Annotated in this window: 54 protein-coding genes (1 of these 54 cut by a window edge); 26 read left to right on the top strand and 28 right to left on the bottom strand. The window is 67.1% G+C overall.

Annotated features, from left to right (window positions below; translation table 11 throughout):
- The 11 genes from FM113_RS09930 to FM113_RS18615 form a co-directional block, all read left to right on the top strand.
- Positions 1-368, top strand: the 3' end of a protein-coding gene (locus FM113_RS09930; protein ID WP_087014182.1) for an AraC family transcriptional regulator. It extends 475 nt beyond the left edge of the window; 368 of the gene's 843 nt are visible here — the last part of the coding sequence; its start codon lies beyond the left edge, outside the window; it ends in the stop codon at positions 366-368.
- A 191-nt stretch (positions 369-559) separates the two neighbouring features.
- Positions 560-1,624, top strand: coding sequence for an ABC transporter substrate-binding protein (locus tag FM113_RS09925; RefSeq protein ID WP_087014180.1), 1,065 nt, complete (start codon positions 560-562; stop codon positions 1,622-1,624).
- On the top strand, positions 1,621-2,616 hold the full coding sequence (locus FM113_RS09920) for an iron ABC transporter permease (RefSeq protein WP_087014178.1): 996 nt from the start codon (positions 1,621-1,623) through the stop codon (positions 2,614-2,616). The genes FM113_RS09925 and FM113_RS09920 overlap by 4 nt, the downstream gene beginning before the upstream one ends.
- On the top strand, positions 2,613-3,713 hold the full coding sequence (locus FM113_RS09915; protein ID WP_087014176.1) for an iron chelate uptake ABC transporter family permease subunit: 1,101 nt from the start codon (positions 2,613-2,615) through the stop codon (positions 3,711-3,713). Before FM113_RS09920 ends, FM113_RS09915 begins: the two co-directional genes overlap by 4 nt.
- 11 nt (positions 3,714-3,724) lie before the next feature.
- Positions 3,725-4,513, top strand: a complete 789-nt coding sequence (locus tag FM113_RS09910) for an ABC transporter ATP-binding protein (protein WP_254908953.1) — start codon at positions 3,725-3,727, stop codon at positions 4,511-4,513.
- Positions 4,510-6,210: an ABC transporter ATP-binding protein gene (locus tag FM113_RS09905; RefSeq protein WP_217895990.1), complete on the top strand. Its 1,701-nt coding sequence runs from the start codon at positions 4,510-4,512 to the stop codon at positions 6,208-6,210. The genes FM113_RS09910 and FM113_RS09905 overlap by 4 nt, the downstream gene beginning before the upstream one ends.
- Positions 6,200-8,035 (top strand): ABC transporter ATP-binding protein, encoded by a 1,836-nt coding sequence (locus tag FM113_RS09900; RefSeq protein ID WP_087014172.1) that lies wholly within the window; start codon positions 6,200-6,202, stop codon positions 8,033-8,035. The genes FM113_RS09905 and FM113_RS09900 overlap by 11 nt, the downstream gene beginning before the upstream one ends.
- On the top strand, positions 8,032-8,922 hold the full coding sequence (locus FM113_RS09895) for a siderophore-interacting protein (protein WP_087014170.1): 891 nt from the start codon (positions 8,032-8,034) through the stop codon (positions 8,920-8,922). The genes FM113_RS09900 and FM113_RS09895 overlap by 4 nt, the downstream gene beginning before the upstream one ends.
- 54 nt (positions 8,923-8,976) lie before the next feature.
- A complete protein-coding gene (locus FM113_RS09890; RefSeq protein WP_087014168.1) occupies positions 8,977-9,615 on the top strand; it encodes a GyrI-like domain-containing protein in 639 nt (212 codons plus the stop codon).
- Positions 9,616-9,790: 175 nt separating this feature from the next.
- Positions 9,791-11,785, top strand: a complete 1,995-nt coding sequence (locus FM113_RS09885) for a choice-of-anchor Q domain-containing protein (protein WP_087014166.1) — start codon at positions 9,791-9,793, stop codon at positions 11,783-11,785.
- A gap of 44 nt (positions 11,786-11,829) precedes the next feature.
- Positions 11,830-12,015 carry an LPXTG cell wall anchor domain-containing protein gene (locus FM113_RS18615; protein WP_176387155.1) on the top strand — a complete coding sequence of 62 codons (186 nt, stop codon included), beginning with the start codon at positions 11,830-11,832 and terminating at the stop codon, positions 12,013-12,015.
- Positions 12,016-12,095: 80 nt separating this feature from the next.
- On the opposite strand, the gene FM113_RS09880 is transcribed toward FM113_RS18615, so the two are convergent.
- On the bottom strand, positions 12,096-13,442 hold the full coding sequence (locus tag FM113_RS09880) for an MFS transporter (protein ID WP_176387154.1): 1,347 nt from the start codon (positions 13,440-13,442) through the stop codon (positions 12,096-12,098).
- 206 nt (positions 13,443-13,648) lie between these two features.
- On the opposite strand from FM113_RS09880, the gene FM113_RS09875 reads away from it, so the two are divergent.
- A complete protein-coding gene (locus FM113_RS09875) occupies positions 13,649-14,329 on the top strand; it encodes a TetR/AcrR family transcriptional regulator (protein ID WP_087014385.1) in 681 nt (226 codons plus the stop codon).
- Here FM113_RS09875 and FM113_RS09870 read toward each other — a convergent pair.
- The 6 genes from FM113_RS09870 to FM113_RS09845 form a co-directional block, all read right to left on the bottom strand.
- The gene (locus tag FM113_RS09870; protein WP_176387153.1) at positions 14,326-15,009 is read right to left on the bottom strand and encodes a GntR family transcriptional regulator; all 684 of its coding nucleotides are present in this window, start codon (positions 15,007-15,009) and stop codon (positions 14,326-14,328) included. The two genes, FM113_RS09875 and FM113_RS09870, sit on opposite strands and share 4 nt — an antisense overlap.
- Positions 15,010-15,145: 136 nt before the next feature.
- Complete coding sequence (locus FM113_RS09865; protein ID WP_176387152.1) at positions 15,146-16,039, bottom strand: ABC transporter substrate-binding protein; 894 nt, start codon at positions 16,037-16,039, stop codon at positions 15,146-15,148.
- Positions 16,040-16,073: 34 nt separating this feature from the next.
- Positions 16,074-16,823, bottom strand: coding sequence for an amino acid ABC transporter permease (locus FM113_RS09860; RefSeq protein ID WP_087014159.1), 750 nt, complete (start codon positions 16,821-16,823; stop codon positions 16,074-16,076).
- On the bottom strand, positions 16,823-17,461 hold the full coding sequence (locus tag FM113_RS09855; protein ID WP_087014157.1) for an amino acid ABC transporter permease: 639 nt from the start codon (positions 17,459-17,461) through the stop codon (positions 16,823-16,825). The genes FM113_RS09860 and FM113_RS09855 overlap by 1 nt, the downstream gene beginning before the upstream one ends.
- The gene (locus tag FM113_RS09850) at positions 17,461-18,231 is read right to left on the bottom strand and encodes an amino acid ABC transporter ATP-binding protein (protein ID WP_087014155.1); all 771 of its coding nucleotides are present in this window, start codon (positions 18,229-18,231) and stop codon (positions 17,461-17,463) included. Before FM113_RS09850 ends, FM113_RS09855 begins: the two co-directional genes overlap by 1 nt.
- Positions 18,232-18,244: 13 nt before the next feature.
- Complete coding sequence (locus tag FM113_RS09845; RefSeq protein WP_087014153.1) at positions 18,245-19,972, bottom strand: dihydroxy-acid dehydratase; 1,728 nt, start codon at positions 19,970-19,972, stop codon at positions 18,245-18,247.
- A gap of 182 nt (positions 19,973-20,154) precedes the next feature.
- Between FM113_RS09845 and FM113_RS09840 the strand changes: the two genes are divergently transcribed.
- Positions 20,155-21,081, top strand: a complete 927-nt coding sequence (locus FM113_RS09840; RefSeq protein ID WP_087014151.1) for an NAD(P)-dependent oxidoreductase — start codon at positions 20,155-20,157, stop codon at positions 21,079-21,081.
- A 69-nt stretch (positions 21,082-21,150) separates the two neighbouring features.
- On the opposite strand, the gene FM113_RS09835 is transcribed toward FM113_RS09840, so the two are convergent.
- The 4 genes from FM113_RS09835 to FM113_RS09815 form a co-directional block, all read right to left on the bottom strand.
- On the bottom strand, positions 21,151-21,477 hold the full coding sequence (locus tag FM113_RS09835) for a type II toxin-antitoxin system HicB family antitoxin (RefSeq protein ID WP_087014149.1): 327 nt from the start codon (positions 21,475-21,477) through the stop codon (positions 21,151-21,153).
- Positions 21,478-21,820: 343 nt separating this feature from the next.
- Positions 21,821-22,729: an NAD(P)-dependent oxidoreductase gene (locus tag FM113_RS09825; RefSeq protein WP_087014146.1), complete on the bottom strand. Its 909-nt coding sequence runs from the start codon at positions 22,727-22,729 to the stop codon at positions 21,821-21,823.
- Between the two features lie 10 nt (positions 22,730-22,739).
- Positions 22,740-23,522: an SDR family NAD(P)-dependent oxidoreductase gene (locus FM113_RS09820; RefSeq protein WP_087014144.1), complete on the bottom strand. Its 783-nt coding sequence runs from the start codon at positions 23,520-23,522 to the stop codon at positions 22,740-22,742.
- A gap of 192 nt (positions 23,523-23,714) precedes the next feature.
- Positions 23,715-25,331, bottom strand: a complete 1,617-nt coding sequence (locus FM113_RS09815) for an ABC-F family ATP-binding cassette domain-containing protein (protein ID WP_087014142.1) — start codon at positions 25,329-25,331, stop codon at positions 23,715-23,717.
- Positions 25,332-26,102: 771 nt separating this feature from the next.
- Between FM113_RS09815 and FM113_RS18460 the strand changes: the two genes are divergently transcribed.
- Positions 26,103-26,684, top strand: a complete 582-nt coding sequence (locus tag FM113_RS18460) for an FAD-dependent monooxygenase (protein ID WP_254908961.1) — start codon at positions 26,103-26,105, stop codon at positions 26,682-26,684.
- A 91-nt stretch (positions 26,685-26,775) separates the two neighbouring features.
- Here FM113_RS18460 and FM113_RS09805 read toward each other — a convergent pair whose 3' ends face one another.
- The 7 genes from FM113_RS09805 to paaA all read right to left on the bottom strand — a co-directional run bounded on the left by FM113_RS09805 (position 26,776) and on the right by paaA (position 31,819).
- A complete protein-coding gene (locus tag FM113_RS09805; protein WP_087014383.1) occupies positions 26,776-27,135 on the bottom strand; it encodes a hotdog fold thioesterase in 360 nt (119 codons plus the stop codon).
- A gap of 95 nt (positions 27,136-27,230) precedes the next feature.
- Complete coding sequence (locus FM113_RS09800) at positions 27,231-28,028, bottom strand: enoyl-CoA hydratase/isomerase family protein (RefSeq protein WP_087014139.1); 798 nt, start codon at positions 28,026-28,028, stop codon at positions 27,231-27,233.
- A 17-nt stretch (positions 28,029-28,045) separates the two neighbouring features.
- Entirely contained in the window at positions 28,046-29,152 is a 1,107-nt protein-coding gene (gene paaE / locus FM113_RS09795; RefSeq protein WP_087014135.1) for a 1,2-phenylacetyl-CoA epoxidase subunit PaaE, read from the bottom strand.
- 19 nt (positions 29,153-29,171) lie between these two features.
- Entirely contained in the window at positions 29,172-29,681 is a 510-nt protein-coding gene (gene paaD, locus FM113_RS09790; RefSeq protein ID WP_087014134.1) for a 1,2-phenylacetyl-CoA epoxidase subunit PaaD, read from the bottom strand.
- Positions 29,675-30,511, bottom strand: a complete 837-nt coding sequence (gene paaC / locus FM113_RS09785) for a 1,2-phenylacetyl-CoA epoxidase subunit PaaC (RefSeq protein WP_087014132.1) — start codon at positions 30,509-30,511, stop codon at positions 29,675-29,677. The genes paaD and paaC overlap by 7 nt, the downstream gene beginning before the upstream one ends.
- Complete coding sequence (paaB, locus tag FM113_RS09780; protein WP_087014130.1) at positions 30,508-30,813, bottom strand: 1,2-phenylacetyl-CoA epoxidase subunit PaaB; 306 nt, start codon at positions 30,811-30,813, stop codon at positions 30,508-30,510. The genes paaC and paaB overlap by 4 nt, the downstream gene beginning before the upstream one ends.
- Positions 30,814-30,841: 28 nt before the next feature.
- Positions 30,842-31,819 carry a 1,2-phenylacetyl-CoA epoxidase subunit PaaA gene (gene paaA / locus FM113_RS09775; RefSeq protein ID WP_087014128.1) on the bottom strand — a complete coding sequence of 326 codons (978 nt, stop codon included), beginning with the start codon at positions 31,817-31,819 and terminating at the stop codon, positions 30,842-30,844.
- 154 nt (positions 31,820-31,973) lie between these two features.
- Between paaA and paaI the strand changes: the two genes are divergently transcribed.
- From paaI to FM113_RS09755, 4 genes are all read left to right on the top strand, one after another.
- Complete coding sequence (paaI, locus tag FM113_RS09770; protein WP_254908952.1) at positions 31,974-32,465, top strand: hydroxyphenylacetyl-CoA thioesterase PaaI; 492 nt, start codon at positions 31,974-31,976, stop codon at positions 32,463-32,465.
- Positions 32,466-32,534: 69 nt separating this feature from the next.
- Positions 32,535-33,857, top strand: coding sequence for a phenylacetate--CoA ligase PaaK (gene paaK, locus FM113_RS09765; protein ID WP_087014126.1), 1,323 nt, complete (start codon positions 32,535-32,537; stop codon positions 33,855-33,857).
- 75 nt (positions 33,858-33,932) lie between these two features.
- Positions 33,933-34,559, top strand: coding sequence for a TetR/AcrR family transcriptional regulator (locus FM113_RS09760; protein ID WP_087014124.1), 627 nt, complete (start codon positions 33,933-33,935; stop codon positions 34,557-34,559).
- A 335-nt stretch (positions 34,560-34,894) separates the two neighbouring features.
- A complete protein-coding gene (locus tag FM113_RS09755; protein ID WP_087014121.1) occupies positions 34,895-37,420 on the top strand; it encodes a hypothetical protein in 2,526 nt (841 codons plus the stop codon).
- Between the two features lie 80 nt (positions 37,421-37,500).
- Here FM113_RS09755 and paaZ read toward each other — a convergent pair whose 3' ends face one another.
- The 7 genes from paaZ to pdhA all read right to left on the bottom strand — a co-directional run bounded on the left by paaZ (position 37,501) and on the right by pdhA (position 46,174).
- Positions 37,501-39,552, bottom strand: coding sequence for a phenylacetic acid degradation bifunctional protein PaaZ (paaZ, locus tag FM113_RS09750; protein WP_087014118.1), 2,052 nt, complete (start codon positions 39,550-39,552; stop codon positions 37,501-37,503).
- 14 nt (positions 39,553-39,566) lie between these two features.
- Positions 39,567-40,460 (bottom strand): 3-hydroxyacyl-CoA dehydrogenase family protein, encoded by an 894-nt coding sequence (locus FM113_RS09745; protein ID WP_087014117.1) that lies wholly within the window; start codon positions 40,458-40,460, stop codon positions 39,567-39,569.
- Positions 40,460-41,224, bottom strand: a complete 765-nt coding sequence (locus tag FM113_RS09740) for an enoyl-CoA hydratase/isomerase family protein (RefSeq protein WP_087014115.1) — start codon at positions 41,222-41,224, stop codon at positions 40,460-40,462. Before FM113_RS09740 ends, FM113_RS09745 begins: the two co-directional genes overlap by 1 nt.
- On the bottom strand, positions 41,221-42,438 hold the full coding sequence (locus FM113_RS09735; protein ID WP_087014113.1) for a thiolase family protein: 1,218 nt from the start codon (positions 42,436-42,438) through the stop codon (positions 41,221-41,223). The genes FM113_RS09740 and FM113_RS09735 overlap by 4 nt, the downstream gene beginning before the upstream one ends.
- 135 nt (positions 42,439-42,573) lie before the next feature.
- Positions 42,574-43,992, bottom strand: a complete 1,419-nt coding sequence (locus tag FM113_RS09730) for a dihydrolipoamide acetyltransferase family protein (RefSeq protein WP_087014112.1) — start codon at positions 43,990-43,992, stop codon at positions 42,574-42,576.
- A complete protein-coding gene (locus tag FM113_RS09725; RefSeq protein WP_087014110.1) occupies positions 43,989-45,068 on the bottom strand; it encodes an alpha-ketoacid dehydrogenase subunit beta in 1,080 nt (359 codons plus the stop codon). Before FM113_RS09725 ends, FM113_RS09730 begins: the two co-directional genes overlap by 4 nt.
- Positions 45,065-46,174, bottom strand: coding sequence for a pyruvate dehydrogenase (acetyl-transferring) E1 component subunit alpha (pdhA, locus tag FM113_RS09720; RefSeq protein WP_087014108.1), 1,110 nt, complete (start codon positions 46,172-46,174; stop codon positions 45,065-45,067). Before pdhA ends, FM113_RS09725 begins: the two co-directional genes overlap by 4 nt.
- 175 nt (positions 46,175-46,349) lie before the next feature.
- On the opposite strand from pdhA, the gene FM113_RS09715 reads away from it, so the two are divergent.
- From FM113_RS09715 to FM113_RS09705, 3 genes are all read left to right on the top strand, one after another.
- On the top strand, positions 46,350-46,793 hold the full coding sequence (locus FM113_RS09715; protein ID WP_176387151.1) for an Lrp/AsnC family transcriptional regulator: 444 nt from the start codon (positions 46,350-46,352) through the stop codon (positions 46,791-46,793).
- 171 nt (positions 46,794-46,964) lie between these two features.
- A complete protein-coding gene (locus tag FM113_RS09710; RefSeq protein WP_087014106.1) occupies positions 46,965-48,308 on the top strand; it encodes an MFS transporter in 1,344 nt (447 codons plus the stop codon).
- Positions 48,309-48,378: 70 nt separating this feature from the next.
- Complete coding sequence (locus FM113_RS09705; protein WP_087014104.1) at positions 48,379-48,837, top strand: aminoacyl-tRNA deacylase; 459 nt, start codon at positions 48,379-48,381, stop codon at positions 48,835-48,837.
- On the opposite strand, the gene FM113_RS09700 is transcribed toward FM113_RS09705, so the two are convergent.
- The gene (locus FM113_RS09700) at positions 48,834-49,712 is read right to left on the bottom strand and encodes a carbonic anhydrase (protein ID WP_087014102.1); all 879 of its coding nucleotides are present in this window, start codon (positions 49,710-49,712) and stop codon (positions 48,834-48,836) included. The genes FM113_RS09705 and FM113_RS09700 overlap by 4 nt on opposite strands.
- Before the next feature lie 90 nt (positions 49,713-49,802).
- Between FM113_RS09700 and FM113_RS09695 the strand changes: the two genes are divergently transcribed.
- Positions 49,803-50,978, top strand: coding sequence for an acyl-CoA dehydrogenase family protein (locus tag FM113_RS09695; RefSeq protein ID WP_087014100.1), 1,176 nt, complete (start codon positions 49,803-49,805; stop codon positions 50,976-50,978).
- Between the two features lie 179 nt (positions 50,979-51,157).
- On the opposite strand, the gene FM113_RS09690 is transcribed toward FM113_RS09695, so the two are convergent.
- Positions 51,158-51,466 (bottom strand): hypothetical protein, encoded by a 309-nt coding sequence (locus tag FM113_RS09690; protein WP_087014098.1) that lies wholly within the window; start codon positions 51,464-51,466, stop codon positions 51,158-51,160.
- Positions 51,467-51,550: 84 nt separating this feature from the next.
- On the opposite strand from FM113_RS09690, the gene FM113_RS09685 reads away from it, so the two are divergent.
- Both FM113_RS09685 and FM113_RS09680 read left to right on the top strand, forming a co-directional pair.
- Positions 51,551-52,006, top strand: a complete 456-nt coding sequence (locus FM113_RS09685) for a MarR family winged helix-turn-helix transcriptional regulator (RefSeq protein ID WP_087014097.1) — start codon at positions 51,551-51,553, stop codon at positions 52,004-52,006.
- Positions 52,007-52,138: 132 nt separating this feature from the next.
- On the top strand, positions 52,139-53,536 hold the full coding sequence (locus tag FM113_RS09680; protein WP_087014377.1) for a peptidoglycan DD-metalloendopeptidase family protein: 1,398 nt from the start codon (positions 52,139-52,141) through the stop codon (positions 53,534-53,536).
- A 63-nt stretch (positions 53,537-53,599) separates the two neighbouring features.
- On the opposite strand, the gene ppa is transcribed toward FM113_RS09680, so the two are convergent.
- The gene (ppa, locus tag FM113_RS09675) at positions 53,600-54,094 is read right to left on the bottom strand and encodes an inorganic diphosphatase (protein WP_087014095.1); all 495 of its coding nucleotides are present in this window, start codon (positions 54,092-54,094) and stop codon (positions 53,600-53,602) included.
- A 172-nt stretch (positions 54,095-54,266) separates the two neighbouring features.
- Between ppa and tilS the strand changes: the two genes are divergently transcribed.
- Together tilS and hpt are read left to right on the top strand one after the other, a co-directional pair.
- Positions 54,267-55,328 carry a tRNA lysidine(34) synthetase TilS gene (tilS, locus tag FM113_RS09670; protein ID WP_087014093.1) on the top strand — a complete coding sequence of 354 codons (1,062 nt, stop codon included), beginning with the start codon at positions 54,267-54,269 and terminating at the stop codon, positions 55,326-55,328.
- A 90-nt stretch (positions 55,329-55,418) separates the two neighbouring features.
- A complete protein-coding gene (hpt, locus tag FM113_RS09665) occupies positions 55,419-55,979 on the top strand; it encodes a hypoxanthine phosphoribosyltransferase (RefSeq protein WP_087014091.1) in 561 nt (186 codons plus the stop codon).
- The last annotated feature ends 107 nt before the right edge of the window (positions 55,980-56,086 follow it).

Raw genomic sequence — 56,086 nt, 5'->3', positions numbered from 1 at the left:
GGGGTGAGGTGCCGCTCCCCGCGGATGAGCGGGTGCGTCCCCTCGTGGAAACCGTGCTCGCGGATCCGGGGGAGGCCCGCACGGCCCGGGAGCTCTTTGCTGCCCACGGGCTCCATGAACGCACAGTGCTGCGGGTGTTCACTACAGAAGTGGGCATGAGTTTTGGGCAATGGCGCACCGGGATCCGCATGAGTCTTGCGGCTCGCCTCATTACCGACGGGACGCCAATCGGGGCCGCCGCGCACCGCTGCGGCTACGCGACAACGAGTGCATTTTCGGCTGCCTTCAAGGACCGCTTCGGGGTGACGCCCCGGCAGCACGTTTCGCGAGCGCAGGCGGATCCGGCGCAGCGCTCGTACTGGCGATGAGGGAGGAACGGGGCTGTGGTGCTGAGGTTATCGGCCGGATCCGACGCCGCTGTCGAATTTGAGACACAAGTCGTCTGATCCGCGACACTGTGATGCCGCGGAGCGAACTAGCATCGATCTGTTAGGTGAGCCTGTCCTAACTCTGCGCCGTATCGCCGCGGCACCGTCCCCGTCTTCTCGTGAGGAGAATCATGCCGAACACCCATGCCCGCCCCCAGGTGCGCCGAGTCTCTGCGCTCGTCGCGCTCGCCGCAGCGGCCGCACTCACCCTTGCCGGGTGCAGCGCCCCGAGTGAGGATGCGAACGCGAAACCGGGTACCGCTGACGGTGTCGTAATCGAGCATGCGCACGGTTCGACGACGATTCCGGAAAAGCCGGAGCGGATCGTTGCGCTCGGCTGGATGACGCCTGACATCGTTGCGGCACTGGGGGAGAACCCGGTTGGCATCGAAGAGGTCTGGGGCGCCGGTGAGAGCGGCTACCAGCCCTGGTTCGAGGAATTCGTCACCGAGGAATACGGTGAGACCCCGGAGCTCATCCCCTCGAATGAAGAAGGGCCGAACTACGAGGCGATCAAGGCCCTCAAGCCGGATCTGATCCTCGGCCTGTACTCCGGCATCACCGACGTCGAGTTTGAGCGACTGAACGCCATCGCGCCGACCGTTCCCTACATTGAGGGCCCGTGGAATCCGAGCACCTGGGAGGAGATGACTCGGACCGTCGGCACCGCGATGTGGGAGGACGAAAAAGCTGAAGAGCTCGTTACAGCAACAGAAACTCTCGTGGATTCGCTCGCTGCGAAGCACCCGGAATTTGAGGACAAGACCTTTGTGTGGGGGCTCACCCTGAATGAGGGCGGAACCGACCTGGGTGTCTACCTGAATTACGACCCCCGCGTCCGCATCACCGAGTCGCTGGGCTTCAGCTCCACTCCCGCGATGGACACGTTCCTCTCAACCGCTGAGGGCGACAACTGGTACACTGGCGTCAGCCTCGAAAACCTGGGAGACGTGGAGGCTGATCTCTTTGCAGCCTGGGGCGGCAGCGTCGCTGAGGGCGAATACACAGTGAAGAACAAGGTCGTCTCGCGCTGGAACCCGATCGAGAAGCAGGCGTATGTGATCTACGCGGATGACGCCGAGGCTTCCGCGATCAGCGCGCCGACAGTGCTCTCGCTGCAGTACATTCTGCCGAAGTATGTCGAGGACCTGGCCCGCGCACTCGAGGGCACACCGACGATTTCTGACGGCAAGTGAGGTCGCGGGTCGGTGGCCTGATCGTCGCGGGGATCGTGCTGGTCGCCGCGGCGATCGCCTCCCTCGCAGTCGGCGCTCGGGCCATCGACCCGCTCACGGTCATCGAAGCGCTCACGCACTATGACGAGGCAAACGCTGACCACCTGATGGTCGTCGAGCTGCGATTGCCGCGCACCCTCCTGGGCCTCATCGTGGGCGCAGCGCTTGCGGTGTGCGGTGGCTTGATCCAGGCATTCACGCGGAACCCACTGGCGGATCCGGGCATTCTCGGAGTGAACGCGGGGGCCTCCTTCGCGGTCACCTTTGCCGTGGGAGTCCTGGGGCTCACCGCTCCGGGTGCGTATGTCCCCTTCGCCCTGCTGGGCGCGTTTGTCCTCACCCTGCTCGTGTACGCGCTCGGCTCGATCGGCCCCTCGGGCGGATCACCCATGAAACTCACTCTCGCGGGCGTTGCCCTCGGAGCTGCGTTCACCGGATTTACCACCGCGATCGTGCTGCAGAATCACAGCACGCTCCAGGTGATGCGTTTCTGGGGAGTGGGGTCGATCGGCGGACGCACAATCGATCAGCTCGACTGGGCCGTTCCGCTCATCGGGCTGGGCCTCCTCATCGGGATGCTCTCTGCTCGGTCGTTGAATGCGCTGGCCCTCGGCGACGACCTTGCCCAAGCGCTCGGGGCCCGGATCGTGGCGACACGGATCGCCGTGGTCATCGCGGTAACCCTGCTCGCGGGGACCGCCGTTGCCGCGGCCGGACCGATCGCCTTTGTCGGCATCATGATCCCGCACATGGTGCGCTGGTTCACCGGACCCGATCAGCGCTGGGTCCTCGCGTATTCGATGCTTGTGGGACCGAGTTTCCTGCTGCTCGCGGATGTGCTCGGCCGAGTTGTGCTTCCCAACGGTGAACTCCGCGTCGGGATCGTCACCGGAGTTCTCGGTGCCCCCGTTCTGATAGCGCTTGTCCGACGAAAGCAGGTGAGTGGCCTGTGAGCGACACGACCCCACAGCGGCCCACAGGGTCGAACACACGTTCCGGAGCCGTGCCCGCCGTCGACTTTGGCCGCGCACAGTTGCGCTTCGACACCCGGCGCTTGTCTGGCATCGTCACGGTTCGCTCGATCGTCGTGTGCCTCGCGCTCGCCGCGGTAATCCTCGTGGCCGGCGCGCTCTCCATGACGCTGGGGGACTATCGGGTGCCGTTCGACGGCATTCTGCGCGCGCTCGTCGATCCGGCATCCGACCCTGACACGCGGCAGGTTGTCTTCGAATGGCGTTTGCCGCGCGTCTTGTTTGCCGTGCTCTGCGGGGCGGCCCTGGCGCTCGCCGGCGGCGTGTTCCAGTCGCTGACCCGGAATCCGCTCGGGTCTCCCGACATCATTGGTTTCGGTGTTGGCGCGCAGTTCGGTGTGACGCTGACGATGGTGGTACTGGAACTCAATACCTATCTGTTTAAGGCGGCGGGCGCGCTTGTGGGGGGTCTCCTCACGGCGCTCCTCGTGTACGCGCTCGCCCAAAAACACACGATGTCGTCGTTCCGGCTCATCATCGTGGGGATCGGCGTCTCGGCCGGACTCGGGTCGCTGACCTCCTGGATTCTGATCTCCGTGAGCGTTGAAAAGGCGATGATGGCCGCAACCTGGGGCGCGGGATCGATCGCCTCACTGGGCTTTGATCAGCTCCTCCCTGCCGCACTCGTCTTCGTGGTTGTGGTGCTTGCGGTGCTCCCGCTCAACCGAACGCTTCCGGTACTGGAAATGGGTGATGACGCGGCCACGGCGCTGGGGATCAGGCCCGGTCGCACGCGGCTCGCCGCCATGGTGCTGGGAGTGGCGCTCGTCGCCCTGGTGACGGCCGCGGCCGGCCCCATCTCCTTTATCGCGCTGGCCGCGCCGCAGATCAGCCAGCGTCTGACCCGATCCAATACTCCGATGGGGATCCTGCCCGTGATGCTCACCGGCGCGGCCCTCGTGGTCGCCTCAGACGCTGTGGCACAAATTCTCTCGGTGCCTGTCGGCGTCGTCACAGTCTCCGTCGGCGGCGTGTATCTCGCCGTGTTGCTTGCCGCCCAGTATGCTCGCCGCTCATGAAAGGACAACCCGTGACAGCCTCACTCCTCGCTCGTGACATCACCCTGGGATACGGGGATACCCGCATCATCTCTGAGCTGAGCCTCGAGGTGCCGGATCAGTCGTTCACCATCATCATCGGGCCGAACGCGTGCGGGAAGTCGACGTTGCTGCGCGGCTTCGCGCGGCTCCTGCGGCCGAGCGCGGGTGCGGTGTTGCTCGACGGTGCCGAACTGCACACCCGCAAGCCGAAGGAGATCGCGCGCAAGCTAGGCTTGCTGCCGCAGTCTTCGATCGCCCCGGACGGAATCACCGTGGCAGATCTTGTGGGCCGCGGCCGCTTCCCGCACCAGAACGCGATGCGCACGTGGAGCAGGGAAGACGAGCGTGCCGTTGCTGAAGCCATGGCCGCGACAGCGGTGACGGAACTCTCCACCCGCCTCGTTGACGAACTCTCGGGCGGACAGCGGCAACGCGTGTGGGTCGCGATGGCCCTCGCGCAGCAGACCGGGCATCTCCTGCTCGATGAACCCACTACCTTCCTCGACATCGGTCATCAGATCGACCTGCTTGAACTCTTCGCGGACCTGCACCGCGCTGGGACGACACTTGTCGCGGTGCTGCATGATCTGAACCATGCGGCCCGCTACGCGACCCACCTCGTCGCGATGCGGGACGGCGTAATCGTGGCCCAGGGCGATCCCCGCGAAGTCATCACCGAAGAACTCGTCGAGGCTGTGTACGACTTGCCGTGCCAGGTGATTACGGACCCTGTCTCAGGGACTCCGTTGGTGCTGCCACTCGGGCGGCGATCACGGTGACAGTCACACCTGGACAGCTGTTCCGGATCGCGCTCGCGGGCGAGGGACGCGGGCTTGCTCTGGCGAGCGCAACCGCGCTGCTCATGCTGCACGCGCTCGCAGAAGCCGCGATCCCCGTGCTGATCGGAGCCACGATCGATCGTGCGGTGCTACCGTCGGATCCACGCGCGCTGGGGATCTGGCTCGCAGCGTTGCTCGGCACGTTCCTCGTGCTGACGAGCAGCTACCAGCTCGCCTCCCGGCTCATGGTTCGCGTGTACGGCACCGGGGAACAGGCCCTCAGGCATCTCGCACTCGCCCGGATCCTGCGGCCCAGGCTCTCCCAGTTGCGGCTCACGCCGGGCGAGGCACTCACCTACGTGACCTCGGACACGTACCGCGTTGCCGGGGTCGCCTGGTCGGTGGCGCAACAGAGCGCGACGCTCGCCTCGCTCGCGGGCGCCGCGTGCGCCATGTTCGTCATCTCGCCCGTTGCCGCCCTCGTGGTGTTCGCGGCGACAGTCGGCATGATGCTCGTGATGCGATGGGTGTCCAGGCCGCTCGAGAGACGTGGTCAGGCGGAGCAGGCCGCCGCGACCGAAGCCGGGGCTGTGGCTGCGGATTTCATGACCGGGTTCCGTGTGCTCGTGGGGATGGGGGCCCGGTCCGAAGCGGTGCGCCGCTACGACACCGCGAGCGACCGATCCCGCCGCGCGGCCACTGTGGCCGGCCGATCACTCGCGGGATACGGGGCCGTGAGCGCAGTACTCGCAGCGCTCGCTACCACGGTGCTCGTCGGGGTCTCGGCGTGGCTCGCCTCGAATGGCACGATTAGTATCGGCGAACTCGTCACAGTTCTGGGCCTCGCCCAGTTCATCAGCGGGTCGCTGGCACACGCGGGATCGTTCCCCTCCAACTGGATTCACAAGCTCGCGTCTGCCCGCCGGCTGGCCACGGTGATCAATGCCGAGGACCTCCTGCCGGAACCACGGGAGCACCGGGACGACACGGCGGGTGAAGAAACAGTGCCGCGGACCGGTCACGCCGAGATCCTGCTGAGCTTCACCGTCGCCGGTCAGCGCGTGTCAGTGCGGCGCGGCGAACTGCTCGGAATCCGCGCGGCGGGCAGCGACGCTGCTCGTGCGCTGTCTCGCCAGTTGGGACTCCGGGAGGACCCGAGCGCTGCGGAGATCGAGGTCCTGATCGACGGAGTATCCCGCCCGGTGGACACGCTCGACCCCGTCGAATACCGTCGACACGTTGTCGCCCTTCCGCACCGTCATTCTCTGGCAACCGGCACCCTTCGAGACGCGGTGCGGGGCCGGGGTGAGGCAGCCCCGGACCAGAGTGATGCTCCGTCCTATGGCGTGGACGACCACGCCGTGCGCGCGGCAGCGCTCGACGATGCAGTCGCGCAAATTGGTGGCTGGGACGCACAGGTGGGGGAGTCCGGACGTCGACTCTCGGGCGGGCAGCAGCAGCGCGTGGGATTGGCCCGGGGCCTGCACGCGGGCGCTCAGGTGCTCGTGCTTGATGAGCCGACGTCAGCGGTTGACGCGCTCACTGAATCACAGATCGCTGTCGAGCTTGCACGTCACCCGAGTACCGTGATTGCGATCACGACCTCGCCTGCGCTGCTCGCCGCGTGCGACCGGGTTGTTGATCTGCCCGGCGAACACCCCGGAGCGGCAACAGAGGGAGCCCAGCATGGTCGGTAACACGCAGCTGGGAGTGAGCCTCCCGATCGCCACGGGGCGGCAGGTGTGGCACACGGTGCGGCGGCACCTCCGCACACGCCGCCGACGCCTGAGCGCCGTGGCTGTGCTGTTCCTTGCGGCTTCCGCGCTGGGGCTTGTGATGCCCGCCTGCCTGGGGCGAATTGTTGACGCCGTCACTGCCGGGGCGGGATTCGCCACAATAGCGCTGTGGGTGGGCGGGGTCGCGGTGGGGGCAATCGGTGCCGCGCTGATGGGACTCTGGGCCGCTCGCGTATTGATCGGCTTGGTGCAGGATGTCCTCGCCGAGCTGCGCGAGGAGGTGTTCTCCTCGGCGATGCGGCTGCCGGCGCGACACGTCGACGATTCTGAAAGCGCGGATCTGCTCTCGCGAGTGACCGGTGACGTCGACGCCGTCTCGGAGGCCGGCGGGAATGTGGTGCCCGGTCTGCTGTCTGCAGGCTTCGCGATTGCCGTCTCCGTGGTGGCCCTCGCAGCGCTCAACCCGTGGCTCGCCCTCGCGGGTCTCGCCTGCGTGCCCTTCTACGCGCTGGGAACGCGCGCGTTCCTGCGTCGATCCCGCGTCGTGTTTCGGGAGATCCGGGCGCGCGAGGCAGCGCGGAGCCAGGCCGTCATCGAAGCGGTCCACGGACACGACACCCTCACCGCGCTGAACGAACAGGGGCTTGCGCTCGAGCGTGTCGCGCACCGGGCTGAGGCGTCAATCCGAACGCAAGTGACCGGGGTGGGGATCCGCAATCGTCTGTTCCGATCCTTGAACGGTGGCGAGGCCGCGGGGCTGATCGCGATCCTGGGTGCGGGGTTCGTGCTGCACATGAACGGCGTGATCACCGTGGGTGCGGTGACCGCCGCGGCACTTGTATTCCACAGACTCTTCGATCCGATCGGCCAGCTCATCTTTGGGCTCGATGATATTCAGCGCGCCGCAATTGGGCTGGCTCGACTCGTTGGGGTCATCGAACTCGCCTCGGAGGACCCGGCCACCCCACACTCCGCGACTGTGCGCGCCGAGCTGGGGAGCGATCCGACGATCACCGTGGATTCACTCACGTTCCGGTATCCCGGCTCCGAGCGAGGCATTGCCGATGCCTCATTCGTGGTGCCTGCAGGCACGACAACGGTGATTGTCGGCGCATCTGGCTCAGGGAAAAGCACACTCGCACGCGTCATCGCGGGACATGACCGACAAGACAGCGGACAGATTCACATCGAGCCTGCGGCTGTTCCTTACGCCCTGACCCAGGAGATCCATCTGTTCCGAGGCAGCATTGCCGACAACATGCGGCTCGCGGCCCCCAGCGCTAGCGACTCCCAAATCGCTGATGCCCTCTCCGCTGCAGGAGCGGACTGGGCGCTGCTGCGCCTCGCAGGCGAACCGGGAAGCTCGAACGCGGCGGCCGCGGACCTTGACGATGGCCGGATTCAGCAGCTCGCGATCGCCCGGGCGCTGCTCGCAGATCCGGCAGCGGTGATCCTCGACGAGGCAACCGCGGACGTCGGGTTGCAGCACCGCGCCGATGTTGACCGCGCCGTCGAGGCGTTGCGAGCTGGCCGTACCACCGTGCTCATCGCCCATCAACTGCATCATGCCGCTGACGCAGACGAGGTCCTTGTGTGTGCGGACGGTGCGATCGTGCAATGTGGCACCCACGCCGAGCTCTTGCAGCAGCAGGGGCACTATCAGCAGTTTTGGAATGCTCAGTCACGGGGGCTGCAGGGGCCACAGCGCGATTCTGGGGTCGATCCCGCCATCCGTTCCGCTACCGAATCCGCCACCGAACCCACCGACGAAACGGAGACCCCTTGAAGATCTATCGCGGCATCGTCCTGCGGACTGTCACCCTTGGCCCCTCGCTCGTGCGGATCACCCTGGGTGGCCCCGGCGTGGCCGACTTCGTGAGCACCGGCACGGGAGACGAATACGTGCGATTGTTCTTCCCGCACGGCGACGATCCGACCGACGTGTCCCTCCCCATTGCCACCGCAGACTCCTGGGAGACGGCGGAGGGAACTCCCGAGGCGCCGATGCGTACATTCACCATCCGGGAAGTACGGCCGGAGCTCGGGGAACTCGACATCGACTTCGTGATCCACCCCACAGGTATCGCGGGACCCTGGGCGGCGGCCGCGCAGCCGGGCCACGTGCTCGGACTCAACTCGCCGACGGGGCTCTATGCACCCCCGGAGGGGACCGAGTGGCAGGTGCTGGCTGCGGATCTCACCGGGCTCCCCGCCGTGGCCCGGATCATCGCCTCCGTGCCTGAGACAATTCGCACCCGCGTGGTGATTGAGGTGCCGAGCGACGCCGACCGCATCGCGTTGCCGGCCGGGGCGAACGTTGACGTCACCTGGGTGTTCAGCGGCAACGGCCACGGGCCGAGCGCCCTCGGACAGATCGTGCGAAGCGTCATCAATCCCCGCTTCTCCTTCGATCACGGCTACGTCTGGGTGGCCGGCGAAACCGTGGCGTTGCGAGATGTGCGAAAGTTTCTGCGCCGCGAGCTGGAGCTCCCTGCGACCCAGTTCAAGGTCGTGGGGTACTGGACGCCGGTGGCGCAGTGGGAGTCGAAGTACGCGGCCCTACCCGCGGCCGTGCAACAGGAACTCATGTCGATGTGGGACGTCGCCGAGGACGCCGACCTTGCTGAGGTTGAGCTCCGCTACGAGGCGCGGCTTGGGGAGCTCGGCCTGTAGTCGAGCACGGCGTGCCAGACTAGCGAGCACCTGACCCTCCTGGAAGGACCCACCATGGCTGAACCCAACGCACCGCACCCCAAGGTCGATGTCAAGAAGGCACTGCCCGATTACCGGGCTCCGCACGGCACCTTCGAGGTGGTGGAGCTGCCGGAACGCCACTATCTCATGGTTGATGGGGTTGGCGACCCGAACACCGCCCCCGAATACACGGCAGCGCTCGAGGCCCTATACCCGGTTGCGTACAAGGTGAAGTTCGCGAGCAAACAGCAGTTGGGACGCGACTACGTGGTGCCGCCGCTCGAGGGGCTCTGGTGGGCTGACGACATGGAGACGTTTACGGGCTCCCGCGACGCGACCCAGTGGCGGTGGACCATGATGATCCTCGTTCCCGAGTGGGTGGATGCGGCCCTGGTTGCCGGCGCGATCGCCGCGGTCGACGCAGGGGATCCGCCGGCCAAGCTTGCCGAGGTGCGCTTCGCCCCGCTCGCGGAGGGGCGCTGCGTGCAGACGCTGCACCTCGGCCCGTACTCCGATGAGGGTTCGGTACTGGCGCGCATGCACCATGAGTTCATTCCGGCGCAGGGCCTGCGCATGACCGGCCGCCATCACGAGATCTACCTGAGCGACCCGCGCCGAACGGCACCCGAGAAGCTGCGCACGATCCTGCGGCAGCCAGTTTCCGACGCGTAGTTCCGCGCGTTCTCGTTCCGCTCTGAGACAAGGGTCGCAAGTTTCCGAGCGACAGGTTAGTCTTCGAGGACGATTGCTGTCGGTCTGTCGCTGAACCGGCAACGAGCCAAGGGGGACTCATTTGCGTCGAAAAACACCGTGGGGAAGCGCTGCGCTTGTCACATGTGCACTCGTCATGCTGGGTGCCGCCCCAGCGATCGCGGAAGACGGGGAATCCGTTCCCGACTCCACGGCCGCGCCGGAGATCTCGCAACTGGAGACCTCAAACGACGCAACAGAACAGCCGCTCAACGATCCTGGTCAGGCAGCAGCACGTGACAGTGAGGCGTGCACAGGAATCACTTTTCCGCTTGTCGTCGATCCAGTGTCGGGGGCGCAGAGCTACACCGTGACGAACCCCGGGAACGGGACCGAGGAGGGGACACTGCGCTGGGCCTTCGCGGAGGCGAACGCGCACCCCGGGATCGACGAGATCGTCGTGTCTGCGGGGTTGGTGGTGGAGATCGACGGCGAGATCGAGGTCGGGGACGGGCTGGTGCTGCGCGGAGACGGGGCGGGTGCTGAGATTCGCAACATCGCGGAGTCGGGAGACCTCATCAGCTCAACTCGGTGGCTGGATTTTCCAATCTCCATCGAAAATCTCACTTTCACCGGGGGTGGCGGGGGTGGAAACGGGCTGTACCTTGCCAGATCAGTGTGTGCACTCGGCCTGGACAACGTGACGGTGCAGGGGTTCGCCTCCTACGGAATCGTTGTCGGCGACACCTGGCCGTTCGAGCTCCTCGACGTCCGATCCAGCGTGTTCCGGGACAACGGTCACGGGGATGACTACGAGGAGGGGGCCCTCGTCGTTTCGAACGAAGGAATCGACGGGTCTGTGCACATTCGCGACTCCGTGTTTGCAGATAACCAGACCGTGGGGCTGTTTGTCGAAGCGGACATCGAGTCGAGTCCTGAGAGACGGGGAGAGGTCTTGATCGAGCGCACCTCGTTCCTCAACAACCACTCGGCCGAGCGGGAAGCGGGCGCAATCGAATTCAGCGGTTTCCACCTCTGGGATGAGGAGGAGGACCCCGAAGGAGTCCCCGTCGAGGGGCCCATGCTCATGATCCGTGACAGCCTCTTCCGGGGGAACACCGGATATCAGGTGGGGGCGGTGTCAACGGGTGAACTCTCTGGTGAGATCGAGACCGACGTTGCGCCCACCCTCGCTGCAATCGAGCGCACCACTTTTGACGGAAATCGTCAGAATGGCTCTGATGATTGGTGGGGTTCTCCGGCGAACGATCTCTGGATTGAGTGGAGCGAGCTGACTTCACTGACTCCCGGAAAAGCCCTCACAGTCTCCGATTCAACCTTCTCCGCAGATCCGGAAGCGGAATTGCCCGCGGTGGCCTGGGGATACTTCGGGGGTGCAAGCGTTTTCACTCACGTCACGATGACCGGCGGTGGGATGTTCTATGCAGAGGTGGAAGGGGACGCCGCGCTCGATCTGCGTAACTCAGTCATCGATACCGGGGCCCGTGATCCAATCGTGCAAGCTGCCGAAGCCGGGAAACGGAACGGGGCGGCCGTGTTGTCCGAGTCGAATATGGCGTACACGACCGCCCCGGCGCTCGTGCCAGCGGGCGAAGGACGCATTATTGGGACCACCGCTGATTTTGCGCTCGGCGCGTTGGACGATTCGTTGGGGCTCACGCCCGTGCGGGTACCTGGCGAAGACTCGCTCCTGATCGACGCCGCCGGGCCCGGCGGCGCTGCAGCGGACCAACGAGCGGCGGCCCGCCCGCAGGGGGCAGGGCCTGACATTGGTGCGGTCGAGGTCATCGAGGTCGTGCCACCTGTTGAACTTGTGGACGCTGTGGTGGCCGTTGGGGCAGACCAATCGAGCGCTGCGGGAAAGCCGCTGGTATTCGAGGTTTCGCGGACGAACGCGGCGGAGGACCCCTGGACCGGTGAAGCGTCAGTGCGGGTGCGTACCGCTGACGGCACCGCCCAAGCAGGTACGGACTACACCGCAGTGGACACGGTCGTCACCTGGGCCGCGGATGATGTAGCCCCGAAGCAGGTATCGGTACCGACGGACCCCGGACACGTGGGGGAGGGGGAAGCCCAGCTGACGGTGTCGCTGTCAGAGCCGGGGAGCATGTCGCGCTGGGCGAGCGAGTAACCGCGAATGGCACGATCATCCGAGAGGCGGATCCGGGCACGGTCGTGCCGCCGAAACCAGATCCGAAGCCGGAGCCGAAGCCGGAGCCGAAGCCGGTTCCCCCGAAGACGGGTGAGCTTGCCACGACAGGTCAGGAGTCCAGTGCGAATGGATTGTGGCTGGCCGGGGCACTTGTATTGCTCGGGAGTGCGGGGCTCTTGGTGCGGTGGCGACGAGGTCGCAGTTCCTGATCTAGCCGACAGCACCGAACGTACGCGGGTGGGTCTCGGGCGATTCCGGGGCCCACCCGCTGTGGTGTTCTTCGGGCGAGCTAGTGCTGTGCGCGTAGTGTGAGCGAGCCAAGCGCGCCCACCACGCTCACTGCCGCCGCGATGGCGAAGAGCGCAGTGAAGGCGGCGGGGGTGGGCCCGCCACCGTTAGCCCAAGCACCGCTTGCGAGTACCGTTGTGGCAACGGGGGTGCCGAGAGCGGAGCCGACGGTGCGGAGCACCCCATTGACGCCCAAGGCCGCAGCCACTTCGTTCCGGGGGGCGAGTCCCGCGATAAGTTCTGCGACGACGGCGAAGCCAATGCCGTTGCCGAGTCCAACGAACGAAAAGAACACCACGATCACGATCAGGCTGCCAGGAGCGACGGCGATTCCGACGCTCCCGAGGCCCATCGCCGCGAGCGCGATGAGTGCTGTGAGGCGAGCGCCGATGCGGCCGATGAGCCAGGGGGCGAAGCGGCCGCCGAGGAATACGAGTATTGCGCCAGGCAACAGCGCGAGCCCGGTCTGGGTGACGCTCAGGCCCAGGCCGAAGCCCGGGTCACCGGTTCCTTGGAGCAGCACGGGCAGGCCGACGTAGCAGAGGTATGGCACGAAGCCGAGAAAGAGCGTGAGGCCGTTCGTGAGGGCGAGTGCCGGCCGCGCGAGCGTACGGATGTCAATGAGCGGCGCTGCAGTTCGGCGCTCGACGAGAACGAGCGACCAGAGGGCCGCTACCGCGAGAACTGCGAGGCCAAGAACCGGCAGCGAAGTCCAGCCCCAGCGTCCCCCCTGCGAGATCGCGAGGAGCAGTGCCAGCAGTCCGATTGTGAGGAGCGCGGTTCCTGGCCAGTCGGTGCGGGCCGCCTGGCCGCGCACCGAAGCCGGAACGAAGACACACGTGAGTGTGATGGCGATGACACCCATCAGGGCGCCGGCGACAAATAGCCAGTGCCACGAGAGCACCTCGACGATGACGCCGCCAACGACGAGGGCGGCACCCGCACCGAGTCCCATGGTCCCGCTGAGCCAACCGATCGCCGCGGCCTGGGTGTGGCCGGAGGTGTGGCGCCGCACAAGCGCGAGCGCAAGTGGGAACGTTGCGGTACTCGCACCCTGGAGCACACGTCCGAGGAGAACAACGGGGAGTGACGGTGCGAGGGCGGCAACGACGCCGCCGGCGACGAACAGTCCAAGGGAGACGAGCAGGATCTTGCGGTGCCCGTGCCGGTCGCCGAGTGAGCCGAGGATCGGTGCTGCCACCGCACCGCACACGAGGTAGCTTGTGAGCACCCATCCGACGAGGCCTGAGTCGATGTTGAATTCTTGCATGAGCGAGGGGAGTGCCGGAACGAGCAGGGTCTGCATCATCGAGAACGCGAGCACGGCGATCGCTAGGGAGAACACCATTGCCCGTGACGGTATCGGCGCGGCGACGACCGGGGTGGGGGCCGTGTCCGGGACGGGATTCGTGTCGGTGTTCGGTGGTATGGGGGGGCATACGGACTCATATCTTTTGTGCGGGGGTGTTGTGAGTGTAGGTGCTCGCAGTTCGGAACGGAACGGAACGCTGCGTTCCGATAGAAGTGTAAGGGAAGCCAGGCTATTCTGGAAGAGTGAATTCATCGGAGTCGACGACCCCGCCGCTCCGCGGCCGCGCCCGCGAGGCGCTCAGTAACGATGAATCCATCCTGCACGCGGCCCACGAAGTGTTCAGCGAGTACGGCTGGGGTGCGTCGATGTCGGAGATCGCCGCCCGCGCAAACACGGGAGTTGCGAGTATCTACCGGCGCTACCCGAGCAAGACGGAACTCGTCAATGCGATTCGGGTGCTGTCGCTTGAGCGGATCTGCGAGCTCGCCGAGGAGTGTGCCGCGGAGGCGCGTGCTGCGGCCCCCGAATCTGCGGTCGAACTATTCCTCCGGACCCACATTCTTTCAGCCGCGCGGCCGATGGTCTCCGCGTTCGGTCGATACGTCGAGACCACACCGGAGGTGGACGCCCTGTCCGAGCGGCTTCGCGCGGCCCTCGAAACTGTCATCGCGGTGGACCGCGAACTTGGGCTCGTCCCCGATCACTATGGGCCGGCCGACTTGATGCTCATGATCGCGCATCTGCGGCCGCAGCTCGCGATCGACCGGGAGCGCGCAAACGAAATGCACCTGCGCCAACTCGACTACATGCTTATGGGGCTGCGCTCGGTAGCGGTCGAGGGCACCCCGGTTTCGGGACGACCATCGTCGTGGCGGGAATGGTTGCAACTCAACAGCACCGATGGTGGTGCGAGCAGCTCCTAGTAGAACGACCGCAGTAGGGCCTCGTTCGACTCGCTCAGGTGATCCGCCATCGCCTGCTCGGCCCGCGGCCCGTCTCCCGCAGTGATCGCGTCGAGAATCTCACGGTGCGCGGAGAGCTCCGCCTCGGAGGTGACGTGCGCGGTGGCCTGCGGGAACAGGTAGTGCATGCGCGTGGTCTCGTCGAAGTAGGTGTGAAGGAGTCGATCGACCCGGTCGTTGCGGGCGAGAGAAGCGATCACTCGGTGGAACTCGGGAGCCGCGGCCAGCCGATCCGCGTGGGCGTTGCCCTCATCCTCCTGGAACGCGAGGAGCTCCGCCAACCGGGCAAGCACCTCGGGGGTGTGGCGCTGTGCCGCGAGGGCGGACAGGGGTGGCTCAATGTAGAGCCGCAGCGCCATGACGTTCTGAATGTCGGTGATTCCCACGGGCCGCACCATGTAGCCGCGTCGCGGGAACACCATGACGAAGTCCTCAGCGAGGAGGCGTTGCAGGGCCTCGCGTACCGGGGTCTTCGAGACGCGGAATCTGGCGGCCACTTCGGCCTCGCGGATCACGCTTCCGGGGGCTAGCTGGGCGGTCACGATCTCGCTTCGCAGTTGCTCGAGTACCCGCTGCGTCACCGAGATCTCACCCGTGGTGGGATCTGCGGAAGGGGCTCCCGGCACCATGTCTGCGTCCATTCTTCGTGATCTTACCGGAGTGACCGTACGGGCAGTCCGTGAAGGGTGATTCGTCGGCGACACCACGGTCGCGGGGGCGTCCGCGGTGTCGCCGACGAATCGAGGTGCGGGCGCACTGGAGAACGCCCGCACCGGTCTAGCGGCCGTCGACGTAGAGTGCGGCGGCCTCGTCGTTGATCTTGTTCTCCTTGAGCACGCGGGCGACGGTGCCGTCGGCCTTCGCGCGCTCGTAGTAGTCATCGATCGCCTCGGTCATCTTCGTGTTGCCCTTGGTGTGGGGCCAGTTGTTCTCGAGCAGCACGGTGAGCTCTGGATACTTTGCCTCGTCTCCGAGGATCTTCGTGACGTAGTTGTCGTCGCGGTCCGTGAAGTTGAATCCCTGGATGCTCTGCCATGCGACCGCATCGATGCGGCCCGCCTTCAAGTCCTCGAAGGCGTTCGAGTCGCTCTGGTACTCCTCGATATTGTCCGCACCGTAGGCGGCCTTCAGCGGCTCCACGTAGTACGAGCCGGAAAGGGTGCCGATCCGCTTGCCCTGCAGGGAGTCCACGGTGTCGTAGGCATTGTCCTTGGCGGAGGTGAGGCCGAGCGTTTCGTACAGGATGCTGCCCTCGGCCTGTGCAAAGACCTCCGCGCGCTCCGGCGTCTTCAGGATCAGTCCGCCGAACATGTCGGACTTGCCCTCGCGCAGGTCGAGCTGCGCGGCCGCACCGGTCATCGGCTTGAACTTGACCTCCAGGCAGTTCTCCGCCGCGAATTCGGGGATGAGGGTCGCGTCGATACCGGTGAATGGGCCGCTGTCCGAGAGCGCGTGGAACTTGGGCGCCGCGTTCATCGCGGCGACAGTGAGCACGCCGTCCTGAATCGTGGGGAACTCGTGGAGCGGGGTGCAGTCCTCCGCCACAGCCCCACCGGCCTCCGGGGCGGGTTCAGCGGATGAGGCACAGGACGTCAGCAGGAGCAGCGCTGCTCCGGCCGCCGCGACCGTGGCGAGGGTGGCACGCGAGCGCGTGCCGGTCGTGATCTTCATGGGGTTCTCCTTTGGTGTGAACGAACAGGGAGTCTTACGAGTTGGCGGCGGCAATATTGACGACGCGCGTATTGGGGGCGACCGCATCGGGGCGGCGCCTGGACCCGCCCCGCTTCCTGGGTGGCTTGCGATGTGCCGTGCTGCCGGTGATGCGCTCCGCGCGGCGGTCGGCGAGCACTTCCATCCATCCGAGCAGCGACGTGACAAGCAGGTAGAGCAGGCCCGCCACGAGCAGCGGTTCGAGCACGCGCAGGTTGGTCATGCCGATCGAGTAGGCGGATCCGAGCAGTTCCTTGCCGCCAATTGCATAGGCGAGGGCCGTGCCCTGGAACGTGATGATGACGATGCCGATGAGCGGCGGAACCGCGATGTTCAGCACGTGCGGCACGATGATGCGCAGGGTGATGTCGGTCTTTGAGAGCGCGAGCGCCTCGGCCGCTTCAATCTGCCCCTTCGGTACGCTCGCGATGGAAGCGCGGAAGATCTCGGCGGTGTACGCCGCCGTGGTGAGGCCGAACGCCACCATGATCGAGGCGAAACGATCCAGCGTCACGAAGTTCGTGAGGCCGAAGTAGACGAGATACAGCGTGAGGAGCGCGGGGAAGCCGCGGAACGTTTCGACGAGCACGATCACGATGATCCGAAGCCACCGACGCTGGCTGTTCAGCGCGAGGCCCGCGAAAAACCCGAGCGGGATCCCCACCGCGACGCTCGCCGCGGCCATGAGGATGCTTGTCCAGAGGCCCGGGAGCAGTGCGACAACGAGGCTGAAGAACTCCTGCATCAGTGGGCCACCTTCACAGTGCTGCGGGTCCCGAGGTGCCGGGCCAGGATTCCGATGGGGACAGTAACGAGCAGGTAGACGGCACCAATTGTCAGGAACGACAGCACCGGATCAGCGCCAACCTGCACCGCGTTATAGGCGTAGAACACGAGTTCGTTTGCCCCGATGATCGACGCGATTGCCGTGTTCTTGAGGAGCGTGATCGAGTACGCCGCGATCGACGCGAGCATTACGGGAACGGCCTGAGGAAGCACGACCCGAATGAGCGTGTCCCAGCGCGAGAGGCCGACGGAAGCCGCCCCCTCCCACTGGCCGCGGGGCACCGAGTCGAGGCCCGCGCGGATGCTATCCCCGATATAGGCCGAGTTGATGATGCCGAGCCCAACGATGGCAGCGAGCACCGGCACCTCGGAGATGATGCCGAGGGAGAGCCCGAAGTAGATGATGATGAGCCAGGCGATCGGCGGGATCCCGCGCGCAATCCAGGCCCAGAACGCACCAATCGCCTTTGCCGCGGGGTTGCCGGATCGCCGCAACATCGCCACGGGAATCGCGAGCACGAGCGACACCGCGAGTGCGCCGCCCCAGATTTGGAGGGTGATCAGGAGCCCCTCAAGCACATAGCGAGGGTCAAGCATTACACGACCCCGTTCAGCGCGTTGACAAAGCGGCGAATCCGCTCGTGCTCGGGATCCTCGAGCAGCGCTTCGGGAGTACCGAGGCCTACGACCTCCCCGTCCGCGATGAACATCACGCGGTCCGCCGCCTCGCGGGCGAACTGGATCTCGTGGGTCACCATCAGCATGGTCATGCCGCCCTCGGCCAACTCCTTCATAACTTTGAGAACCTCCACCCGCATTTCGGGGTCGATGGCGCTCGTCGGCTCGTCAAAGAGGATGACCTCGGGATCCAGGGCCAACGAACGCGCGATGGCGACGCGCTGCTGCTGCCCACCGGAGAGCTGGCTGGGGAGCTTGTGCATGTGGTCGCGCAGGCCCACCCGATCCAGCAGTTCCTCAGAGCGCGCCGCCGCCTGCGCCTTGTCTCGGCCGAGTACGCGGCGCTGGGCCAGACTGACGTTCTCGAGAGCCGTGTGCGTGGCGAACAGGTTGAAGGACTGGAACACCATGCCCACGCGCTTGCGCAGTTCGCGGACGGATGCGACCGGGGTGCGGCGATCCGCATCGAACACGCGCTCGCCCTGCAGGTCGATGGTGCCGGCATCGGGCACTTCGAGCGCGTTGAGGCAGCGGATGAACGTGCTCTTCCCGGATCCGCTCGGCCCGATGATGGCGATGTGCTCACCCTTGCGAACATCGACACTGATGCCGCGCAGGATCTCTTTGTCGCCGTAGCTCTTGCGGATTCCGTGCGCCGAGAGCGCGAGTGTGGGGTCGGTGATCGTCATGTGCGTCACTTCCTTAGTGTCGTGCGGGCAGAGGGGCGGACCCGGGTGCTTCTGGGTCGCGGAGGAAATCAAAATCGCAGCCGAATTCGGGCTGCAGTACGTGGCGCACGTGCAGGCTCGCGAAACCGCGCGCTGGGCCATTGGCAGATCGGTAGGGCTCACGGGACGCAAACTCATCGGGATCCACGAGATGGTCGAGGGTGCCGGCTTCCGGGTCGAGGACAACCTCGTCGCCGTCGCGCAGATAGGCGAGGGGGCCACCGACCGCCGCTTCGGGGGAGACGTGGAGCGCGACCATGCCTGTCGAGGTGCCGCTCATGCGAGCATCGGAGATCCGGACCATGTCGGTGACGCCCTGCCGGTGCAGCTTCGCGGGGATCGGGATGTGTCCTACCTCGGGCATCCCGGGGGCGCCGACGGCTCCGAGGCCGCGGAGCACAAGGATGCTGTCCGCATCGACCTCGAGTGCCGGATCATCGATGCGGGCGTTCAGATCGTCCAAGCCGTCGAACACGACCGCCCGGCCACGATGCGGCTGCATCGCTCCGGCGCCGGCCCCCGCGGTTTTGAGGATCGCGCCGCCCGGTGCCAGGTTGCCTCGGAGGACAACAAGCGCGCCGCGCTCGGCGAGCGGGGTGGCGCGCTCCGCAATTGCGGGGCTCGGATCCTGCGCTGCGGTCCCGAGTACCTCGCCCCAGCTCGTGCCGAGCGCGGTGCGCTCGTCGAGGTGCAGCAGATCCGACATCCGGGCGAGCACGCTGGGCACGCCGCCGGCCGCCTCGATCGCGGGGAGCGTCTCAGTGCCGCCGGGGCGGACGTTCGCGAGGTAGGGAGTGGTGCGCGACCACTCCTGGAAGTTATCGAGGCCGATCATGTGACCCGCACGCCCCGCGATGGCTTCGAGGTGGATCACCGAGTTTGTGGAGCCGCCGAGCGCAGTCACCGTGCGGAATGCGTTTTCAAGCGAGGCGAGGGTCACGAGTTCGCGGGGGGCGGTGCCTCGCTTGACCGCGGCGACGGCCTCGATGCCCGTGCGGTAGGCGATCTCGCGGCGGGTGGCGCTTGTGGACTCCGCGAACGCGCTGCCGGGCAGGGCGAATCCGAGCAGCTCGGCGATGGCCGCCATTGTGCTCGCCGTGCCCATCACGTTGCAGGTGCCGACGTCGGTGTTGAGGTTGCCCTCGAACTCGAGCCACTCGGCGTCATCGATCTCTCCGACGCGACGGCGATCACACATGGGCCAGGCGTCATCAACGGTCATCGACGCGTTGTCGCGGTGGCAGGATACGGGCCGGGGCCCGGCCGTGACCATCGTGGCGGGCTTGCCCGCGCTGATCGCGCCCATGAGTTGCGCCGGGACAGTCTTGTCGCAGCCGCCCATGAGCACAACGCCGTCGATGGGGGAGACGGTGATCATTTCCTCAACGTCGATCGACATGAGGTTGCGGAGGTAGAGGCTCGTGGGCCGGGTGAATGGCTCAGAGATCGAGATCGTGGGGAACTCGAGGGGCAGGCCGCCGGCGTCGCGGACGCCGCGCTTGACCTCCTTGACCAGATAGGCGAGGCCCTTGTTGCAGGGGTTCAGATCCGATGCGCTGTTGGCAATCCCAATGACGGGCGTGCGGCGCACGTCTTCGGCGCTGGCCCCGCCGCCCCGGAGAAAGGCGCGGTGCATGAGCCCGTCCTGGCCCTCGTCGCTGAACAGCGCTCCGCCTGATCCCGTGATGCCCCGTTGCGACATGAATCTCCTCGTGTTCTTCCGACTGCTCTGTCGGACATATAGGAATCTAGCACCAACAAAATCTCTTAAAGCACATTTCAGATATGTTTGTGATATATCAGTTGCGTCTCTACGCTGGGGGAGGGCTGCGCTGCCGCGGCCCGACGCGCTTCTTCCGAGTCACTGAGCGAAAAGGACCCAGCATGGACAGCACAGCGGTGTGCATTCACCTCATCGGAGATCTCTACCCTGAGCTGCAGGCCGAGATCGATGCCTCCGGCGCGTCGCTCGTCGCGGATCCCGCCGAAGCGCGGGGCATAGTGGTGAGCTATGGCGGGCGGCCACAGGAGTTACGGGAGCTACTCGACGCGCACTCCGGGATCGAATGGGTCCAGCTGCCGAGCGCCGGAATCGAGATGTTCACCGACTCCCTCGCCGCGCACCCGGGCATCCGCTGGACAAGCGCAAAGGGGGCCTACGCGCTCCCGGTGGCCGAGCACGCTCTTGCGCTGACGCTGGCACTGCTCCGCGAACTGCCCGAGCGCGTGCGCGCCACGAGTTGGGCCCCTGCCACCGGAACCTCGTTGCACGGGCTGCGCGTTGTGGTCGTCGGAGCCGGCGGAGTGGCACAGGAGATCGTGCGCCTGGTGAAGTGCTTCCGCACCGACGTGACCGTGGTGCGTCGGCGCGCGGTGCCCGTAGCGGGGGCGGATCGGACTGTCACGGATGCCGAGCTCGCCACGCTGCTGCCCGACACTGACGTGCTGGTACTCGCCGCCGCCGTGACCCCTGACACTCGGGGGCTCGTGGACGCGGCCCTGCTCGACGCGCTGCCCGCCCACGCGATCCTTGTCAATATTGCCCGCGGCGCGCTGGTCGACACGGCCGCGCTCGTCACCGCGCTCGCTACGGGACGGATCGCCGGTGCCGCGCTCGATGTTACCGATCCTGAGCCACTCCCCGACGGCCACCCGCTGTGGGCCGAGCCGCGCGCGCTCATCACCCCGCACGCCGCGGACACGATCGAGATGATCCGCCCGCTCTATGCGGCCCGCGTGCGCGAGAATCTCACCCGTTTCCGCGCGGGAGACACCCTTGACGGCGTCGTAGATCCGGCCGCAGGGTACTAGCGAGGCTGTGCGGGGCAGGGCGCGCCCCGCACAACCCTATGGGGGTGAACCGAGGGCGGCGAGTCCGCGTTAACTGCCCGCGAGTCGTTGGGAAACGAGTCTGTTGAGAGACACATCCTGCTCGGCTGCATCAATTGCGAGCTGTCGGTGGGCTTCAGCGGGGATCCGGACCATGAATTTTCCCGAGTACTCACGATCGGAGAAAGCAGTGGGAAGTGTTTCTCCCGTTTCGCGCATGTCTTCGAGTACCTCGGCAACCAGGGAGCGGATTCCCCGCAAGGCATCGAGTTGGTCGTCCGCAGCCCACGAAAGGGAATTCATCTCGGCAACGGTTCCAATGTATGAATTGTCCTCATTGGACCAACGGACCCGGTAGGAGTAGTGATCAGCGTTCATTGTTGTTCCCCTCTGAGCTTGTCGATCGCGGCGAGGACTTGTCTGACCTGGTAGGGCTTTGCCTGCCCATTATCGCTTTGGACGTTGACTCGGGGGTCTCCCGGCCACGGCATTCGGTACACCCGGTGGGAGGTTCCGCGCTGGCGGGGTTCGCCAAAGATCTGATCGCATACTCGTGCGAGATCCGCGAATCGAACGCCTTTCGGGTTCGTTCGCATCTGTGCGATGAGGGTCTCGAGTCCGGCCACTCTTCCATAGTATCAATAATGATACCAAGAGTCTATCGGGTGTCCTCGTGTTGGCCTGGTCCTCCGGGCGTTCGCGGAGGGTATGGAATTGCGGGTCAACCGAGGGCGGCGAGAACGGCCAGGTCCCGGTCGCTCCAGCCCAGTTCACGGGCCTGCGCAAAGCGATCCGCGGCCCGCTCGAACACCGGTACGGCAACGCCCGCGGCCGCAGCAATCTCACGCAAGAGCCGCTGAGCCTCAGCCAGTCCGCCGATCGTGGCGTCGGATGGTGACGCGAAGTCGCCCGCGAACGCGATCGGTAGTGTGCGCTCCAACATGGTGCTTTGCGCCCAGCCTCCCGCCAAGACTCGGGTGGCCGCCGCGGGGTCGATGCCGAGGCTCTGCACCACATTTGCGGCCTCGGTCGCCACAGCGACGTGCGTGCTTACGAGCATCTGGTTGACGAGTTTGAGGGCCAACCCGCTCCCGACCGGGCCGAGCCACTCGATCACGCGGGCGTAGGGGGCGACGACCTCGCGGAAGCGCGCCTCCGCCTCCGCCGGCCCACCGGCCATAATCGCGAGCGCGCCCGCCTCGGCAGCGACGGCACCGCCGCTCACCGGGGCATCGACAAACAGCACCCCGCGATCCGCCGCAGCGTCGGCGATCTCGTGTGCGAGCGCGGGATCGAAGGTCCCGTGTTCCACGATGAGGGTGCCCGGCCGGGCCGCCGCGACGATGCCGTCCGGGCCGAGATACACCTGCCGCGTGACCTCGGTGCTGAGCAGGCAGCTGAGCACCACGTCGGAACTCCCAGCGAGCGCCGCGGCGGTCTCGGCGCGGAAGGCACCGCGCGCCACGAACGGCTCGGCGCGGGCAACAGTACGGTTCCAGACCTGCAGTGCGTGGCCGGTGTCGAGGAGGCGGTGGGCCATCGGGCCGCCCATCGCGCCGAGGCCCAGGTAGCCGATGCGCGGTGCCGAGGCGTCGCTGGTATCGGGAGTGTGTGAGGTCTGCGAAGTCATGCTGCGCCTCCTAAACGAGTCGTTGGCCGCCGTCGACCGGGAGCACCGCTCCGGTGACGTACTCAGTGTCGATCAGAGCGAGGCAAGCGCGCGCAATATCGTCCGGGGTGCCGGATCGCGCGAGCGGGGCGCTCTCGATGACCTGCGTGCGAATCGCGTCCCAGCCGAGGGTGCGCTCGGTGTCGACGAGTCCGGGCGCGATCGCATTGACGCGCACCTCCGGACCCATCGCGACCGCGAGCAGCCGGGTGAGATGCTCGAGCCCGGCCTTGCTGACTGCGTAGGGGATCGAGCTGCCGCTGACCGTCGTCGCGGCCATCGACGTCATGTTGATGACGTTGCCCGCCCCGCTTTGGGTGAGGTCCGCGGCGCACGCCTGGATCAGGTACCAGGGGCCCGCGAGGTTGACGCCGAGCATGCGCGTGAAAAAGTCGGGGCTGACAGCATCCAGGTCCGTGTGTGGCACGGGGATCCCGATGCCGGCGTTGTTGATGACAACGTCGATGCGACCGAAGGCACCCCGTGCGGCCTCGGCAACGGCCCCGGCCTGCCCGGGATCTGAGAGATCGGCGTCGACATAGCGTGCGTCACGCAGCTCCGCCGCGAGTGCGGCGCCGGCTTTGCCCGTGCCCGCGCCGTGCGCGAGGATCCGGTAGCCGCGCGCGTCGAGGTGGCGCACGATGGCCTGGCCGATCCCCCCAGTTGCCCCGGTCACGATGGCGACCGGGGCGTCAGAGGACTCACGGGGTTCCGAAGTGAGCTGGGGATCTGGGGTGTGGTGGGGTCCGGGCATGGGTCCTCGATCTGTGTCCGTTCCGCGGAGCGCCCGCTCCGGGGCTCCGGCGCGGTGTGGCGCGGCCCGCGGTGCGCTGGTGGCCCCCGGCGCGCACCCGTGCGCTCGCTTCAACCCTACTCACATATGTACAAGCACTTGATTGATATTCCTACCTAATATCAGTCGTGCGTGCCTGCCGCCCGGGGCGGATCAGGCCCCGGCGTCTTCCCAATCCCGGATCTGGCGCATCCCGCCGTGCCCGTCGAGTTCAAGGATTGTATCCACGGCGATCCGTTGTAGGAACGGGAAGTCGTGGCTCACCACGAGCAGCGCTCCGCGGTACGCGTCGAGGGCCTCCGCGAGCTGCTCGACGCTCGCGAGATCCAGGTTGTTTGTCGGCTCATCAAGCACGAGGAGCTGGGCCGGGGGATCCGCGAGGAGAAGCCGGGCAAGGGAGACGCGGAAGCGTTCGCCGCCGGAAAGCGTCCGGACTGGGCGGTCGGCGGCATCTCCGCGGAGCAGGAGGCGGGCCAGCTGGTTGCGGATGGTGCCGTCCGTGCTTCCTGGCGCGACGGCGCGCACATTCGCGATCGCACTGGCCGTCTCATCAAGGCCGTCCAGCCGCTGCGGCAAAAACCCAACACTGTCAGTGACGAGCCTGCCGTGGGGACGGCCAGGCTCCGGCGTCGCGCCCGCGAGGAGCTGCGTGAGCAACGTGGTCTTGCCCGAACCGTTCGGTCCGATCAGCGCGACACGCTCCGGACCCTGCACCACGATAGTGCGGTCCCCTGTGATGAACTCCGCGATCCGGCGGCCCCGGGCCACGCCGGGATCCGGCAGCACCAGGTTGATGTGCTTCGCGATCCGGACGCGTGCATCGGCAGCATCGACGGCCGCTTGCGCCGCCTCCACCTTGTCGTCGAGCGTGCCCCTGAGTGAACCCGCGGAGGCTTGCGCCTTGCTTGCGCGGTTGCCCGCAAGGATTTTCGGGATGCCGCCGTCCCGCTGGGTCTTAGCGGCGTTCCGTTCACGTCGCGCGAGTTTCGTTTCGGCTTCGACGCGCTGGCGCTTCTCGACCTTCAGCGCCTGCTGTGCGGCACGGGCGGCTTGAGTCGCTGCAGCCGACTCCTGCTCCCGGTGCGCCTCCCACGCGCTGTACGGTCCGCCAAACGAGGTCAGGCTCCCGGCGGAGATCTCGGCGGTGTGATCCATGCGCTCCAGGAGTTCGCGGTCGTGGCTGACCACGATGAGGGTGCCGGGCCACTCATCCACAAGCCCCGCGAGGCGAGCGCGCGTTTGGCGATCCAGGTTGTTCGTGGGTTCGTCGAGCAGCGTGATCGGGGTCCGTCTCAGGTGGAGGCCCGTGATCGCGACGAGCATCGCCTCCCCTCCCGAGAGCTCGGCAACGCGGCGGTCCAGCGAGGTACCCGCAAAGCCGATCTGCGCCAGGGCCTCGGCCGCCCGAGATTCGATGTCCCAATCGTCGCCGATCGTGTCGAAGTTGTGCTGGGCGACGTCCCCGGCCTCGATGGCGCGCAGCGCGGCGAGGGTACCGCCGATGCCGAGCAGTTCCGCGATGGTCGCCTCGGCGCGCAGCGTGAGATTCTGTGGGAGTGTGCCGACCTCGCCGGATACGTCGATGCGGCCTGAACTCGGGGTGAGTTCGCCCGAGATCAGGCGCAACAGCGTCGATTTCCCCGCACCGTTCTCACCGACGAGGCCGGTGCGGCCCGCGGAGAAGGTCCCCGAGAGGCTGTCGAGGGCGAGCGTGCCGTCGGGCCACTCGAAACTGAGTTCGTGCAGTGTGATTGCAGAGTGTAAAGGCATGAAGCCTGCTTTCGTGGTGCGTCGGGAGCGCGCCCGCAATTGGAGCGTCGGCTCCGTCAGGGGTGGGGCGGCGAGCCGCGGTGGCGCGTGATGCCTGCGGCGCACGCGTCCGGAGGGGCCCGCAAAGCGCGGGGTGCCGCCCGAGTCTGGGCGCGCTCGATTCCGAGAAGGGTGATGGTGAGGAGGTGGGTGGCGGCTCGTCCGTGATCAACGCCCAGAGTGGGCGGATCCGTGCGGGGTCAGGAGCTCCGACGCGCGTCAGCGATGCTGTACGCGTGTGCCACCGGCGTGCGGCGGCTAGGCGTCATCCACCTCAAACAGTCCCATAGGGGTCAGTGTATCAGGCGGACTTCCGCGCATGCTGCCCCTGCCTCCCCAAGGCCCCGAGCAACTACGCCGAGACTGCAATCGCGCACATTGGGGGGTCGCATTACGCACAATATTGCGTTCTCGCCGGGGTGCGCCGTGGCTCGGAAAGGCTGGGGAGGCTCGCGTGGTGACCTGCCCCGCGGGTGCGCCAGAGGCGGCTGCCCAAGCCACCACCCCGGCCACTGCTCGGCCGCTGCCCGGCGACTGCGCGGCGACTGCGCGGAGAACGCAATTGTGTGCATTCCACGGGCCAGAAAGGTGCGGTTGTGGCTTTTCGGCGGATGTCTGGGGCAAAGGGAACTGGGGCAGAGCGAGAAAGAGTGGGAAAGGGCGGGAATGTGGAAGTGGGTAGGGGTGAGCACAGGAGCAGGAGCCGGGGTAGATCCTCGGGCAAGGGTGAAGATGAACGTGGGGATCGGGGACGCCGAGACGCTCGCCTGGCAACTCGCAGCCGTGCTGCGCGGCGAGGCGGATGACGCGCTGCTGGATCAGTACACCGCGGAACGCCGACCAGTGGGGGCGGAAGTCATCGCGATCTCCTCGGGCAACTACGGTGCTCGGTACGGAATTGACGATGAACTGCTCTTGGGAACGCACCTCGGGGCGACCCCGCCGCTGACCGGCGACCCGTATACGCCGTCCGGCGCGGTCGGGCGTCGGCTCCCGCACGCCGCACTCACCGGCGATCCTGCAGCCGAATCAACCCTTGATCTGGTGCGACACCGGTGGCTCGTGTTGATCGAGCGTCCTGACCCCGCATGGGACGCAGCCGCAGCGGAGCTCGGTTCCGGGGACGTGCCCGTCGTCGCGGTCACGTCCGGCGCGCGGCATGAAGCGCAGCCGGGATACCTCGCCGCTCGGGCAGGGCTGGCACCGGGCGAGGGGCTCCTTGTCCGCCCGGACGCCCACATCGCGGCCCACTTCGCGGCCCACTTCGCGGCCCGCTTCGCGGCCCGCTTCGCGCCCCCGCGGACCTCGCCCTGACCCCACTCGTTCCACATCGAGGGGACGCACTTCGGGGCTATTCGCTCGAATAACCCCGAAGTGCGTCCCCTCGATGACGGGTGTGCTCCGCTCAGGACGCGTGCGCGGGCATGTCCTTGATGAGGTTCGTAATGCGCATCGTGCAGCAGCGCTTGCCATCCTCATCGGTCACGACGATCTCGTGGACGGTGAGGGTGCGGCCCAGGTGCACGGGAGTGCACACGCCGGTGACGTAGCCCTGGGTTGCGGAGCGCGTGTGCGTGGCGTTGATGTCGACGCCGACCGCGAGCCGGCCTGGGCCGGCGTGCAGGTTTGCCGCCATCGAGCCGAGTGACTCGCCAAGCACAACGTAGGCACCACCGTGCATGAACCCGACGGTCTGCCGGTTGCCCACGACTGGCATGCGGCCCACGGTGCGCTCCACGGAGTACTCCGTGAACTCGATGCCCATGAGTTCGACGAGTTCGCCGGCTCCGTTCGACGCGACCCAATTGTCGGCCGTGGGGTGCGCCGTTGCGGGCAACTGCGCCTCCGCTGCCGAGCCGCTCACGCGCCAGCTCCCGCGGCGCCGCCTGTGAACACAGGCGGTCGCTTCTCCTGGAACGCGGCGAAGCCCTCACGGTAATCGTCGGTGTCGCAGAGCGCAGCCTGTGCCCGGTTCTCCGCCGACATCGCGGTCCAGAGCCCCACCCGCTCGTCGCGCAGCTGGTGTACGAGCGCCTTCGACGCGAGGAAGGCTTGTGTTGCCCCTGTCGCCGCGGTGGCGGCGGCGGATCGCGTGGCGTCAAGCGCTTCCTCGTCGGGGAACGCTTGCGAGAACATCCCGGCGGCCACTGCCTCCGCCCCGCTCATGAGGCGTCCCGTGTAGATCAGGTCGAGGGTGCGGTGCGCGCCGAGACGTTCGAAGAACAGCGCGTGGCCGCCCGAATCTAGGGTGGCCCCAAGCTTCGCGAACGGGCTCCCGATCTTCGCGGTTTCCGCGACATAGACAACGTCGCTCGCGATGAGGAGCCCGAGCCCCACGCCGAGGCAGGCACCGTGGGCGAGGGCAAAGGTGGGTGCGGGGAACGCGCTCATCTGCTCGAGCAGCGGCTGTACCAGCCCGTCGAGGTACCCGAGCACGTCATCTTCGCGGGGGTCGACCCCGGAGATGTCGCGGCCCGCGCAGAACGCGCGGCCCTCGCCGCGGAGTACCAGCGCGCGCACGCCGGCGTCGGCGGCCGCGGTGTAGGCGTCCGAGAGTTCGCGGAGCATGTCGGGCCCCAGCGAGTTGAGGCGGGAGGGTGCGTTCAGCGTGATCTCCGCGACTCCGTCCGCGATGGTGAGCAAAACGTCTTGCGTCATAGCTGGGTCTCTCTCGGTTACGCGTCGAAATCGACGACGAGGCGGTCCGACTGCGGGTGCGACTGGCAAGTGAGCACGTAGCCGCGCTCGATCTCGTCAGCCTCAAGTGCGTAGTTTTCGGTCATCGCGACGGAACCCTCGATGACCCGAGCGCGGCAGGTGCCGCATACGCCGCCGGCACACGCGAATGGCACGTCAGGGCGCACGCGCAGGGCGGCGTTCAGTACAGTCTCGTTTGCGGCGACCGGACTCTCGACCGAGGCTGAGGTGCCGTCGAGCGTGAAATCGATGGTGATCGTTTTCTCGCCGCTGCGCACCTCAACCGGGCGCGCGCGCGGCGTAGCGCCGGGCTCTCCCGTGGAGAACAGCTCGAAGCGCACCCGGGAAGACTCGACCTCATTCTCGGCGAGCAGGTCACGGCAGAGCTGCACGAGCTCGAACGGGCCGCAGAGCACCCACTCGTCGGTCATGGTGACGGGGATCACGGACTTCAGGATCGTGCGCAGCCGTTCCTCATCGAGTCGACCGGAGAGGATCGGCGCGGAGCGCTGCTCCCGCGAGAGGACGTGGTGCAGGGCGAAACGCTGCGGGAAGCGGTCCTTCAGATCCGCGAGTTCTTCGACAAACATCACGTCGGTGGACGAGCGGTTCGTGAAGAGTAGATCGAAGCGGGAGGTGTCGCTCTGCTCCAGGACGCGGTGCGCCATGGTGATGATCGGTGTGATGCCGGATCCCGCGGCGATCCCGACGACGTGCCGACCCGCAAGTTCGTCGAGGTTCGACGTGAATGCGCCCTGCGGGGTCATGACCTGCATGGTGTCACCAACGCGAAGCTCGTCGTTCACCCAGCCCGAGAAGATTCCACCGAAGTCGCGCTTCACGGCAACAGAGATCCTGCCGTCAGCGGGAGGACGGCAGATCGAATACGAACGGCGCAGATCTTCCCCGTCAATTGTGGCGCGCAGCGCGAGGTGCTGCCCGGCGAGGTAGCGGAAGTCGTCGGCGAGGTGATCCGGCACCTCAAAGGTGACTTCCACGCTTGAATCGGTCAGCGGGCGCAGTTCCGAAACGCGGAGTTCGTGGAACGTCGCGCGCTTCTTTGCGCCGAGGTTGATGGCGGCCATGGTGGTCCTTTCGGAAGACCTAGTGCGTCTTGAAGTAGTCGAAGGGTTCGAGGCAGGCGAGGCACTCGTAATGCGCCTTGCACGCGGTGGATCCGAAACGGGCCACCTCTCGGGTGCGGATCGAATGGCAGCGCGGACACTTGATCCCGAGTTGGATCCTGACTGGCCCATCGCCGAGCGCTGAGCGCGGATGTGGCGCGGCGATCCCGTACTCTACGAGCTTGCGCTTGCCGTCCTCGCTCATCCAATCCGTGGTCCATGCGGGGGAGAGCGTGGTGGTCACGTTGACCTGCTCGTACCCGGCCTCGTGCAGGCGGGCGGTGACGTCGTCTCGCATCTGGTCGATCGCCGGGCACCCGGAATAGGTTGGCGTGAGAACCACGTCAGCCCCGTGCTCCGTGAGTCGCACGGTGCGGAGGACGCCGAGGTCCTCGATTGTGAGCACCGGGACCTCCGGATCCGGCACTTGGGCCGCGATGTCCCAGACGCGCGCCGCAGCGGGTTCTGAGGGGCGCAGCTCGGTTACCATGATGCTCCCGGGTGGCGGCGGGCCAGCCACTGCAGCTCCGCGAGGATGTAGCCCATGCGGGTGCTGTGCACTCCGGAGCGGCCGCGGGCGCGGGCGGGCTGCACCTGCGGAATTTCGAGCTCTGCCTCGGCGAACACAGTCGCGATCGCGCGATCGAAGCCTGCGCGCAGTTCCGAGGGGCGCGGGGCGATCCCGTCCAGCCTGTCGTTCAGGGGCTCATCGGTGAAGAGTTCGTCCACAAACGGCCACGCGCGGGTCAGCCCGGCGATGATGCGCTCGCGCGAGTCTTCGGTGCCTCCCGCGAGGCGGAGCACCCACTGGGCCGCGTGGTCCAGATGGTAGGTGACCTCGCGTTCGGCCTTGCCCGCGATTGCCTGCAGCGTGGCGTCACCGCTGGTCAACAGGGCGCGCTGCAACTGCAGCTGGTAAGCGGAGAACACAAACAGGCGCGCAATCGTATCGCCGTAGCCGCCGTTGGGCTGTTCTACGAGCCAACTGCTGCGGAACTCGGGCTCGTCCCGCCAGTACGCGAGATCGTCTTCGGAACGGCCCGACGCGGTGCCGGCGTAGTGCAGCAGCGCGCGAGCGTGGCCGAGCAGATCGAGCGTGATGTTCGAGAGCGCCAGGTCCTCTTCAAGCTCGGGCGCGCGCGAGATCCACCAGGCCAGCTGTTGGGACAGGATGAGCGCGTCGTCACCAAGCCACATCGCGTATTCCGCGACGTCTTCCGTCGCGGTCTCCCCGGTGCCGGGCAGTTCGTCGACGAGGCGCAGCTCGTCAACGGTGACATCACCGTGGTGATCCGTGTGGGTATCGAGGTCGTGGCTCACAGGTGCTTCACCCCCTCGGCGAGGGTGTAGTACACCGCGTGGCGGTAGTTCTTGCCGGCGGGCGACTCAAAGTATGCGCCCTTTGAATCGGGGTCGCTTGTGGTGATTGCGGCGGCGGGGACCACCCAAATCGAGACACCCTCGTTGCGGCGCGTGTAGAGATCGCGCGCATTGCGCAGCGCCATGGCCTCGTCAGGCGCGTGGAGGGATCCGGCGTGCACGTGGCTCAGGCCACGGTTTGCACGAATGAATACCTCCCACAGCGGCCAAGCCTCAGTGCCGAGTTCTCCGGGTGTGGACATCTTCGTCTCCTTGTTCCTGCGGGTAAATTTAGGCGGCGAAGCGGGCGCGTTCGCGCTGCTTGCGTGCGTACTCTGCGGCGGCCTCACGGACCCACGCCCCGTCTTCGTGCGCGGTGCGGCGGTGATCCAGGCGTTCCGTGTTGGCGGGGCCACGGCCGTCCAAGACGGCCATGAACTCGTCCCAGTCGATGGGGCCGGAGATCCACTTCCCGGTCTCCTCATCGAAGCGCAGGTCCTTGTCGGGGCACTCAAGACCCAGGGCCTCGAACTGGGGCACGCACATGCCCACAAAGCGCTGCCGCAGCTCGTCGTTCGAGAAGCGCTTGATCTTCCACTTCATTGACTGGGCCGAGTTGGGGGAAGCGTCGTCGCTCGGGCCAAACATCATCAGTGACGGCCAGTACCAGCGGTTGACCGCGTCCTGTGCCATCTGCTTCTGCTCAGGGGTGCCGTGGGAGAGTTCGTAGAGGATCTCGAACCCCTGGCGCTGGTGGAACGACTCCTCCTTGCAGACGCGCACCATTGCACGGCCGTACGGGCCGTAGGAGGCGCGGCAGAGGGGGACCTGATTGCAGATTGCCGCACCATCGACAAGCCAGCCGATGGCACCCATGTCAGCCCAGGTGGGCGTGTGGTAGTTGAAGATCGAGGAGTAGCGGGCCTTGCCGTCGATGAGCTTCTGGGTCATCTCTTCGCGGGTGACACCGAGGGTCTGCGCGGCGGAGTAGAGGTAGAGGCCGTGGCCGGCTTCGTCTTGCACCTTCGCGATCAGGATCGCCTTGCGCTTCAGACTCGGGGCGCGGGTGATCCAGTTTGCCTCGGGCTGCATGCCGATGATTTCGGAGTGTGCGTGCTGCGAGATCTGACGGATCAGAGACGTGCGGTACTTCTCCGGCATCCAGTCGCGCGGCTCGATCCGCTGGTCAGCCTCAATGATGGCGTCAAAGTGCGCCAGCTCTTCGGCCTCGCTCCGCGTGATGCGCGTGGGTGTCGTTGTGGGTGCCATCTGCTGCCTCCTTGCGTCAGGGCTCTGCCAAAGTGTTCCGCTTCCACAGCCTTTGAAGGGGTGGAAATGAAGTGGTAGGGTTGCGGGTAGTGAATTACTTACCGAACAATCAGTAAGTATAGTCGCAGCCTACCACGATCGCAACGGAGCGCACATGAGTTCACCGATGAACCCGACCACGGCCACCACGGCACTCGCCGAGATCTCTCTCTCGGAGAGTGATATCCCGCTCGACCCGACATGGTCGGCAACAGCCATGCTGCGCACCGACACCGCCAAATCGGCGCTGGGGATCCGGATCACCGAGCTCGAACGCGGCCGTGCCGTTCTCTCCATGCTCATCCGTGATGACATGGCCAACGGCTTCGGGATCACCCACGGCGGGATGGTGTTCACGCTCGCCGACACTGCTTTCGCGTACGCGTGTAATGAGGGGGACACCGCCGTGGTCGCCTCCGGCGCGGACATCACTTTCACGCGCGCCAGTCACGCGGGTGACACGCTCACCGCTACCGCGATCCGGCGCTGGGTTTCGGGCCGCAACGGACTCTACGACATCACCGTCACCGACCAGCACGGCACCGTCATCGCCGAGTTTCGTGGCCGATCGTTCGCAACGAACCGGCCGTTGCCCACCGAAGCCTAATCCTTTCGCCCCGTACTTCAGATACATTCGTCCCGTGTTCACCGCCGCACACCAGATTTGAGGCTCCCCATGTCCCGCACCCAGACACTCCTCTCCGACGTCTCGCTGACCGACGCTCCCGGTCTGCATCCGGAAGAACGGCTCAGCCGCGCCGAGCTCGAGGCACTGCAGCTCGAACGGCTGCAGTGGACCGTCCGTCACGCGTACGAGAACGTGCCGTTTTACCGTCGTCGCTTCGACGAAATGGGCGTGCACCCCGACGACATTCAGCAGCTCTCGGATATCGAAAAGCTTCCATTCACCACAAAAAACGATCTGCGTGAGAACTATCCTTTCGGTCTGTTCGCCGTGCCGATGGAGGACGTGCGTCGTATCCACGCTTCGTCGGGCACCACGGGGCGCCTCACGGTCGTTGGGTACACCGACAAGGACCTGGAGAACTGGGCAGACCTCATTGCCCGCTCCCTGTACGCCTCGGGCGTGCGGCCGGGCTGGAAGGTGCACAACGCTTACGGCTACGGACTGTTCACGGGCGGCCTCGGCGCGCACGCCGGTATCGAGCGCCTGGGCTGCACGGTGATCCCGATGTCGGGTGGCCAGACGGAGAAGCAGGTGCAGCTCATCAACGACTTCCAGCCCGAGGCGATCATGTCAACCCCGAGCTACCTGCTGACAATCGCCGACGCGTTCGAGAAAGCCGGACTGGACCCCCGCAAGTCGAGCCTGAAGGTCGCGATCTGCGGTGCCGAGCCGTGGACCGACTCGATGCGGCGCGAGCTCGAAGAACGCCTCGACATCAAAGCTGTCGACATCTATGGCCTGTCCGAAATGATGGGGCCGGGCGTCGGAAACGAGTGCGTCGAGACGCAGGACGGCCCGCACATCTGGGAGGATCACTTCCTCCCCGAGGTCATCGACCCGGACCTGCGTCAGGTGGCCGACGGCGTCGAGGGGGAGCTTGTGTTCACGACCCTCACGAAAGAAGCGTTCCCCATGATCCGGTACCGGACGCGGGATCTCACCTCGCTGATGCCGGGCACCGCGCGCCCTGCACACCGCCGGATCGCGAAGATCACGGGCCGCAACGACGACATGATCATCCTGCGCGGTGTGAACCTGTTCCCGACACAGATCGAAGAGATCGCGTGCGAGATCCCCGAGCTCACCTCCCACTTCATCCTGGAACTCTCCAAGCGCGGCACGATGGATCACCTCGTGGTGAAGGTTGAGCCGTGCGAGGGGACCGGCGAGCCCGATGCGGAGCGTGCCGGGAAACGCCTGCAGAAGCTCATCAAGGATCGTGCGGGCACCAGCGTTGGTGTCGAAGTCGTGGCGTGCGGTTCGCTGCCGCGCTCCGAAGGAAAGCTGAAGCGACTGTACGACCTGCGGTAGCTTGGACCCGGGCAGGGTGTCCTGCCCGGGCTGACGTTCCGGTTCCCCGCGGGGTCCGGCGGGAAGGAGCGACCGATGGCAACGATCGACGCGGTGCCCGCAACTCGTCGGGGCCGGCCGGGCTACGACCAGAACAGCATGCTCGAAGTGATCGTGCAGTTGTTCATGGATCGCGGCTACGACGCCTCATCGCTCGACATGATCGCAAAGCGGCTGGGCCTGTCGAAGTCTGCGGTGTACCACCATTTCACCTCGAAAGCCGAGATGCTCGAGATCGCCCTTGAACGGGTGCTCGGGGAGCTTGAGCGCGTCTTTGATGACGCCGAGGCGCAGGAAGGCGGTGCGGTACTCCAGATCCGGCGCATCGTGCGCGAAGCCGTGCTCGTGGCTTGTGAGCGACAGCAGTATCTCGTGCTGCTCCTCCGCCTCCACGGCAACTCGGAGGTCGAGCTGCGCGCGCTGGAGCGTCGCCGTGCGCTTACGGCCCGGCTGAGCACGATCTTCGAGCGCGCCAAAGCAGAGGAACACCTGCGTGACGACATCGATCCGCGCCTCGCGGCTCGCCTCACTTTTGGCCTCGTGAATTCGCTTGTCGAGTGGTACCGGCCCGACGGACCGGACGAGCCCGAGGCGCTCGCCGACACGGTGCTGTCGTACGTGCGCTCGGGCCTACGCGTCAACGAGCAGCGCGATTTCCGGTAGGCGGCCGCGCACGCGGGCCCGCGTCCGTGCCCGCGTCCCTGCCCGTGTCCGCGTCCGCGTCCCTGCCCGCGTCCGCGTCCCCGCCGCCCGTCGCGCCCGCCTCCAGGTCGCGCCGCACACGAGGGTTTTTATCCAGCCCGAGCGAACTTCGGCGAAATCTGACTCGGGCCAGATAAAATGCCTCGGTTGGGGTGAGGGGTGGTGCCGGATCGGCACTGAGTGGGGGCGAATCCGGTACCGAGCGGCGTCCCCGGCGGTACGGCTCGGCGTGGGACCGAGTTCGGTACTTCGGAGGCGCCGGTCCCCGTCGTTGAACGGCTGCCTACCCTTCGAATATGAGGACTTTTGGGGAATTCGGGAAGCGGGCCTGGACAATGCTGCTCGGAGCGGCAACCGCAACAGTAGTGCTCGCGGGGAGCGCCGCAGCGGTGGCGGATCCCGGCGAGATCACCGGGCCGACTCCGAATCAGGGGCCGGTCGCGGGCGGGACAGAGGTCACCGTGCCCGCACCGCCGGGCGTGACCTTCACCCAGCTCAGTAGCGGCACGCTGCACACCGTCGCGCTCGGATCTGACGGGCGAGCGTACGCCTGGGGGTACAACAGCGAGGGACAGCTCGGCACGGGAACAACACAGCGTGCCGTGACGCCGGTCCCGGTCGCGGCCCCGGACGGCGTCACCTTCACCCAGATCGACGCGGGCGGAGAATTCACCGTGGCGCTTACCGCGGACGGCACTGTCTACGCCTGGGGTGCGAATGCCCAGGGGGCGATGGGGAACGGCACTACCGAGAACGTGCGGCTCCCCACCCGAGTCGTGCTTCCCGGTGACGTCCGTGCAAGCAGTGTTGACGCGGGTGAGTACAACGTGCTCGCGCTCGGCATCGACGGTGTCGCGTACAGCTGGGGTGCGAACAGCAAGGGCCAGCTCGGCACAGGACTGACAAACTGGGCGCAGACCACGCCGGTCGCCGCTCAGATGCCCGCCGGAGTCACCTTCGATCGCGTGAGCACGGGCAGCTATCACTCGCTGGCGCTCACCGACGCCGGAGACGCGTATGCCTGGGGATATAACTCGAACGGAGAACTGGGCATCGGATCGATCGGCACGGTGCCGCACCCGACCCCGCTCCCGGTTGTCATGCCCGAGGGCATCAGCTTTTCGACTGTCGCGGTGGGCGGCGGGTTTTCGACTGCCGTGGGTACCGACGGCGGGGTCTACAGCTGGGGTGCAAACCGCGATGGTGAGCTCGGGATCGCCAGCGTCGAATCATCGCCGGTACCCGTGAAGGCGCACACGCCGGAAGGCGTGACCTTTCTGAACGCCACCGCGAGCGCCGCCGGGCCGGACGACGCGCGGGGCCGAGGGGTCACGGCGGGCGGCTACCACACCGTCGCCCTCGGATCCGACGGTCACAGCTATGCCTGGGGCAGCAACCGCGAGGGGCAGCTGGGTACGGGCGATCACACCGACAGCTCGGCGCCCGTCCGCGTGATCGAGCCCGCAGGGGTGCAGTTCGCCGAGGTGGGCGCGGGGGTCTTCAGCTCGGTCGCGCTCAGCACGGACGGCCGCGCCTACGCATGGGGCTACAACCCGTTGGGGCAGATCGGAGATCCGGCCGCACCCCAGCCGTTCGTGACCGCTCCGCACCCCGTGGTGATGGCCCCGAGGGTCACCGGGATCAGCTTCGATACACTTCCCGGCACGGAGCTCACCCTGAACGCTGACGGGGACTGGTCCGCGGTTACGCCTCCGCACGCTGCCGGCCCGGTCGATGTTGACGTTGCCTGGACACAATTTGGGATCGAGCGTGAGCCGGTGCGCTACGCCGGTGGATACACCTACCTGGCTCCGACAGTCGCGGTGACCGGTGTGAAGCGTATTGCTGAGGTGACGCACGGGGATCCCGCACTGCCCGTTGCTGACCCGGCGAACTGGGAAGTGGTCGCCACGGCTGATGAAGCGGAGTGGATCTTGAACGGGGACACTGCTGCAGAGCTCCCTGCGGGGGAGAGCTACACGTTGACGGAGCGGCTGAGCGCCGAGGCTGATCCTGCAAGCCAGCCGGGTCGCTACGCACCGCTCGGCGACTTCAGCTGCACCGACACAAACGGGGCGGCCCTGCCGGACACCGTGTTTGACGCGGCGACGGCGACCCTGACGCTGCCTGAATCCGGGCCCGGAGTGGCCGCACCGATCAATTGCACGGTCACGAATCAGGCCGCTCATGTCACTCTCGCGACCCAGCTGGATGGCGCCGCGACCGGTACTCCCGCCGCGGGGTGGGCGCTGACGCTCGAGCCGAAAGACGCTGACGCTGATGCTGAGACGATCCTCACGAACGACGCTCCCGCAGCGGTGATGTCGCCAGAGGCCCATGCCGTGTCGGCGGCGGTTCCCGATGGAATCACGGTGACCGGCATTCAGCGCCTCACCGGAGAAACTGCGGAGTGTGTGGGGCTTGAGCTGGCTCCGGCTGCCGCACCGGATGCCTGCTGGGCACCCCTCAGCCTCGGAACATCCGCGGGAGAGGTGCAGGTTGCGCAGGGAGTCCACACGGTACTACGGATCCTGGCGACGACGGACGAGGACGAGACTGTGGTGACCCCACCGCCGACAAAGCCCCCGACCACGACGAAGCCGCCGACCACGACAAAGCCGCCGACCACGACGAAGCCGCCGACCACGACGGAACCCCCGACCCCGAGCACCGAACAGCCGGATCCGCAGCCGAGAGGGGACGCCGACGAGCTTTCCCGCACAGGCGGCATCAGCACCTGGCAGCTGGGTCTGGCCGGCGTGATGGCGCTTCTCGCCGGTCTCGTGCTGTGGCGACGAGGGAATACGACTGTGCGGGGCTGAACCTACGGGGCAGCGCAGACACACGGGGGCCCGGCACGCATCACGCGTGCCGGGCCCCCGGTAGTGCTGAGCGGAGCGGGCTACGCCGCGGGCTCCGGCGTCTTCGAGACGAGGGTCAGCACGTCGTAGGTCGCGACGATCTCCTCGTTCTGATTCGTGAGCACCGCGTCCCAGTGGACTTCGCCGTACTCGTCGGTCTCGCGGGGCACGATCTGCTTCGCGGTGAGCGCGACGCGCACCCGATCGCCGGGGGAGACCGGCGTGATGAAGCGCAGGCTCTCCAGCCCGTAGTTCGCGAGCACGGGGCCGGGCTCCGGCGATACAAACAGGCCGGCCGCGAAGGAGAGCAGCAGATAGCCGTGTGCCACGCGGCCCGGGAAGAACGGGTTGGCCGCGGCGGCCTCCTCGTCAACGTGGGCGTAGAACGTGTCGCCCGTGAACTCGGCGAAGTGCGAGATGTCTTCGAGCGTGACCTCGCGCGGCTCGGAAATCACCTGATCGCCGATCCGTAGCTCCTGCAACGACTTCCGGAACGGGTGCACGTCGCCGCGGGTGGCCGCGCCCGCGTGCCAGACGCCCGTGATCGCTGTGAGCATCTCGGGGCTGCCCTGGATCGCGGTGCGCTGCATGTAGTGGAACACACTGCGCACACCGCCGAGTTCTTCGCTGCCTCCGGCGCGGCCGGGGCCACCGTGCACGAGGTTCGGGAGGGGGGAGCCGTGGCCGGTCGACGCGCGGGCGCTTGTCCGGTCGAGGGTGAGGACACGACCGTTGCTCGACGCGATGCGGCGGGTCAACTGCGCGACGAACTCCGGATCTGCGGAGGCGACACTCGTGACGAGGGATCCGCCGCCGCGCACAACGAGTGCCGCAGCTTCTGCGGGGGTCTCGTAGGTGATGAGTGAGGACACGGGGCCGAAGGCCTCGGTATCGTGCACACGCTCGGCCTGCGGATCGTCGAAGCGGAGCAGGATCGGGTCGACAAACGCGCTGTCACCGCCGGGCTCCTGACCGTCGCCGAGCAGGATTCGCCCGCCGCCGTCCACGAGGCGCTGCACCTGGCGCAGCACCTCGGTGCGCTGCTCGGCCGAGGCGAGCGAACCCATCGTGGTGCCCTCGGTGCGGGGATCGCCCACAACAACCTTCGTGGCGATCCGCTCGGCCACGGCTTTGGCTACGGCGTCCGCGCTCGCCGCGGGGACAATCGCGCGCCGGATCGCGGTGCACTTCTGGCCCGCCTTGGTGGTCATCTCGGACACGAGCTGGCGCACGTAGCCGTCAAACTCGGGGGTGCCCGCGACAGCGTCGGGGCCGAGCACCGAGGCATTGATCGAATCAGTCTCGGCACTGAAGATCACGCCGCCCGTCTGCACGGCCGGGTGGAGCCGCAGGCTTTCTGCCGTACTTGCGGAGCCGGTGAATGCGACGACATCGCCGAGCTGGGCGTGATCGAAGACCTCACGGATCGAGCCGGAGACGAGCTGCACGGAGCCCTCGGGAAGCAGGCCGGATTCGAGCATGATCCGCACCATGTGCTCGGTCAGGTACGCACCGGGCGTTGCGGGCTTGATGATCGTCGGCATGCCGGCGAGGAAGGTGGGGGCGAGCTTTTCAAGCGCACCCCACACGGGGAAGTTGAAGGCGTTGATCTGCACGGCAACGCCGGGCAGGGTGGTGCGGATGTGGCGGCCGAGGAACGAGCCGTCCTTCGACAGCGGCTCGACGGGGCCGTCGATCTGTACGTGGGCGTTGGGAAGCTCGCGGCGGCCCTTGCCGGAGTAGGTGAAGAGCACGCCGATGCCGCCGTCGATGTCGACCCAGGAATCGGTTTTTGTGGCGCCGGTGCGGGTCGAGAGCTCGTACAGCTCCGCCTTGCGCTCGGTGAGCGCGAGCGCGAGCTGCTTCAGGAGTACGGCTCGCTGGTGGAAGGTGAGCGCTCCGAGGGAGGTCTGGCCGGTGTCGCGGGCGTAGGCCATCGCGCCGGCGAGATCGAGGCCGGCGCTCGACACTCGGGTGACGACCTCGCCCGTTACGGCGTCGCGCACCTCTGCCGCGGGGTGCGCGGCGAGCTCAGCGTCGGAGGGCTGCCACCAGGCACCCTGGACAAAACTCGGAAGGATCGGGTGAGTCATTACGGCTCCGTTCATCAGGCAGTGGGGTTCGGGGTGTCGGGCCAGGCGTAAAAGCCCTGCCCGCTCTTGCGGCCGAGCGTGCCCGCGGCGACCATGTCGCGCAGCAGCTGCGGCGGGGCGAAGGTGTCACCGAGGTCGCGCTGCAGCTGTTCGGCGATGCCGAGGCGCACGTCGAGCCCGACGATGTCGGTGGTGCGGAGCGGGCCGACAGGGTGGCGGTAGCCGAGCTCCATCGCGAGGTCGATGTCGGCGGGGGAGGCGACCCCTTGCTCGACCATGCGGATCGCCTCGAGGGCGAGTGCGACGCCGAGGCGGCTTGACGCGAAGCCCGGCGCGTCGGCGACGGTGATCGGGGTCTTGCCGAGTGCGCGCACCCAGCCGCGCGCGGCCTCGGGCAGCGCTTCGGCGGTGGTCTCGCAGACGACAATCTCGATTAGGGAGGAGGCGGGGACCGGGTTGAAGAAGTGCAGCCCGATGAATCGCTCCGGATGGGCCAGCGCCCCGGCGAGCTGGCCGAGCGGGATTGAGGAGGTATTCGACGCGATCGTGGCCGTTTCGTCGAGCTGTGCCTCGATTGTGCGCAAGGCAGTGTGCTTGAGATCAAGGACCTCGGGCACGGCCTCGATCACAAGCTGTGCGCCCTGGAAGCCCGCGGGATCTTCGGTGACGGTGAGGGCCGCGCGGAGCACCGCGGCGTCGCCCGCGAAGCCGCGGGCGATCGAGGCGTCGATGCTGCGTTCGATCCGCTCACGCGCGGCGTCAGCGGCGGCCGCTTCACGCTCCACCACGGTGACCTGGGCACCGGCCAGCAGGAACGCGTGCGCGATCCCGCCGCCCATGCGCCCGCCGCCGAGTACGCCGACGTGCTCGGGAACGGTGCTGCGTGCGCTCTGATCCGTGTCGCTCATCACTTCTTCTTCCGTTCCAGGAACTCGGTCATGCGGCGCATCTTCTCGGGGCTCTCGAACAGGCTTGCCTGCTCGGCGAGGTCGATCGCGGGGTGCGCCTCGCGGGGTGCGCGGAGCACTCGCTTAGTGGCGCGGGTGGCTTCGGGGTCGAGCTTGCCGATCCGCGCGGCGATCTTCTCCGCGGCGGCGAGGGCCTCCTCGCCGGTGTCGTGCAGGTGGGTGACGAGCCCGGCGGCCAAGGCTTCGGTGCCGTCGAGGATCCGGCCCGCGAGCAGGATCTCGGCTGCGAGTGGCTCGCCAACGAGTTCGCGGAGCCGCCAGCTCGCGCCGGCCGCGGCGAGGATCCCGAGGCCCGTCTCCGGGTTGCCGATCCGCAGGGCAGGGGTCCCCACCCGGATGTCGGCGGCATAGGCGAGCTCCGCCCCGCCCCCAAGTGCGAAGCCGTCGAGCGCGGCGATCACGGGCATCGGGAGCCCGGCCACCCGCATGAACGCGCGGGTGTTGATGCCCGCGCGGGCGTCGGCGGCGCGGCGTTCGCGCAGCTGCGCGATGTCAGCACCCGCCGCAAAGTCGCCACCGGCACCGTGGAGTACGAGGGTGCGCGGGGTGTGTTCCAGCTCAGCGCAGAGTTCGTGCAGGGCGTCAATCAGATCCTGATCGATCGCGTTGCGCTTTTCGGGTCGGTTCAACGTTGCGAGCACATGGCTGCCGCGATCTTCGATCCGGAGTGGGCCGCTTGTCGCCGCGGGGGTCTCTGCGTTCACGCGGTCACCCGCTCGATGATCGTGGCGGTGCCCTGGCCCACACCCACGCACATCGTCGCGAGCCCGTAGCGCGAGTTCTCGCGTTCCATGCGGCCCAGCAGCGTGACAAGCAGTCGGGAACCGGAAGATCCGAGCGGGTGGCCCAGCGCGATCGCGCCGCCGTCCGCATTGACCCGCGCGGGATCGAGGCCGAGTCGGCGCATGCAGGCGAGTGACTGCGAAGCGAAGGCCTCGTTCAATTCAACCGAGCCGATGTCGTCGATTGTGAGGCCGGCGCGCTCGAGTGCCTTCTCAGTCGCGGGGACAGGCCCCAGGCCCATGATCTCGGGCGCGAGCGCAGCGGACACGCTGGTGACGATTCGGGCGCGGGGCACGAGGCCGTAGCGCTCCACAGCCTCACCGCTTGCGACGAGCAGCGCGGAGGCGCCGTCGTTCAGGGACGAAGCATTGCCCGCGGTGACCACGCTGCCGCCGGCCACGACCGGGCGCAGGCCCGCGAGGACCTCGGCGGAGGTCTCGGACCGGGGGCCCTCGTCGGTGTCGACGATCACGGACTGGCGTCCCTTCGGGGCGTTCACCGGCACGATCTCGTCCGTGAAGTGCCCCGCTGCGATCGCGGCGACGGCGCGGCGGTGGCTCTCGACGGCGAATGCGTCGGCGTCTTCGCGGCTGATTCCGTCGACCCGGGCGACCTCTTCCGCGGTCTCGGGCATCGTGAAGGTGGCCTTGTCCCGAGCGGCCAGCAGCGGGTTCGTGAAGCGCCAGCCGATCGAGGTGTCGACCTGCGCGCCGGGCTTGGCCCAGGCACGACCCGGCTTTTCCTGCACCCAGGGCGCGCGCGTCATCGATTCGACGCCGCCCGCGATGATCAGGTCGGCGTCGCCGGCACGGATCGCCTGCGATGCGTTCGCGACCGCGGTCATGCCTGATGCGCAGAGTCGGTTCACGGTGTAGCCGGGGAGTGTGTCGGGCAGGCCCGCGAGCAGCACCGCGAGGCGGGCCACGTTGCGGTTGTCCTCGCCGGCCTGGTTCGCAGCGCCGAAGACGACCTCGTCGATCGCCCCGTTCGCGAGAGCCTCCGGGCTGAGTCCGGAGCGCTCGACCGCGGCGCGCAGCACAATGGCCGCGAGATCGTCGGGGCGGACCCCAGCGAGTGCGCCGCCGTAGCGACCGACCGGGGTGCGGACCCCTCCTACGAGATATGCCTCTGGCATGGGCGTTGACCTCCTCGTCTGCCCCGTCCGTCCGTCACATCGAATTAGTGACTGATCGGTCGGTAATGAATTCAGGATAGAGCGCCGAGGGGCTCCCACGCAAACCCTGCGCGGAAGCCCCTCGGCGGGGTGGCGTTACACGCGAGCGTACGCCGTAAGCGGCCGTTCGAGCATGTCAACAACCGCGCGAAGGAACCCGGCTGCGTAGCCGCCATCGCAGACGCGGTGGTCGAACACGAGCGACAGCTGCGTGATCCGGCGCGCCACGATCTCGCCGTCGACGACCCAGGGCCGCTCGATGATCCGCCCGATCCCCAAGATCGCGACGTTGGGGGTGTTGATGATTGCCGCGGAACCGTCGACGCCAAAGCCGCCGTAGTTGTTGACGGTGAACGTCGAATCGCGCATCAGCTCCGGCGGCGTGCGACCGTCGCGAGCCGTGAGGGCGAGGTCGCGCAGTGCGCCGTCGAGGCCCGCAAGATCGAGATTGTCGGCGCGCGGGATCATGGGCACCATGAGGCCGCGCGCTGTGTCAACTGCGACGCCGAGGTTCACGCCGTCAAACTGCGCGAGCTCCTCACCGTCCCCCACGATGCGTGACGCGAGCAGCGGGAAGCGCTCGAGAGCGAGCAGCACGTAGCGGGCAAACAGCGCCGTCACGGACGGGGCCTTCTCGCCCGGTGTTGCCATCTGCGGGCGCAGCTCCCAGAGCTGCGTCACGTCGACGTCCACCCACACTGTCGCCTCGGGGATCTCGCTGCGGCTCCGGCTGAGCGTGGCGCTGACAGCCTTGCGGAGCGGTGAGAAGCGCTCGCGCTGGATCTCGCGGAGCGGACCGGTGGGCCTGGCCGTGGTGCCGCTCGCCGGACCCGAAACGGAACCCAGCGGTGCCGCCGCCGCTGGCATCGCCTGCGCAGCCTCCACAGCCTCCGCAGCGCGAAGCACGTCGGAGCGGGTGACCGCCCCGTCGCTGCCGGTCGGGGAAACTGTGCGGGGGTCGATCCCGAGCTCGCGGGCGAGACGGCGCACGATGGGCGAGCGCACCGCAACCGGGCGACCTGTGGCGGGTGCTGCCGGTGCCGCTGCTGGCGCCGCTACTGCTGCTGGTGCCGCTGCGGCTGGCGCTGCTGCTGCTCGCGCAGCTGGCGCAGCCGGAACAGCTGCGGCCGATCCGGCGCGGCGTCGGCGACCCTTCGCGGGACCGGCTCCGGTGCCGTAGCCGATGAGCACGTTGCCGGATCCGGCCTGCTCCTCGGCGCGGTAGGCCTCCTTCTCGGCGGCGTGTGCGGCGGGTGCCGGTGCCGCATCCGCGGATCCGTCGCTCACCTCGATGACGGGGGCCCCGGTAAGGATTGTCCCGCCCTCCTCGCCGTGCAGCGCAAGCACGGTTCCCGCGTAGGGCGTGGGGAGATCCACGATGCTCTTTGCGGTCTCGACCTCCGCAATGACCTGGTCGAGGCCGATCTCGTCGCCGACCGCGACGGCCCAACGCACGAGCACGGCCTCGGTGAGGCCCTCGCCCAGGTCGGGCAGGTTGAAGGTCTGCGTGCTCATCGTGCGTCCTCCCAGTGCAGGGTGTCGATCGCGTCCATGACGCGGTCAACGTCGGGCAGGTTCCAATGCTCAAACTTCGGTGAGGGGAACGGGACGTCGAACCCGGCGACCTTCCGCACGGGAGCTTCCAGATACTCGAAGCACTGCTCAAACACGCGCGCCTGGATCTCGGACGCGACGCTCGCGAAACCGGGGGCCTCGGCGATGACAATCGCGCGCCCGGTGCCGCGGACGGCGTCCATGACGGTCTTGTCATCGAAGGGGGTGAGCGTGCGGACGTCCACAACCTGCACGCTGCGGCCCTCGGCCTCGGCAGCTTCTGCGGCGGCGGTTGCGACGGAAAGGGACGGCCCGTAGCTGATGAGCGTGAGATCGGTGCCCTCACGCACAACCTGCGCCTGTCGCAGCTCAGCGACGATCGAGGTGTCGACCGGGCCCTTCGACCAGTAGAGCTTCTTTGGCTCCATGAAGATCACGGGATCCGGCGACGCGATTGCCGCACGCAGGAGCGAGTACGCGTCCTGCGGAGTTGCGGGGGAGACCACGGTGAGGCCCGGAGTGTGGGCGTAGTAAGCCTCAGAAGAATCGCAGTGGTGCTCGACGCCGCCGATGCCGCCACCGTAGGGGATCCGGACCACGATGGGCATGCGGGTGGCACCCTTGGTGCGGTTGCCGAGCTTCGCGACGTGGCTCACGACCTGCTCGAACGCCGGGAAAGCGAACGCGTCGAACTGCATCTCGACGACCGGGATCATCCCGTTCATCGCCATGCCGACCGCGGAGCCCATGATGCCGGACTCGGCGAGCGGGGTGTCGAAGCACCGGTCCTCGCCGAAGCGGGCGGTGAGGCCGTCAGTGATCCGGAAGACGCCGCCAAGAGCCCCCACGTCCTCGCCGAAGATGAGCACGCGGCCGTCTTCTTCGAGCGAGTCTGCCAGCGCACGGTTCAGCGCCGCCGCCATGGTCATTGTCTCAACGGTTGACGGTGCCGCCTGGGAGGTATCGGCCGGGCGCTGCGGAGCCGCGGTATCTGCTGCGGTCGGGGCGTCAGTCTGGGTCAGGGTTGCGGTGCTCATGCGTCGGCCTCCGTACGGTCGATCTCGTCCTGCAGGGTGTGCCACTGGGCATCGAGCGTCGCGGGGCGCTCGGCAAAGACGTGCGCGAAGAGATCTTCGGGGTTGACGACGGGCTCGGCGTGCATTGCCTCACGCAGCTCAGCTGCGGTGCGCTCCGCGGCCTCGGCGAACTCGGCCTCGAGCTCTTCGGTCAGCGTGCCCCGATCGCGCAGCAGGGTGCGGACGCGATCCAGCGGATCGCGCTCGGTCCACGCCTGCACGGCCTCGTGCTCGCGGTAGCGGGTGTCGTCGTCCGCGTTTGTGTGCGCGAGCATCCGGTAGGTGTGCGCTTCGACGAGACTCGGGCCCTCGCCGCGACGGGCGCGATCGACGGCCTCGCCGAGCACCGAGAGGAGCGCGGCAACGTCGTTGCCGTCCACGCGCTGGCCGGGCATGCCGTAGCCGATCGCCTTGTGAGCCAGTGACGGCGCGGCGGTCTGCCGCGAGAGCGGCACCGAGATCGCAAACTCGTTGTTCTGGATGAAGAAGACGACGGCGAGGCCGAAGACGGCGGCGAAGTTCATCGCCTCATGGAAGTCGCCCTCGCTCGTGGCACCGTCGCCGCACATCGCGAGGACGACAGTGTCTTCACCGCGTAGCTTTGCCGCGTGGGCGAAGCCGACGGCGTGCAGCAGCTGGGTGGCAAGTGGGGTTGCCTGCGGGGCCACCCGGCGCTCGTGCGGGTCGTACCCTGAATGCCAGTCGCCGCGCAGCAGCACCATTGTGTCCTCGGCAGCAACGCCGCGGGTGATCACGGAGACTGAGTCCCGGTATGTTGGGAACAGCCAGTCGGTCTCCGCGAGAACGTGGGCCGCGGCGATCTGGCACGCCTCTTGGCCATTCGAGGAGGGGTAGACCGCGAGACGACCCTGACGAACGAGGGCATTGCACTGGTCATTGATCCGGCGGCCCGCAACCAGGGCGGCATAGGCGCGGGTGAGTGCGTCATCGTCGGGGGTCGCGTACGTGGCGTCGGGGGTGTGGTCACCGGTCGGGGTGACGAGCTGCACCGGGACGTCCCGGGGCAGGAGAGCGGTGGCCTCAGCGGACACTCTGGATTGAGACATCGGCTCCTCCTTGAGCTAATGCGCACTCCCTGGTGAACGGAGGCGCAGTGGTGGTGCCCCTCACAGTAGCTTTTGTCTCGCTCGGGCGCAGGTTCGGTGGACGTTCTATTCAGAATTCGGGAAATAAGTGTACGATTGAGCAAGCAATGGGGCGAACCGCCGAGACGGGAGTGGCATGGAACTGGACGAGACGGATCGGGCGATTATCGAGGTGCTGCGCAAGGACGCGCGAGCCTCGATGACCACACTGGCCGAGGAGGTGCACATCTCGCGGGCGGGGGCCCACGCGCGGGTGAAACGACTGCGTGATTCCGGGGTGATTACGGGGTTCACCGTGCGCACCGATCCTGTGCGGTTTGGGCAGCACGCCTCCGCCTATGTCACGCTCTCGGTCGAACAGCCCGCCTGGCAGGACGTCCGTGCGCGTCTGATGCAGATCCCCGAGGTTGAGCACATCGCGCTCGTCGGCGGCGAGTTCGACGTGCTGCTGCTTGTGCGTGCGCGGGACAACCGCGACCTGCGCCGCGTTGTGCTGGAGGAGGTCCAGGCGATCCCGTCCGTGCGCACGTCGCGAACACTCCTCATCTTCGAGGATTTCCCCAACCTGCCCGAGGGCTAGCACCGCGATCCGGCACCACGTCCCGGGTTCGAGAACTGGGTGATCAGCGCCGTTGCTTCGTTTTCGGAGCGCGGCGTGGATTGTTGTTGCCCACGCGTCTCCATGTACACTCGGAAACCGTCCGACCGGTCGGTCAGGATTTCGCGGGGGAACACGAACGATGGAGTTCACATGACAGCAACTGCCCAGGCGAGCACAAGCTCGCGACGCATCGAAGAGCGGCGAGTACTCGCCGGGACCGTTGTGGGCACCACGATCGAGTGGTACGACTTCTTTATCTACGCGCAGGCGGCAGGCGCCGTGTTCGCAACGCTGTACTTCGCCCCTGCCGGGGAGACCGTCGGCCAGGTCGTGTCTTGGGCCTCGCTCGGAATCTCATTCCTGTTCCGGCCCCTTGGCGCGATTGTCGCCGGCCACCTGGGCGACCGGCTCGGCCGCAAGCGCATGCTCGTCCTCACGCTCATCATGATGGGCGTCGCAACCGCACTGATCGGTGTGCTCCCGACCTATGCGCAGATCGGAATCGCGGCCCCCGTGCTGCTCATCCTCCTCCGCGTGCTGCAGGGCTTCTCCGCGGGTGGCGAGTGGGGTGGGGCCGCACTCATGTCGGTGGAGCACGCACCGAAGGGCAAGCGTGGCTTCTTCGGGGCATACCCGCAGATTGGTGTACCGCTCGGCATGATCCTCGCCACCGCGAGCATGTGGGTGATCACCACTGTCCTCACCGAGGAACAGTTCCTCACCTGGGGCTGGCGGATCCCGTTCCTGCTGTCGATCCTGCTCATCGTCGTGGGCTACTTCATTCGCCGCACGGTGGAGGAATCGCCCGTGTTCAAGGAGCTCCAGGAGCGCAAGGGCGAGTCGCAGGCACCCATCAAGATCCTGTTCTCGAAGCACACCCGCGAGGTCATCCTCGCGGCCTTGATCTTCATCGCGAACAACGCCGCCGGGTACCTGCTGATTGCGTTCTTCTCCACCTATGCGACGCGTCCTGTTGAAGCCGGTGGCCTTGGCCTGGAGCGTCCCCCGGTGCTGCTCGCCACCACGCTCGCTTCCTTCGGCTGGCTGTTTTTCACCCTGTACGGCGGCATCCTGTCCGACCGGATCGGACGCGTGCGCACATTCCAGATCGGTTACGTCCTGCTCGGGCTTTGGGCCATCCCCATGTGGTTCATGATCGATACCGGCAACATCGTGATGTACTTCGCCGCACTGTTCATCATGACGATCGGACTTGGCCTGTCATACGGCCCGCAAGCCGCGCTCTACTCCGAAATGTTCCCGGCCGACGTGCGCTACTCGGGCGTCTCGATCGGGTACGCGATCGGTGCCATCTTCGGCGGCGCGTTCGCCCCGATGATCGCCGACCTTGTATTCGGCGCGACAGGCGCGTCCTGGACAATCGGTGCGTACATCCTGGTCGTCACGATCATCTCGCTTGTCGCGGTGTCGCTTGTGAAGGAGCCGAAGGGCGTGGACCTCACCACGCAGACAACCGACGTCGTCACCCCGTAGGGCGTGGCGCGGGATCCGGCCCGATTCCGCGCTCCGCGAAACACTCATGCCGCCGCACTAGTGTGGCGGCATGAGTGTTTCTGAGGTGCCGCGCCTGGCAGCAGAGGACGCCGCGGCGCGTGGCCTGGCCATCGAGTTTGTCGCCCGTGAGGGGAGCGGCCCGCCCGTTGATGGGCGAGTCGGTGGGGTGCGTGTCGCGAAGACAGTTGTGGTGCAGCGTGGCGAGGAATTCGTGTTTGTGATCACCGATCTGGCGGCGCGCTTCTCCTGGCCCAAACTCCGGGCCGTGCTCGGCGTCAACCGTGTGTCGCTCCCAACCGCGGACGAGGTGCTCGCGGCCACGGGGTACGAGCGCGGTTCGATTTCCCCTATCGGGGCGCACACGCCGTGGCCGGTTGTGCTCGACGCGGGCTTGCGTGGGGAACGGATCGCGGTGGGATCCGGATCACACGGCTGGGCGATTGTCGTCGAAGCTGATGCGCTCGCGAAAGCGTACGGGGCGACAATCGCCGACGTCGTCCCCGATTAGGCCGTAATCGGGGTGCCCGCCGCAGCGAAGTACCCGAGCGCCGCCTCGCGCAGGGTGTCCTGCAACTCGGCGTCGGTCTGTGCGGCGACGCGGAGGCCCGGTTCCCAGCCGCCGGAGCGCATCAGCCCTACGGTGCGCTGCGTCAGATCGTACACACCGAATGCGGCGGCGCGGCCGAGGTTCTGAGCGACGACATTCGCGCTGAGCGCTGCGTTCGCGATCGCGCTGAGCCCGATGAGGGCCTCCCGGAGCCGGGGAGAGTCGGCGGCGGCGAGGAACGTCGCGGTGCCCGTAACCTGCTGTAGCGCGTGCGCGGCCAGCCGGACACTGCCAAAAAGTGAGTCGACGATCTCGCGCAGCGGTGCAAGTCGCGCCACCTCCGGGTAGGTGTCCGGGTAGAGCAGGGCGTCGACGGCGGCGGTCACCGCACCGCACTGAGAGTGCCCGATCACCGTGAACAATTGCACCCGCGGCAGGTGATCCGCGGCGTAGTGCAGACTCCCCAGGCACTCGGCGCCCGGGACATTGCCCGCGATGCGCACCACAAACAGGTCGTTGGCCCCACGGCCCAGAGCAAGCTCAATCGGCACTCGAGCATCCGAGCAGCTCAGGACCGCCGCAAACGGTTCTTGGTTCAAGATCCCGTCATCATCTGAGTCGTTCACGAAGCCGAGCGCTTCGGGATCGAGTCGCATCTCGATGTCGCCGCCGGTGGTCCCCAGTGCGCCAAAGCCGAGACTGCCCTCGTTCAGGAGCGCAAGCGCCTCCTCCGGAGTGTGCGCCTCAACCGGTGCGGGGCGGTCGGAATGAGCAATCCATCGAATTTGCAGCACCCGCTCGTCGCTGCCGGAATTTGTATCCTGTGTGTCCCCCATGTCTGCATCGTACGGGGAAGTGTGCCCCGTGGCTAGACTGGCGGCGGTCGCGGGGTTTGTGCCCGCACGAGAGCTGCAGGAGGCACGCACATGACCGATCGGGAGACACGTCACCGGGAGCTCGCGGAGCGGTTTCTGCCGGACGCCCTGATCGAGCGGATCCGGGACCGGGCGGCCGAGACGGATCACGACAACGCGTTTTTCACCGAGGACCTCGCGGCGCTGCGGGAGCACGGGTACCTCACGGTGTTCGTACCGGAGGAGTACGGTGGGCCCGGCCTCACGCTGCACGAGGTGTCGCGACTGCAACAGCGACTCGCGACGGCGGCACCGGGTACCGCGCTCGCCGTGAACATGCACCTCATGTGCACGGGCGTCGCGGTTGCCATGCGGCAGCGCGGGGATCGCTCGCTGGATCATGTGTTCGGCGAAGCGATGGCCGGGGAGATCTTCGCCTTCGGGATCAGTGAGCCCGGCAATGACTGGGTGCTGAGCGACTCGCACTCCGAAGCGGCACCGCAGGCGGGCGGCGGATACCGGATCACCGGCACGAAGATCTTCACCTCGCTCTCGCCTGTCTGGACGCGACTCCTGACTCATGGTGTGGACCGCAGCGATCCGGCAGCGCCGACGCTTGTATACGGGTTTCTCGAGCGATCCGCACCGGGGATCACGGTGTCGGATCGCTGGGACGTGCTCGGCATGCGAGCGTCACAGAGCCGCGCGACCCGCCTGGATGGCGTGCCGATGGCGGCGGATCGAGTCGTTCGGCGGCTGCCACTGGGCCCACAGCCAGACCTTTTGCCCTTTGCGATCGCCGCCAACTTCCAGCTACTCATCGCCTCCGTGTACGCGGGGGTTGCGCGCCGGGCGCTCGATGTCGCGGCCGAAGGGCTACGGAAGCGCACATCGGCACGGAGCGGGACGACGCTCGCCGAGGTCCCCGAATCGCGGGTGCGGCTCGCGGATGCGCACCTGGACTATCTCGTGGTGCCCGCGCTGCTCGACTCGGTGACACGCGACTTCGATGAACTCGTGGACCACGGTGCAGCTTGGCAGCCGCGCCTTGTGGGGGCACGCCTGCACGCCACGTCAGCCGCGCGGCGCATGGCGGAGGTCGCGCTGCAGTGCGCAGGCGGCTCGGGCTTCGATAACGGTCACGAGGCGAGTCGCTTGTATCGGGATGCTGCGGCGGGCATGTTCCACCCGCCGGCTGCCGACGCCGCGCGTCCGCTGTTCGCCGCCGCGCTGCTCGACGAGGCATAGGGCGCGGTGCCTGCGCGCAGCGCGCCTGCTTGCCTGCATGCAGGCGCGCGTTCCCCTCACCGACGCGCAGGAGATTCTCGAGTTTCTCGGAGATTTTTCCCCGGAATCGCTACATAGCCCGAGAATCTCCGTCGCGTACGGTGCGCCGAGCGTGCCGATGTCCGCGGCGGCGCAGGCTTCTAGTCGCGGCGGCGGTCGGCGAGGTAGGGGATCAGGCCAAATGCGACCCAGAGGCCGATCGCGTCGACGACGATGCCGCCCGCGAAGAGCAGGAACTCAGCGCCGGGAACGCTGAAAGCCATGCCCATCATGTAGAAGCCGCCGAAGACGAGTGCGGCGGCGACGATGAAGCCGATGATCGTGCTCGCGCCGTGCCGCGGGTGGGGATTCGGTACGAACGGCGCCCGCTGGTGCGCGGGGGAGCTGCTCGCCGGGGAAGCGGGCGTCGCGTGCGTTGTGGCGTGCGCGCCGGGAGCCTGGGTTGTCATGTTCGTCCTCCAAGGATTCATGCACAAATGGTTAGGGCACGAATTAATGATACGCCACGCGACGGAATCTGCGAAAATGGCGGCATGAGTAGGACGGACCCCTTGACCCTGGAGCGACAGGTGTGTTTTGCGCTCACGGTTGCCTCGCGCGGTATCGTCTCGGCGTATAAGCCGGTGCTCGATCCGCTCGGGATCACACACCCGCAGTACTTGGTGATGCTGGCGCTCTGGGAGCACCGCACCCTCGACCTCAGCACGCTCGCGAAGTTGCTTCACCAGGAGGCGTCGACGCTGTCACCGCTCCTGAAGCGGCTTGAGACGCAGGGCCTGGCCCGGCGGCAGCGGAGCTCCGCGGACGAGCGACGATTGGAGATCACGCTGACGCCCGAGGGTGAGGCGCTGCGTGCCCGCGCCGAGCAGGTTCCGATCGAAATGGCGCGCCGGCTGAAAATGACCCCCGAGGAGCTCACCGCGCTGCACCGCTCGATGCTTGAACTCATTGACGCCAGCCAGCGTTCACTTGAGGAATCGCAAGACTAACGCCGAGGCGTGCTGCGCGCACTCAGTTTTCAGCGTTTTTCCACGCATATTCGGACAGTCGGCTCGCTCGCGTTCGGGGCGGTGCTACCGTGAAGGTGGATTTTTCTGCCCGGAATTTGGATGCGAGGCGATATGCAGAAGCGGAATACCGGCGGGACGCGACGGGTGATCGGCGTGCTCGGAGCGTGCGCGATCGCCGGGAGCCTGCTGATCGGCGGTCAGCTTGCGGCGGCACCCACGCCCGCACAGGCGCTGGATCTCCCCACGTGGGATGACGTGCAGGCGGCCAAGCAAAACCAAGCGACGGCGTCAAAAAAGGTCACCGAGATTGAGGGACTGATCGCCGACGGCGAGAAGGAACTTGACAGGCTGCGAAACCTCCACTCCACCACCATGGAGGAACTCAATCAGGCGGAGGCGAACCTCACGGCAGCGGCAGCAAAGGCTGAGACCCTGCGCGCCCAGACGGAAGCCAGCCGAAAGGAAGCCGCTGAGGCAGCGGATCGCGCGGGCGTCCTCGTTGCACAGATGTACCGTTCCGGCGGAGTGGATCGCAGCATGGAGCTGTTCCTAGATGCGGACGCGGAAACCGCCGACGCACTGCTTGAGCGACTCGCATCGATGTCGAAGGCGACCGAGCGCAACACACTCCTCTCTGAAGAAGCACAGCAGGCGGCGAACACGGCGGACACGCTCGGCAAGCAGGCCACCGCTGCCGAAGAGGAGCGCGAGGAGCTCCGCGCAGACGTGAAGGCCAAAGAAGAGGCCGCAGCCGCCGCGATGACAAACCAGGGCGAGAAGGTGCGCGCCCAGGAAGCACAGCAGGGCGAACTCGAAGCCCAGCTCGCTGCGCTCAAGGACACCACGACGAAGACAGTTGATGGCTACCAGGAACGGCTCCGGATCGAGGAAGAGCAGCGCAAGGCCGAAGAAGAGCGGCTGCGCAAACTCGCCGAGGAGTACGCGCGGCAGCAGGCTGAGCTCGCCCGGCAGCAGCAGGAAGCTGCAAACAACGCCAACCAGGGCGGAGGCGGCGATGGTGGCGGCGGTGGGAACACCGGCGGTGGCGATGGCGGCGGTGGCAACACCGGTGGCGGCGATGGCGGGGGTGGCAACACGGGCGGCGGCGTCTCGAACGGCTGGGTGATCCCGACCGCGTACAGCTTTGTTTCCGAACAGTTTGCCCCTCCCGGACGCCCGGATCACACAGGTATCGACCTGGCGGCTGGCTGCTACACCCCGATCGTGGCGGCTGCGGCGGGCACCGTCCGCGCAACGTACCACGAGTTTGGTATGGGCGGAAACATGGTCACGATCAACCACCCGACCGGCTGGCAGACGCGCTATGCGCACATGGCCGAGTGGGCGTCGGTTGCTCCGGGCCAGTGGGTCGAGGCGGGCCAGCTTGTCGGCTACGTTGGCTCCACCGGCGCAAGCTCCGGTTGCCACCTGCACTTCGAGATGCGCCTCAACCAGGACGACGGCTGGTATGGCTTTGTTAACCCCGCCGCGTACATCGGCTTCTACTAGGCCCGTAGGTACAGAACGGCCCGGGATCGCGTGCGATCCCGGGCCGTTGTATATGCGCTGAGCTTAGTGGCCCTGCGCGGCGAGACGCTCCTGCGCCTCGACGATGAGCTGTTCCGCGTCCGCGGCCGAGCCCCACGCGTCAACCTTGACCCACTTGCCGGGCTCCAGGTCCTTGTACCGCTCGAAGAAGTGTGCGATCTCCTTGCGCGTGTACTCCGGAATGTCCTCGACGTCCTGGATGTGCGACCAGCGCGGATCCTTGTGCTGCACCGCGATGACCTTGTCGTCGCCGCCGGCCTCATCGCTCATCTTGAGGACGCCCACGGGGCGGACCTTGATGCCCACGCCGGGGAACACCGGGTAGTCGAGCAGCACGAGCACGTCGAGCGGATCGCCGTCCTCGCCGAGGGTCTCCTCAAAAAAGCCATAGTCGGCGGGGTAGACGAAACCGGTGTAGAGCACGCGGTCGAGATACACCCGGCCGGTCTCGTGATCGATCTCGTACTTGTTGCGGCTCCCCTTGGGGATCTCGATGACGGCGTCGAATGCTGCGGTCATGCGCGCTCCTTCGAATGATGATGGCGGGCGGGCGGCTCCCGATCCCGACGGATTCGTGCAGGCACTAGGCTACCCGACTTGAGCTGCGCCCCTGTGCGCACTGCCCCTGTGCGCACTGCCCCTGGGCGCTGCCCCTGCGCGCTGCCCGCGCTCGGCGGTTACGCTGAAGAGCATGAACGCCGCGCCTCCCGCCCTCGACCGTGCCGCGGATCGGCCGTTGATGGCGACCCGGCGCGCGGTGCGCGAGGCGCTCCACGCCGAGCGCGTGACCCCACCTGAGCTTGTGCTCGTGGCGCTCTCGGGCGGCGCCGACTCCCTCGCGCTCGCGGCGGCGCTCGCGGCGGAGGCACCGAAACTCGGGATTCGTGCCGGAGCGCTCATCATCGATCACGGGCTGCAAACGGGTTCGGACGACGTCGCACGGACGGCCGCGGAACACGCGGCTGCGTGGGGCCTCGAACCCGTGATCGTGCGCCGGATCGTTGTCGCTGAGGACGTGCCGGGCGGTCCGGAAGCGGCGGCACGCAGTGCCCGCTACGAGGCGTTTGCGGAGGGTGCCGAGGCGACCGGGGCCCGCGCGATCCTGACCGCGCACACGCGGAGCGACCACGCAGAGCAGGTGCTTCTGGGCTTGGCCCGCGGTTCGGGGCTGCGCAGTATCGCGGGGATTCCGGCGACGCGGTCGCTCAGCTCCGCGTGCACGCTGCTTCGGCCCTTCCTCGCGCCGGATCCCGAGATCACCCGGGAGACCACACTCGCGAGCTGCGCGCGGTTGGGCATTACCCCCTGGGCGGACCCGCACAATGCGGATCCGAAGTACGCCCGTGTCCGCGTGCGGGATCGGGTGCTTCCCGTACTGGAGGCAGAGCTCGGGCCCGGGGTGGCGGCTGCCCTAGCCCGCACCGCTGACTTGGCGGCAGAGGACGCGGCCGCGCTTGACACCCTCGCGGCCGAGGCACTGCAGCGCGCCCGGCACAGCTCCGACCAAGCCCCCGCCAGTGTTTCGCTCGACGTTGCGGTTCTCGACGGGCTCCCGGCTGCGCTGCGCAATCGGGTGATCCGCCGGCTCGCCGCCACCGAGTTTGGGGCCCACCTGGGTCGGGAGCACACCGAGACGGTTGCTGCACTGGTGACCGACTGGCGCGGGCAGGGTCCGATCCCGGTGCCGGGCATTCGGGTGGGCCGCGAGGCCGGACGGCTCGTGTTCCGCGCCTATGCGCGCGCGCCGCGGTAGCTGGGCACGCCCGGCGGGACGGGGCAAGATCCGTGGTGAATTCGCCGTCTCAGGCAGAAATCGTCCAGGGCCGCGGACTAACATAGCGACATGGATGCCAATCATCTGGGGGATGACCTCACCGTTGTACTGCACACCGAAGCCGAATTGATGGCCCGTCTCGCGGAGATGGCTCGCGAGATCGAAGCAGACTATCCCGCGGAGCCGCCGCTGCTCGTTGGCGTCTTGAAGGGCGCCGTGATGGTGATGGCCGATCTGGCCCGTGAGCTGCGCTTCCACGCGCAGATGGACTGGATGGCAGTGTCCTCCTACGGGGCCGGCACGAAGTCGAGCGGGGTCGTCAAGATCCTGAAGGATCTCGATGCCGATATCGCCGGGCGTGACGTGCTGATCGTCGAGGACATTATCGACTCGGGCCTCACTCTGTCGTGGTTGAAGGAGAACCTGGAGAGCCGGGGCGCAAAGTCGGTGCGTATCTGCACGATGCTCCGGAAGCCCGAAGCGCTCAAGGTGCAGGTCGACGTTGCCTATGTCGGCTTTGATATCCCTGTGCAGTTCGTGGTCGGCTACGGCTTGGACTATGCCGAGGACTATCGCAACCTCCGTGACGTTGCCGTGCTCGCACCGCACGTCTACGGCGGCGAAGAGTAGCCGCTCGGGCGGTCGCGGGATCCCGCGACCGCTTTTGCGTGCGCCCTGAGCGGACATGACGCACTTCTCCAGTGCGATGTCAGTGCTATTGGCTACGCTTGCATCTG

It is taken from the genome of Leucobacter sp. 7(1) (assembly GCF_900163635.1).
GTDB lineage: Bacteria > Actinomycetota > Actinomycetes > Actinomycetales > Microbacteriaceae > Leucobacter.
Note: the sequence above shows the minus strand (reverse complement) of the source record. Positions and strands in the feature narration are given on the sequence as shown.

Coding starts and splice junctions, on each gene's coding strand:
- FM113_RS09925 (WP_087014180.1), top strand. CDS start 560: ATGCCGAACACCCATGCCCGCCCCCAGGTGCGCCGAGTCTCTGCGCTC.
- FM113_RS09900 (WP_087014172.1), top strand. CDS start 6,200: ATGGTCGGTAACACGCAGCTGGGAGTGAGCCTCCCGATCGCCACGGGG.
- FM113_RS09890 (WP_087014168.1), top strand. CDS start 8,977: ATGGCTGAACCCAACGCACCGCACCCCAAGGTCGATGTCAAGAAGGCA.
- FM113_RS09885 (WP_087014166.1), top strand. CDS start 9,791: ATGCTGGGTGCCGCCCCAGCGATCGCGGAAGACGGGGAATCCGTTCCC.
- FM113_RS09880 (WP_176387154.1), bottom strand. CDS start 13,442: ATGGTGTTCTCCCTAGCGATCGCCGTGCTCGCGTTCTCGATGATGCAG.
- FM113_RS09870 (WP_176387153.1), bottom strand. CDS start 15,009: ATGGACGCAGACATGGTGCCGGGAGCCCCTTCCGCAGATCCCACCACG.
- FM113_RS09865 (WP_176387152.1), bottom strand. CDS start 16,039: ATGAAGATCACGACCGGCACGCGCTCGCGTGCCACCCTCGCCACGGTC.
- FM113_RS09860 (WP_087014159.1), bottom strand. CDS start 16,823: ATGCAGGAGTTCTTCAGCCTCGTTGTCGCACTGCTCCCGGGCCTCTGG.
- FM113_RS09855 (WP_087014157.1), bottom strand. CDS start 17,461: ATGCTTGACCCTCGCTATGTGCTTGAGGGGCTCCTGATCACCCTCCAA.
- FM113_RS09850 (WP_087014155.1), bottom strand. CDS start 18,231: ATGACGATCACCGACCCCACACTCGCGCTCTCGGCGCACGGAATCCGC.
- FM113_RS09845 (WP_087014153.1), bottom strand. CDS start 19,972: ATGTCGCAACGGGGCATCACGGGATCAGGCGGAGCGCTGTTCAGCGAC.
- FM113_RS09840 (WP_087014151.1), top strand. CDS start 20,155: ATGGACAGCACAGCGGTGTGCATTCACCTCATCGGAGATCTCTACCCT.
- FM113_RS09835 (WP_087014149.1), bottom strand. CDS start 21,477: ATGAACGCTGATCACTACTCCTACCGGGTCCGTTGGTCCAATGAGGAC.
- FM113_RS09825 (WP_087014146.1), bottom strand. CDS start 22,729: ATGACTTCGCAGACCTCACACACTCCCGATACCAGCGACGCCTCGGCA.
- FM113_RS09820 (WP_087014144.1), bottom strand. CDS start 23,522: ATGCCCGGACCCCACCACACCCCAGATCCCCAGCTCACTTCGGAACCC.
- FM113_RS09815 (WP_087014142.1), bottom strand. CDS start 25,331: ATGCCTTTACACTCTGCAATCACACTGCACGAACTCAGTTTCGAGTGG.
- FM113_RS18460 (WP_254908961.1), top strand. CDS start 26,103: ATGAACGTGGGGATCGGGGACGCCGAGACGCTCGCCTGGCAACTCGCA.
- FM113_RS09805 (WP_087014383.1), bottom strand. CDS start 27,135: ATGGGCATCGAGTTCACGGAGTACTCCGTGGAGCGCACCGTGGGCCGC.
- FM113_RS09800 (WP_087014139.1), bottom strand. CDS start 28,028: ATGACGCAAGACGTTTTGCTCACCATCGCGGACGGAGTCGCGGAGATC.
- paaE (WP_087014135.1), bottom strand. CDS start 29,152: ATGGCCGCCATCAACCTCGGCGCAAAGAAGCGCGCGACGTTCCACGAA.
- paaD (WP_087014134.1), bottom strand. CDS start 29,681: ATGGTAACCGAGCTGCGCCCCTCAGAACCCGCTGCGGCGCGCGTCTGG.
- paaB (WP_087014130.1), bottom strand. CDS start 30,813: ATGTCCACACCCGGAGAACTCGGCACTGAGGCTTGGCCGCTGTGGGAG.
- paaA (WP_087014128.1), bottom strand. CDS start 31,819: ATGGCACCCACAACGACACCCACGCGCATCACGCGGAGCGAGGCCGAA.
- paaI (WP_254908952.1), top strand. CDS start 31,974: ATGAGTTCACCGATGAACCCGACCACGGCCACCACGGCACTCGCCGAG.
- paaK (WP_087014126.1), top strand. CDS start 32,535: ATGTCCCGCACCCAGACACTCCTCTCCGACGTCTCGCTGACCGACGCT.
- FM113_RS09760 (WP_087014124.1), top strand. CDS start 33,933: ATGGCAACGATCGACGCGGTGCCCGCAACTCGTCGGGGCCGGCCGGGC.
- FM113_RS09755 (WP_087014121.1), top strand. CDS start 34,895: ATGAGGACTTTTGGGGAATTCGGGAAGCGGGCCTGGACAATGCTGCTC.
- paaZ (WP_087014118.1), bottom strand. CDS start 39,552: ATGACTCACCCGATCCTTCCGAGTTTTGTCCAGGGTGCCTGGTGGCAG.
- FM113_RS09745 (WP_087014117.1), bottom strand. CDS start 40,460: ATGAGCGACACGGATCAGAGCGCACGCAGCACCGTTCCCGAGCACGTC.
- FM113_RS09735 (WP_087014113.1), bottom strand. CDS start 42,438: ATGCCAGAGGCATATCTCGTAGGAGGGGTCCGCACCCCGGTCGGTCGC.
- FM113_RS09730 (WP_087014112.1), bottom strand. CDS start 43,992: ATGAGCACGCAGACCTTCAACCTGCCCGACCTGGGCGAGGGCCTCACC.
- FM113_RS09725 (WP_087014110.1), bottom strand. CDS start 45,068: ATGAGCACCGCAACCCTGACCCAGACTGACGCCCCGACCGCAGCAGAT.
- pdhA (WP_087014108.1), bottom strand. CDS start 46,174: ATGTCTCAATCCAGAGTGTCCGCTGAGGCCACCGCTCTCCTGCCCCGG.
- FM113_RS09715 (WP_176387151.1), top strand. CDS start 46,350: ATGGAACTGGACGAGACGGATCGGGCGATTATCGAGGTGCTGCGCAAG.
- FM113_RS09710 (WP_087014106.1), top strand. CDS start 46,965: ATGACAGCAACTGCCCAGGCGAGCACAAGCTCGCGACGCATCGAAGAG.
- FM113_RS09705 (WP_087014104.1), top strand. CDS start 48,379: ATGAGTGTTTCTGAGGTGCCGCGCCTGGCAGCAGAGGACGCCGCGGCG.
- FM113_RS09700 (WP_087014102.1), bottom strand. CDS start 49,712: ATGGGGGACACACAGGATACAAATTCCGGCAGCGACGAGCGGGTGCTG.
- FM113_RS09695 (WP_087014100.1), top strand. CDS start 49,803: ATGACCGATCGGGAGACACGTCACCGGGAGCTCGCGGAGCGGTTTCTG.
- FM113_RS09690 (WP_087014098.1), bottom strand. CDS start 51,466: ATGACAACCCAGGCTCCCGGCGCGCACGCCACAACGCACGCGACGCCC.
- FM113_RS09685 (WP_087014097.1), top strand. CDS start 51,551: ATGAGTAGGACGGACCCCTTGACCCTGGAGCGACAGGTGTGTTTTGCG.
- FM113_RS09680 (WP_087014377.1), top strand. CDS start 52,139: ATGCAGAAGCGGAATACCGGCGGGACGCGACGGGTGATCGGCGTGCTC.
- ppa (WP_087014095.1), bottom strand. CDS start 54,094: ATGACCGCAGCATTCGACGCCGTCATCGAGATCCCCAAGGGGAGCCGC.
- tilS (WP_087014093.1), top strand. CDS start 54,267: ATGAACGCCGCGCCTCCCGCCCTCGACCGTGCCGCGGATCGGCCGTTG.
- hpt (WP_087014091.1), top strand. CDS start 55,419: ATGGATGCCAATCATCTGGGGGATGACCTCACCGTTGTACTGCACACC.